The organism is Saccharopolyspora sp. NPDC000359 (genome assembly GCF_040300525.1).
Taxonomy (GTDB): Bacteria; Actinomycetota; Actinomycetes; order Mycobacteriales; family Pseudonocardiaceae; genus Saccharopolyspora.
Genome location: NZ_JBEPDU010000038.1, coordinates 1 through 57,290, shown reverse-complemented (window position 1 = coordinate 57,290; position 57,290 = coordinate 1). Strand labels below are relative to the sequence as shown.

Annotated in this window: 51 protein-coding genes (1 of these 51 running past the window's edge); 21 read left to right on the top strand and 30 right to left on the bottom strand. The window is 71.2% G+C overall.

All coding sequences use genetic code 11. The annotated features are described in order from the left end of the window. Positions 1-848: the 3' portion of an SGNH/GDSL hydrolase family protein gene (locus ABT324_RS23180; RefSeq protein ID WP_351181258.1), read on the top strand. Its footprint begins 151 nt before the window's first position; 848 of the gene's 999 nt are visible here — the last part of the coding sequence; the start codon falls outside the window, past its left edge; the stop codon is at positions 846-848. A gap of 45 nt (positions 849-893) precedes the next feature. On the opposite strand, the gene ABT324_RS23175 is transcribed toward ABT324_RS23180, so the two are convergent. After that, positions 894-2,573, bottom strand: a complete 1,680-nt coding sequence (locus ABT324_RS23175) for a DUF885 domain-containing protein (protein WP_351181255.1) — start codon at positions 2,571-2,573, stop codon at positions 894-896. A 95-nt stretch (positions 2,574-2,668) separates the two neighbouring features. On the opposite strand from ABT324_RS23175, the gene ABT324_RS23170 reads away from it, so the two are divergent. After that, positions 2,669-3,337 carry a DUF3153 domain-containing protein gene (locus ABT324_RS23170; protein WP_351181252.1) on the top strand — a complete coding sequence of 223 codons (669 nt, stop codon included), beginning with the start codon at positions 2,669-2,671 and terminating at the stop codon, positions 3,335-3,337. 17 nt (positions 3,338-3,354) lie between these two features. On the opposite strand, the gene ABT324_RS23165 is transcribed toward ABT324_RS23170, so the two are convergent. Further along, positions 3,355-4,221, bottom strand: a complete 867-nt coding sequence (locus tag ABT324_RS23165; protein WP_351181249.1) for a methylenetetrahydrofolate reductase — start codon at positions 4,219-4,221, stop codon at positions 3,355-3,357. A 161-nt stretch (positions 4,222-4,382) separates the two neighbouring features. Here ABT324_RS23165 and ABT324_RS23160 point away from each other — a divergent pair, with 161 nt between their 5' ends. Continuing rightward, the gene (locus tag ABT324_RS23160) at positions 4,383-5,459 is read left to right on the top strand and encodes a polyprenyl synthetase family protein (RefSeq protein WP_351181246.1); all 1,077 of its coding nucleotides are present in this window, start codon (positions 4,383-4,385) and stop codon (positions 5,457-5,459) included. After that, positions 5,459-6,928 carry a phytoene desaturase family protein gene (gene crtI / locus ABT324_RS23155; protein ID WP_351181243.1) on the top strand — a complete coding sequence of 490 codons (1,470 nt, stop codon included), beginning with the start codon at positions 5,459-5,461 and terminating at the stop codon, positions 6,926-6,928. Before ABT324_RS23160 ends, crtI begins: the two co-directional genes overlap by 1 nt. 45 nt (positions 6,929-6,973) lie before the next feature. Here the strand turns inward: crtI and ABT324_RS23150 are convergent, their stop codons facing one another. After that, positions 6,974-7,339, bottom strand: coding sequence for an Rv2175c family DNA-binding protein (locus tag ABT324_RS23150; protein ID WP_351181240.1), 366 nt, complete (start codon positions 7,337-7,339; stop codon positions 6,974-6,976). A gap of 217 nt (positions 7,340-7,556) precedes the next feature. Between ABT324_RS23150 and pknB the strand changes: the two genes are divergently transcribed. Both pknB and mptB read left to right on the top strand, forming a co-directional pair. Beyond that, entirely contained in the window at positions 7,557-9,491 is a 1,935-nt protein-coding gene (pknB, locus tag ABT324_RS23145) for a Stk1 family PASTA domain-containing Ser/Thr kinase (protein ID WP_351181237.1), read from the top strand. 158 nt (positions 9,492-9,649) lie between these two features. Beyond that, complete coding sequence (gene mptB, locus ABT324_RS23140; protein ID WP_351181234.1) at positions 9,650-11,209, top strand: polyprenol phosphomannose-dependent alpha 1,6 mannosyltransferase MptB; 1,560 nt, start codon at positions 9,650-9,652, stop codon at positions 11,207-11,209. An 88-nt stretch (positions 11,210-11,297) separates the two neighbouring features. Here mptB and ABT324_RS23135 read toward each other — a convergent pair whose 3' ends face one another. After that, positions 11,298-12,686 carry a class II 3-deoxy-7-phosphoheptulonate synthase gene (locus ABT324_RS23135; RefSeq protein ID WP_351181231.1) on the bottom strand — a complete coding sequence of 463 codons (1,389 nt, stop codon included), beginning with the start codon at positions 12,684-12,686 and terminating at the stop codon, positions 11,298-11,300. 320 nt (positions 12,687-13,006) lie between these two features. Here ABT324_RS23135 and ABT324_RS23130 point away from each other — a divergent pair, with 320 nt between their 5' ends. Beyond that, complete coding sequence (locus ABT324_RS23130; protein ID WP_351181228.1) at positions 13,007-13,780, top strand: hypothetical protein; 774 nt, start codon at positions 13,007-13,009, stop codon at positions 13,778-13,780. A gap of 1 nt (position 13,781) precedes the next feature. Here ABT324_RS23130 and ABT324_RS23125 read toward each other — a convergent pair whose 3' ends face one another. The 4 genes from ABT324_RS23125 to ABT324_RS23110 form a co-directional block, all read right to left on the bottom strand. Then, the gene (locus ABT324_RS23125) at positions 13,782-15,242 is read right to left on the bottom strand and encodes an MFS transporter (protein ID WP_351181225.1); all 1,461 of its coding nucleotides are present in this window, start codon (positions 15,240-15,242) and stop codon (positions 13,782-13,784) included. A 631-nt stretch (positions 15,243-15,873) separates the two neighbouring features. Next, positions 15,874-16,899, bottom strand: a complete 1,026-nt coding sequence (locus tag ABT324_RS23120) for a 6-phosphofructokinase (RefSeq protein ID WP_351181306.1) — start codon at positions 16,897-16,899, stop codon at positions 15,874-15,876. Positions 16,900-17,077: 178 nt separating this feature from the next. Then, entirely contained in the window at positions 17,078-17,578 is a 501-nt protein-coding gene (locus tag ABT324_RS23115; protein ID WP_351181221.1) for a polyadenylate-specific 3'-exoribonuclease AS, read from the bottom strand. A gap of 46 nt (positions 17,579-17,624) precedes the next feature. After that, complete coding sequence (locus tag ABT324_RS23110; RefSeq protein WP_351181218.1) at positions 17,625-18,374, bottom strand: lysophospholipid acyltransferase family protein; 750 nt, start codon at positions 18,372-18,374, stop codon at positions 17,625-17,627. Positions 18,375-18,581: 207 nt separating this feature from the next. Here ABT324_RS23110 and ABT324_RS23105 point away from each other — a divergent pair, with 207 nt between their 5' ends. Together ABT324_RS23105 and ABT324_RS23100 are read left to right on the top strand one after the other, a co-directional pair. Further along, positions 18,582-18,824, top strand: a complete 243-nt coding sequence (locus ABT324_RS23105; protein WP_351181215.1) for a hypothetical protein — start codon at positions 18,582-18,584, stop codon at positions 18,822-18,824. Continuing rightward, positions 18,821-19,276: a DUF308 domain-containing protein gene (locus ABT324_RS23100; RefSeq protein WP_351181212.1), complete on the top strand. Its 456-nt coding sequence runs from the start codon at positions 18,821-18,823 to the stop codon at positions 19,274-19,276. The genes ABT324_RS23105 and ABT324_RS23100 overlap by 4 nt, the downstream gene beginning before the upstream one ends. A 7-nt stretch (positions 19,277-19,283) precedes the next feature. Here the strand turns inward: ABT324_RS23100 and ABT324_RS23095 are convergent, their stop codons facing one another. The 5 genes from ABT324_RS23095 to ABT324_RS23075 form a co-directional block, all read right to left on the bottom strand. Beyond that, entirely contained in the window at positions 19,284-20,237 is a 954-nt protein-coding gene (locus ABT324_RS23095; RefSeq protein ID WP_351181209.1) for an ROK family protein, read from the bottom strand. After that, positions 20,231-20,590 carry a hypothetical protein gene (locus ABT324_RS23090; protein WP_351181206.1) on the bottom strand — a complete coding sequence of 120 codons (360 nt, stop codon included), beginning with the start codon at positions 20,588-20,590 and terminating at the stop codon, positions 20,231-20,233. Before ABT324_RS23090 ends, ABT324_RS23095 begins: the two co-directional genes overlap by 7 nt. Continuing rightward, positions 20,587-21,804, bottom strand: a complete 1,218-nt coding sequence (locus tag ABT324_RS23085) for an ArsA family ATPase (protein WP_351181203.1) — start codon at positions 21,802-21,804, stop codon at positions 20,587-20,589. Before ABT324_RS23085 ends, ABT324_RS23090 begins: the two co-directional genes overlap by 4 nt. A 4-nt stretch (positions 21,805-21,808) precedes the next feature. After that, entirely contained in the window at positions 21,809-22,252 is a 444-nt protein-coding gene (locus ABT324_RS23080) for an SRPBCC family protein (RefSeq protein WP_351181200.1), read from the bottom strand. A 64-nt stretch (positions 22,253-22,316) separates the two neighbouring features. Next, on the bottom strand, positions 22,317-23,105 hold the full coding sequence (locus ABT324_RS23075) for a metallophosphoesterase family protein (protein WP_351181197.1): 789 nt from the start codon (positions 23,103-23,105) through the stop codon (positions 22,317-22,319). Between the two features lie 231 nt (positions 23,106-23,336). Between ABT324_RS23075 and ABT324_RS23070 the strand changes: the two genes are divergently transcribed. Next, positions 23,337-25,145: an AMP-dependent synthetase/ligase gene (locus ABT324_RS23070; RefSeq protein ID WP_351181195.1), complete on the top strand. Its 1,809-nt coding sequence runs from the start codon at positions 23,337-23,339 to the stop codon at positions 25,143-25,145. Positions 25,146-25,177: 32 nt separating this feature from the next. Here ABT324_RS23070 and ABT324_RS23065 read toward each other — a convergent pair whose 3' ends face one another. The 3 genes from ABT324_RS23065 to ABT324_RS23055 all read right to left on the bottom strand — a co-directional run bounded on the left by ABT324_RS23065 (position 25,178) and on the right by ABT324_RS23055 (position 29,332). After that, on the bottom strand, positions 25,178-26,440 hold the full coding sequence (locus ABT324_RS23065; protein ID WP_351181192.1) for a peptidase MA family metallohydrolase: 1,263 nt from the start codon (positions 26,438-26,440) through the stop codon (positions 25,178-25,180). Between the two features lie 106 nt (positions 26,441-26,546). After that, positions 26,547-27,518, bottom strand: a complete 972-nt coding sequence (locus ABT324_RS23060) for a C40 family peptidase (RefSeq protein WP_351181189.1) — start codon at positions 27,516-27,518, stop codon at positions 26,547-26,549. Positions 27,519-27,973: 455 nt separating this feature from the next. Then, positions 27,974-29,332 (bottom strand): NYN domain-containing protein, encoded by a 1,359-nt coding sequence (locus ABT324_RS23055; protein WP_351181186.1) that lies wholly within the window; start codon positions 29,330-29,332, stop codon positions 27,974-27,976. An 89-nt stretch (positions 29,333-29,421) separates the two neighbouring features. On the opposite strand from ABT324_RS23055, the gene ABT324_RS23050 reads away from it, so the two are divergent. Then, the gene (locus tag ABT324_RS23050; protein WP_351181183.1) at positions 29,422-31,140 is read left to right on the top strand and encodes a DEDD exonuclease domain-containing protein; all 1,719 of its coding nucleotides are present in this window, start codon (positions 29,422-29,424) and stop codon (positions 31,138-31,140) included. Positions 31,141-31,468: 328 nt separating this feature from the next. Here ABT324_RS23050 and qcrB read toward each other — a convergent pair whose 3' ends face one another. The 4 genes from qcrB to ctaE form a co-directional block, all read right to left on the bottom strand. Then, positions 31,469-33,142 carry a cytochrome bc1 complex cytochrome b subunit gene (qcrB, locus tag ABT324_RS23045; RefSeq protein ID WP_351181180.1) on the bottom strand — a complete coding sequence of 558 codons (1,674 nt, stop codon included), beginning with the start codon at positions 33,140-33,142 and terminating at the stop codon, positions 31,469-31,471. Further along, positions 33,139-34,260 (bottom strand): cytochrome bc1 complex Rieske iron-sulfur subunit, encoded by a 1,122-nt coding sequence (gene qcrA / locus ABT324_RS23040; RefSeq protein WP_351181177.1) that lies wholly within the window; start codon positions 34,258-34,260, stop codon positions 33,139-33,141. The genes qcrB and qcrA overlap by 4 nt, the downstream gene beginning before the upstream one ends. Then, positions 34,257-35,063 carry a cytochrome bc1 complex diheme cytochrome c subunit gene (gene qcrC, locus ABT324_RS23035; RefSeq protein WP_351181174.1) on the bottom strand — a complete coding sequence of 269 codons (807 nt, stop codon included), beginning with the start codon at positions 35,061-35,063 and terminating at the stop codon, positions 34,257-34,259. Before qcrC ends, qcrA begins: the two co-directional genes overlap by 4 nt. Before the next feature lie 88 nt (positions 35,064-35,151). Then, complete coding sequence (gene ctaE / locus ABT324_RS23030) at positions 35,152-35,763, bottom strand: aa3-type cytochrome oxidase subunit III (protein WP_351181171.1); 612 nt, start codon at positions 35,761-35,763, stop codon at positions 35,152-35,154. A 149-nt stretch (positions 35,764-35,912) separates the two neighbouring features. Between ctaE and ABT324_RS23025 the strand changes: the two genes are divergently transcribed. From ABT324_RS23025 to trpD, 3 genes are all read left to right on the top strand, one after another. Next, positions 35,913-36,296, top strand: coding sequence for a hypothetical protein (locus tag ABT324_RS23025; RefSeq protein WP_351181168.1), 384 nt, complete (start codon positions 35,913-35,915; stop codon positions 36,294-36,296). Positions 36,297-36,411: 115 nt separating this feature from the next. Further along, positions 36,412-36,819, top strand: coding sequence for a response regulator (locus ABT324_RS23020; RefSeq protein ID WP_351181165.1), 408 nt, complete (start codon positions 36,412-36,414; stop codon positions 36,817-36,819). Positions 36,820-36,963: 144 nt separating this feature from the next. Continuing rightward, on the top strand, positions 36,964-38,010 hold the full coding sequence (trpD, locus tag ABT324_RS23015; protein ID WP_351181162.1) for an anthranilate phosphoribosyltransferase: 1,047 nt from the start codon (positions 36,964-36,966) through the stop codon (positions 38,008-38,010). A 37-nt stretch (positions 38,011-38,047) separates the two neighbouring features. Here trpD and ABT324_RS23010 read toward each other — a convergent pair whose 3' ends face one another. The 3 genes from ABT324_RS23010 to ctaC all read right to left on the bottom strand — a co-directional run bounded on the left by ABT324_RS23010 (position 38,048) and on the right by ctaC (position 39,827). Then, the gene (locus ABT324_RS23010; protein ID WP_351181160.1) at positions 38,048-38,332 is read right to left on the bottom strand and encodes an Lrp/AsnC family transcriptional regulator; all 285 of its coding nucleotides are present in this window, start codon (positions 38,330-38,332) and stop codon (positions 38,048-38,050) included. Between the two features lie 97 nt (positions 38,333-38,429). After that, positions 38,430-38,828, bottom strand: a complete 399-nt coding sequence (locus ABT324_RS23005; protein WP_351181157.1) for a cytochrome c oxidase subunit 4 — start codon at positions 38,826-38,828, stop codon at positions 38,430-38,432. 42 nt (positions 38,829-38,870) lie between these two features. Beyond that, entirely contained in the window at positions 38,871-39,827 is a 957-nt protein-coding gene (gene ctaC, locus ABT324_RS23000) for an aa3-type cytochrome oxidase subunit II (protein WP_351181154.1), read from the bottom strand. Between the two features lie 362 nt (positions 39,828-40,189). Between ctaC and asnB the strand changes: the two genes are divergently transcribed. Further along, the gene (gene asnB / locus ABT324_RS22995) at positions 40,190-42,118 is read left to right on the top strand and encodes an asparagine synthase (glutamine-hydrolyzing) (protein WP_351181151.1); all 1,929 of its coding nucleotides are present in this window, start codon (positions 40,190-40,192) and stop codon (positions 42,116-42,118) included. 120 nt (positions 42,119-42,238) lie between these two features. Here the strand turns inward: asnB and ABT324_RS22990 are convergent, their stop codons facing one another. From ABT324_RS22990 to ABT324_RS22980, 3 genes are all read right to left on the bottom strand, one after another. Continuing rightward, entirely contained in the window at positions 42,239-43,084 is an 846-nt protein-coding gene (locus ABT324_RS22990) for a M23 family metallopeptidase (protein WP_351181148.1), read from the bottom strand. Positions 43,085-43,146: 62 nt separating this feature from the next. Further along, positions 43,147-44,724 (bottom strand): glycoside hydrolase family 13 protein, encoded by a 1,578-nt coding sequence (locus tag ABT324_RS22985; protein WP_351181145.1) that lies wholly within the window; start codon positions 44,722-44,724, stop codon positions 43,147-43,149. Positions 44,725-44,748: 24 nt separating this feature from the next. Continuing rightward, complete coding sequence (locus ABT324_RS22980) at positions 44,749-45,771, bottom strand: LacI family DNA-binding transcriptional regulator (protein ID WP_351181142.1); 1,023 nt, start codon at positions 45,769-45,771, stop codon at positions 44,749-44,751. 195 nt (positions 45,772-45,966) lie between these two features. Between ABT324_RS22980 and ABT324_RS22975 the strand changes: the two genes are divergently transcribed. The 4 genes from ABT324_RS22975 to mmuM all read left to right on the top strand — a co-directional run bounded on the left by ABT324_RS22975 (position 45,967) and on the right by mmuM (position 50,327). Beyond that, positions 45,967-47,196 (top strand): extracellular solute-binding protein, encoded by a 1,230-nt coding sequence (locus tag ABT324_RS22975; RefSeq protein WP_351181139.1) that lies wholly within the window; start codon positions 45,967-45,969, stop codon positions 47,194-47,196. Between the two features lie 7 nt (positions 47,197-47,203). After that, positions 47,204-48,127, top strand: coding sequence for a carbohydrate ABC transporter permease (locus tag ABT324_RS22970; RefSeq protein WP_351181136.1), 924 nt, complete (start codon positions 47,204-47,206; stop codon positions 48,125-48,127). Between the two features lies 1 nt (position 48,128). Further along, positions 48,129-49,025, top strand: coding sequence for a sugar ABC transporter permease (locus tag ABT324_RS22965; protein WP_351181133.1), 897 nt, complete (start codon positions 48,129-48,131; stop codon positions 49,023-49,025). 402 nt (positions 49,026-49,427) lie between these two features. Further along, the gene (gene mmuM, locus ABT324_RS22960; RefSeq protein ID WP_351181130.1) at positions 49,428-50,327 is read left to right on the top strand and encodes a homocysteine S-methyltransferase; all 900 of its coding nucleotides are present in this window, start codon (positions 49,428-49,430) and stop codon (positions 50,325-50,327) included. Between the two features lie 180 nt (positions 50,328-50,507). On the opposite strand, the gene ABT324_RS22955 is transcribed toward mmuM, so the two are convergent. Both ABT324_RS22955 and ABT324_RS22950 read right to left on the bottom strand, forming a co-directional pair. After that, entirely contained in the window at positions 50,508-51,947 is a 1,440-nt protein-coding gene (locus tag ABT324_RS22955) for an alpha-amylase (protein WP_351181127.1), read from the bottom strand. Positions 51,948-52,062: 115 nt separating this feature from the next. Further along, positions 52,063-52,992, bottom strand: a complete 930-nt coding sequence (locus tag ABT324_RS22950) for a carbohydrate kinase family protein (protein WP_351181303.1) — start codon at positions 52,990-52,992, stop codon at positions 52,063-52,065. A 141-nt stretch (positions 52,993-53,133) separates the two neighbouring features. Between ABT324_RS22950 and ABT324_RS22945 the strand changes: the two genes are divergently transcribed. Next, positions 53,134-53,346, top strand: coding sequence for an RNA-binding S4 domain-containing protein (locus tag ABT324_RS22945; protein ID WP_150070203.1), 213 nt, complete (start codon positions 53,134-53,136; stop codon positions 53,344-53,346). A gap of 42 nt (positions 53,347-53,388) precedes the next feature. Here ABT324_RS22945 and ABT324_RS22940 read toward each other — a convergent pair whose 3' ends face one another. Both ABT324_RS22940 and ABT324_RS22935 read right to left on the bottom strand, forming a co-directional pair. Further along, positions 53,389-54,990 carry an amidohydrolase gene (locus ABT324_RS22940; RefSeq protein WP_351181124.1) on the bottom strand — a complete coding sequence of 534 codons (1,602 nt, stop codon included), beginning with the start codon at positions 54,988-54,990 and terminating at the stop codon, positions 53,389-53,391. Further along, positions 54,987-56,483 carry an APC family permease gene (locus tag ABT324_RS22935; protein WP_351181121.1) on the bottom strand — a complete coding sequence of 499 codons (1,497 nt, stop codon included), beginning with the start codon at positions 56,481-56,483 and terminating at the stop codon, positions 54,987-54,989. The genes ABT324_RS22940 and ABT324_RS22935 overlap by 4 nt, the downstream gene beginning before the upstream one ends. A 156-nt stretch (positions 56,484-56,639) precedes the next feature. Here ABT324_RS22935 and ABT324_RS22930 point away from each other — a divergent pair, with 156 nt between their 5' ends. Continuing rightward, positions 56,640-57,251 (top strand): TetR/AcrR family transcriptional regulator, encoded by a 612-nt coding sequence (locus ABT324_RS22930; protein ID WP_351181118.1) that lies wholly within the window; start codon positions 56,640-56,642, stop codon positions 57,249-57,251. The last annotated feature ends 39 nt before the right edge of the window (positions 57,252-57,290 follow it).

The window sequence follows — 57,290 nt, the reverse complement described above, 5'->3', positions numbered from 1 at the left end:
TCCCGTGGATGCGCCTGGACCCGCTGCTGTGCGGCCGGTCCACCAACAACTACCCGGCGCTGCTGGCGCGCGAACTCGAACCCGCGGAGTTCACCGACGTCAGCTGCGGCGGCGCGGACACCACGGACATGACGCGCGCCCAGGACTGGTACACCGGCCCGCAGTTCGACGCGCTGACCGCGGAGACGGATTTGGTCACGCTGGGCATCGGCGGCAACGACTTCGACGTCTTCGGCGACACCATCTCCACCTGCTCCGCGCTGCGCGCCACCGACCCGGTCGGGTCGCCGTGCCGGGAGCACTTCGCCGTCGACGGCGGTGACGACCTCAAGCGGCGCATCGTGCTCACCGGGCACCGCGTCGCGGAGGTCGTGCGGGGCGTGCAGGAGCGCTCGCCGCGAGCCGAGGTCCTCGTCATCGGCTACCCGCGGATCGTGCCGGAGAGCGGCTACTGCCCGGACATCATCCCGATCGCCGACGGCGACTACCGCTACGCCGACGAGATCGAGCGGGAGCTCAACGCCGCGATCGCCGACGCGGCGAAGCGCACCGGCGCCACCTTCGTCGACACCTACGGCCCGTCACTGGGCCACGACGCCTGCGCCACCGGAGGCGCGGCGTGGATCAACGGCCAGCACCTGAGCCCGGTCGCGGCGCCGTACCACCCGTTCGCCTCGGCGATGGCCGCGCAGGCCAGCATCATCGCCGACGTCCTGGAAGGCGGGGCCCCGGACGTCGGCGAGGCCGAACGAGCCGCCGACCGCGCTGCCGAGGACGCCGCTCGCCAGGCCGAGCAGGCCGACCCCCGGCAAGCCGCGGCCCGCGCCCAGCTGGCCGAGCAGTGGTGACGAGCGCGGGGCACCCGCGACCACGGGTGCCCCGCGCCTGCCGCCTCAGAGGCGGGCGAGCTGCTCGCGCAGGGTGTCCAGCCCCATGCCGCCCATGCGCAGCGCCGTCGTGTGGAACTCCTTGACGTCGAAGTCCGCGCCGTGGCGCTGCTTCGCCTCGTCGCGGGCCGCGCGCCAGAGGCGCTCGCCGAGCTTGTACGACGGGGCCTGGCCAGGCCAACCCAGGTAGCGGTCGATCTCGTCGCGCACCTGGGCCGGGTCGGTGATCGTGCGGGACAGCATGAACTCCAGGCCCAGCTCCGGCGTCCAGCGCTCGCCCTCGTGGAACCCGGTGCCCGCCGGGATCTCCAGCTCCAGGTGCATGCCGATGTCGACCACCACGCGCGCCGCGCGGAACAACTGGTCGTTGAGCATGCCCAGCAGGTCGCCGTCGTCCTCGAGGTAGCCCAGCTCGCGCATCAGGCGTTCGGCGTAGAGCGCCCAGCCCTCGCCGTGCCCGGAGACGAAGCAGGCCAACCGCTGGAACTTGTTCAGCCGCTGCGCCTCGTGCACCGCGGTCGCCACCTGCAGGTGGTGCCCGGGGACGCCCTCGTGGTACACGGTGGACACCTCGCGCCAGGTCGGGAAGTCCTCCCGGTCCGCGGGCACCGACCACCACATCCGGCCAGGCCGGGAGAAGTCGTCGGTCGGCCCGGTGTAGTAGGCGCCGACCCCGCCGCCCGGCGGGGCGATCCGGCACTCCAGCGCCATGAGCGGGTCCGGGATGTCGAAGTGCTTGCCGCGCAGGTCCTGCAGCGCCTGGTCGGACAGCCGCTGCATCCACTCCTCGAAGGCCCGCTGGCCGCGCACCTGGTAGCGCGGGTCGGCGTCGAGCGCCGCCGCGGCCTCGGCCAGCGTCGCGCCCGGCTTGATCCGGTTCGCGATCTCCTTCATCTCGGCCTCGATGCCGGCGAACTCGGCCCAACCCCACTCGTAGGCCTCGCGCAGGTCCAGCCGGGCACCGGTGAAGTACCGCGACCACAGCCGGTACCGTTCCTCGCCGACGGCGTCCTTCTGCGGCGCCTTCGGCAGCAGCTCGCCGCGCAGGAAGTCGGCGAGCCCGGCGTAGGCCTCGGCCGCCTGCTCCGCCGCCGCGTCGAGGTCGCGGCGCAGCGACTCGTCCACGCCGTCTGCCCGCGCCACCATCGCCGCGAAGAACGACTGCCCACCGCGGCCGGACCAGGTGTCGCACTGCTCAGCGACCTTGGCGACCTGCCGCGCCGCCGAGACGTTGCCGTCGGTGGCCGCCGCCAGCAGACCGGCGCGCAGCCCCAGCACCGCCTCCGGCATCCGCGACAGGCGGCGGGCGATGGTCCGCCACTGCTCCGGGGTGTCGGTGGGCATCAGGTCGAAGACCTGCCGCAGCTCCTGCGCGGGGGAGGCGATCACGTTCAGCGCGGACATGTCCGCACCGATCTCGTGCAGCTCCAGGTCCAGCCCCACCCGTTCGGTGAACACCGCCTGCGCGATGCGCTCCGAGTCGTCGCGCGGCTCGGCGGCCCGCACCGCGGCCAGGCTGCGGCTGGCCAGCTCGGCTCGGGCGCGGTGCCCGTCCGGCGAGTAGTCGGTCAGTTTCTCTTCCCCACCTGGCACACCCAGGTACGTCGCGGCGATCGGGTCCAGCGCGGCCAGCTCGTCGACGAACCGGTCGCTGATCTCGTGCACGCCGTCGTGGTCAACTCCCATACCCGCCACGCTATCGCGGGCTGCTGACGCGCACGCACGCGAAGAAGGTGTTCCGCAGTCGGCGGAATCGGCCGCCAGATGCGAAGATCGCCCGCGTGGAGGCCACGAATCCGCGCCGCCGCGCGGCATCGCTGCTGGTGCTGATCACCGTGCTCGGCACGCTGCTCAGCGGGTGCCTGCGCGTCAACGCTTCGCTGAACGTCTCCGGTGACGACCTGGTCTCCGGCGAGGTGCTGGTGGCCACCGAGTCGCCCGACGGGCAGGTGCCGTTCGAGCTGCGCCCACCGGACGCGCTGGCCGACCGGGTGGAGGTCGTGCCGTTCCGCGGTGAGGACCGCGTCGGGTACCGGGTTTCGTTCCAGGACCTGACCTTCGCCGAAGTCGAGGAGCTGGCCGCTGCTCTGAGCCAGTCCGACTCCCGCTACCAGCTGAAGCTGTCCAGGTCGGGTTCGCTGGTGTTCTTCGAGGGCTCGGTGGACCTGACCCCGCTGGTCGACACCGACTCCGCGGTGAACCTGAAGATCAGCGCACCGGGCGAGATCACCAACACCAACGGCGAGGAGTCGGCGGGCACCGTCACCTGGAGCATGCAGCCGGGCGAGGTCACCGAGGTCTCGGCGATCTACCAGTACTCGAACTCCGCGGGCGGGGACTGGATCGGCTGGGCGCTGCTGGTCGGCGCCCTCACCTTCGTCGCGGCGGCGCTGGTGGCCGCGCTCGCCCTGCGCACCCACCTCCGCAACCGCGCCGAGGTGGACGCCTGACCCCCGTGCCGGGGACATCAGAGGCCGAGGGCGGCCACCACCTGGCGCGTCGCCTTGGAACGGTTGAGGGTGTAGAAGTGCAAAGCGGGGACACCTTCGGCGATCAGGCGCTCGCAGAGCCGGGTCACCACGTCCACCCCGGCCTGCCGGAACCCGGCCGGGTCGTCGGCCAGCGGGAGCAGCTGGTCGGCGATGGCTGGCGGCACCGGGCCCCCGGCCAGCTCGCCGAACTTCGCCAGCACCCGGGGTGTCGTGATCGGCATGACCCCGGGCAGCAGCGGCACTTCGCAGCCGCGGGCGGCCAGCCGGTCGCGCAGCCGCAGGAAGTACTCCGGTTCGAGGAACAGCTGGGCGATGGCGAACCCGGCCCCGGCGCGGATCTTGCGGGCCAGGTGGTCGGCGTCGACGTCCAGGTCGGCCGAGCGCGGGTGCCCGTGCGGGAAGGCCGCCACGCCGACGCAGAAGTCGCCGAGCTCGCGGACCAATCGCACCAGCTCCTCGGCGTGCTCCAGGCCCTCCGGGTGGCGGACCCACTCGCCGTTCGGGTCGCCGGGCGGGTCGCCCCGGACGGCCAGTACGTTGCGCACCCCGGACGCGGCGTACCAGCCGATCACGTTGCGCAGCTCGGCCACCGAGTGGTCCACCGCGGTCAGGTGCGCCATCGGGGTCAGGGTGGTCTCCTGCGCGATGCGCCCGGTGGTGCGGATGGTGCGGTCCCGGCTGGAACCACCCGCGCCGTAGGTCACCGACACGAACGCCGGGTCCAGCGGCTCCAGCTCGCGCACCGCGCGCCAGAGCACGCGCTCCTCGCCGTCGTCGCGCGGCGGGAAGAACTCGACCGAGAAGGTCGTCCGCTCGGTCCGCAACCGGTCCACCACTGCCATGCGGCCCAGCATAAGGAGTTCCCGGCTACGCTCCGGAGTCTTCCCAATGACTGGGAGCTAACCGGTAGCCCGGGCAGCCCAAGCCGGATGGCATCGCGGAGGATGGAGACGTGCCCCCATCACATTCGGTTACCGCGCAAGCAACCCGCCAGGACACCGTCGTGGAGTTGAGCCTTCCCGATCAGGTCCAGCAGAAGCTGACCGAATTCCTGCAGTCCCGCCGCGTCGAGGCCGACGACCTCGATCCGGCGTTCGGGGCTGCGGTGGCCGAGCTGGCCGACTTCGTGCTCACCGGCGGCAAGCGCATCCGCCCCACGTTCGCCTGGTGGGGTTGGCGCGCGGGCGGCGGCAGCGACGAGGGCCCGGCCGCGGTGGCGATGCTGCGCGCGGCCAGCGCCCTGGAGCTGATCCAGGCCTGCGCGCTGGTGCACGACGACCTCATCGACGAGTCCGACACCAGGCGCGGCAACCCGACCGTGCACCGCAAGTTCGAGCGGACCCACCGGGAGTCCGGGTTCGCCGGGGACGGCACGCAGTTCGGCATGGCCAGCGCCGTGCTGCTCGGCGACCTGGCGCTGTCCTGGGCCGACGACATGCTGCACAGCGCCGGGATCCCCCCGGCCGCGCTGAACCGCGCGCTGCGGCCCTGGCGCGCGATGCGCACCGAGGTGCTCGCCGGGCAGTACCTGGACGTGCTCGGCCAGGTGCGGGTCGACGAGACCCCGCAGGCGGCGCTGCGGATCTGCCAGCTCAAGTCCGCCTCCTACACGGTGCAGCGCCCGCTGGAGCTGGGTGCCGAGATCGCGGGCGCGACTCCGGCGGCGCTGGACGCACTGCGCCGGTTCGGCTCGGACATCGGCGTCGCCTTCCAGCTGCGCGACGACCTGCTCGGGGTCTTCGGTGACCCCGCCGTGACCGGCAAGCCCGCGGGTGACGACCTGCGCGAGGGCAAGCGGACCGTGCTGATCGCCGAAGCCACCGCCACCGCCCGCGAGCGCGGCGACCAGCAGGCCCTGGACCTGCTGCACAGCGTCCTCGGCGACCCCGCGTTGGACGCGCAGCGCGTCGAGCGGGCGCGGGAGGTGCTCACCGAGCTCGGCGCGGTCGCCGCCGTGGAGGAGCGGATCACCGACCTGACCGGATCGGCCCTGCACGCGCTGCACGGCGCGGGCCTGGCCGAACCCGCCGCCTCGCGGCTGGCCGAGCTGGCCGTCGCCGTCACCGACCGCACCCGCTGATGCGCACCACCGCCGGTCGCAGCGACCACGTCCTGGTGCTGGGTGCCGGGCTCGCCGGGCTCGCCGCGGCACTGCACCTGGCGGGCGCCGGACGGCGGGTGACGGTGGTGGAACGCGCGCCGCTGCCGGGCGGCCGGGCCGGGCTGCACCGGCTGGACGGCTACCGCATCGACACCGGTCCGACGGTCCTGACCATGCCGGAGCTGGTCGACGAAGCGCTGCACGCGGTCGGCGACTCGCTGGCCGACCGCCTCGACCTGGTGCCGCTGCACCCGGCGTACCAGGCGCGCTTCGCCGACGACTCGGTGCTGGACGTGCACACCGACGCCGAGGCGATGGAGCAGGAGGTGCGGCGCTTCGCCGGGCCCGCGGAGGCGGCCGGGTACCGGCGGCTGCGGCGCTGGCTGACCGAGGTGTACCGGGCGGAGATGCACCGGTTCATCGACGCCAACTTCGACTCGCCGCTGGACCTGGTCTCCCCGGAGCTCGCCCGGCTGGCCGCGCTCCGCGGCTTCGGCCGCCTGGGACCGGCGATCGGCCGGTTCCTGGGCGACGAGCGGCTGCGCCGGGTGTTCTCGTTCCAGGCGCTGTACGCCGGTCTCGACCCGCGCCGCGCGCTCGCGCTGTACGCGGTCATCTCCTACATGGACACCGTCAACGGCGTGTGGTTCCCCCGCGGCGGGATGCACGCGGTTCCCCGGGCGCTCGCCGACGCGGCCGCGGACGCGGGCGTCGAGTTCCGCTACAGCACCGAGGTCACCGACCTGGAGCAGCGCGGTGGTCGGGTCGTCGCCGCCCGCACCTCAGCCGGGGACCGCATCAGCGCCGACGCGTTCGTGCTCACCCCGGACCTGCCGGTGGTGCACCGGCTGCTCGGGCACCGGCCACGACGGCGGCTGCGCTGGTCACCCTCGGCGGTGGTGCTGCACGCGGGCACCACGCGCAGCTGGTCCGAGGCGCACCACACCATTTCGTTCGGCGCGGCCTGGGAACGCACCTTCACCGAGATCATCCGCGACGGTGCGCTGATGAGCGACCCGTCGCTGCTGGTCACGCGCCCGACAACGACCGATCCTGCGCTGGCCCCGGCGGGTCGCGAGCTGCACTACGTGCTCGCGCCGTGCCCGAACCTGGCCACCGGCCAGTTCGACTGGGCGCACATCGGCCCGGCTTACCGCGAGGAGCTGGTGCGCACCCTGGAGCACCGCGGCTTCACCGGCTTCGGCGACTCGATCGAGGTGCAGGAGCTGATCACGCCCGCGGACTGGGCGGCCCAGGGGCACGCGGCCGGGACGCCGTTCTCCGCCGCGCACACCTTCCCGCAGACCGGCCCGTTCCGGCCGCGGAACCTGGTCCGCGACCTAGGCAACGTCGTGCTGGCCGGCTCCGGGACCACCCCGGGCGTCGGCGTTCCGCCGGTCCTGGTCTCGGGGAAGCTCGCAGCTCAGCGCATCACCGGGGGGTCGTGAGCGCGGACCGGCGGTCCGCGCTCACGACCACGGTGTTGTTCGTGCTCAGAAGCCCATCGCCTGGGCGCGGCGCTTGACCTCCCGACCCCGGTCTCCGCGCAGGGCGTCGATCGGGGTTCCCGGCAACGAGTCGTCCGGGGTGAACAACCAGCGGAGAATCTCGTCCTCGTGGTAGCCAGCATCCCGGAGCAGGGTGATCGTGCCGGGCAGGCCCTTCACGATCTCGTCGCCAGCGAGGAACACGGCGGGCACGCCGAGCACCGCGTCACGGCGCAGGGCCAGCAGATGTCCATCACGAATCAGTTGGTGCACCCGGGTCACGGAACGCCCGAGCCGTTCGGCCACGGCGTCCAGCGGAACGACCTCCACATCGGGAGCGAGCACATCCGGGGCAGCGGGGATCGCACTCACGCTGCTTACCTTGCCACATCGCGGGGGCCGACGCCGAGCACCGCCCAGCCGGAGATCCACCCGGCCCGGAATACGATCACGATCATGACCCATCCCGCCACCTGGCCCCGGCGCGTCGTCCGCACCTGCCACAATCGAGGTGGAAAGGTTACCCGGCGGTTGGCGGACAATGACTTCTGAGACACGGCGAGGACGCGGCGCGAGCCTCGTCGGAGCCATGCTCGAACGCCGGTACCGGGTCGACGCGCTGATCGCCCGCGGTGGCATGTCCACCGTCTACCGAGGCCTGGACACCCGGCTGGACCGGCCGGTGGCGATCAAGGTCATGGACGCCCAGTACTCCGGCGACCGGTCCTTCGTGGAGCGCTTCGAGCGCGAGGCCCGGGCCGCGGCGAAGCTGCACCACCCCGACATCGTGGCCGTCTACGACCAGGGCGTGGACCACGGCGCCGACGAGGAGCACGTCTTCCTGGTGATGCAGCTGGTCGAGGGCTGCACGCTGCGCGACGCGATCATGGACCGGGGCGGTCGGCTGCCGCTGGCCGTGGCGCTGAGCGTCATCGAGCCGGTGCTCTCCGCCCTGGAGGCCGCCCACCGGGCCGAGATGGTGCACCGCGACGTCAAGCCGGAGAACGTGCTGATCGGCACCGACGGCTCGGTCAAGGTCGCCGACTTCGGGCTGGTCCGCGCGGCCGCCGAGGCCGGGACGACCAGCGGCAGCGTCATCCTCGGCACCGTCGCCTACCTCTCCCCCGAGCAGGTCACCACCGGTGCCGCGGACGCGCGCACGGACGTCTACGCGGCCGGGATCGTGCTCTTCGAGATGCTCACCGGTCGGCCGCCCTACGTGGGCGACACCGCGCTCTCGGTGGCCTACCGGCACGTCAACGACGACGTGCCGCCACCGGTCGAGCTCGTCCCCGACCTGCCACCGGCCATCAACGACCTGGTGGTGCGCGCCACCCGCCGCGACCCGGAGCAGCGCCCGCAGAGCGCCGAGGCGTTCCTCGCCGAGGTGCAGCAGGCGCGCGCCGAGCTCGGCATCTCGCTGGTCCCGGTGCCGGTCCCGGAGTCCGCCGAGAGCACCACGCTGATGCCCACCATCAGCGACGACCCGCCGACCGCGCAGATCCCAGTCGTCCAGGACGCGCCGCCCCCGCCCGCCCCGCCGCAGCGGACCCGGGCGATGCTGCGCCCGGCCACCGACGACGACTACACCCAGGAGATGCCGCCGGTCCCGGCCGGACCGGTCCGCGAGCGCCGCCGGGGACGGCGGACCGTGGCGATCTGGACCGCGGTCGTCCTCGTGCTGGCCGCCCTGGTGGGCGGTGCGGCGTTCTGGCTGGGCATGGGCAGCTACGTGGACGTGCCCAAGCTCACCGGCGAGACCGAGGAGACCGCCCAGCAGGCGCTCACCAGCGCCGACCTGGTGGGCAACGTGACCCGGGAGCACGACAACACCGTGCCGGAAGGCGTGGTGATCAGCTCCAACCCCGCCGAGGGCGCGCAGGTGCGCACCGGCAGCACCGTCGACCTGGTGGTGTCGCTGGGCAAGCCCAAGGTGCCGGAGGTCGCCGAGGGCACCCCGCTGGCCGAGGCGGAGAGCATCATCCGCAACGCGAAGCTGCAACCCACGCACGACGAGTCCGCCGACCAGTTCCACACCAGCGTGCCGGAGGGCCGGGTCATCAGCGTCGACCCCGCACCGGGCACCCCGCTGAACATCAGCGGCGAGGTGCGGCTGATCGTCAGCAAGGGCCCGCCGCCGGTCCCGGTGCCCGACGTGCGCGGGATGAGCCGCGAGGACGCCTTCACCACGCTGAGCGGCGCCGGGTTCGAGCCCTACGACCTGGGGCAGCAGTTCGACTCCGACGTCGAGGCCGGGCACGTCATCAGCACCGACCCGGAGACCGGCACCGAGGTCCGGTTGGTCGGCAGGCCGCGGGTCGGGGTGCTGGTGTCGAACGCGGTGACGGTGCCCAGCCTCAACGGGGTCAGCGTGGAGGAGGCGCAGCAGCAGGTCGCGGCGCTGGGGCTGCGGCTCAACGTCAACTCGTTCTTCCACCGGGACAACATGACGATCTGGGGCCAGCTGCCGCTGCCCGGATCGCGGGTCGAGCCGGGAAGTGAAATCCACGTCACGGCGTTCTGATGTGATCCTGATCTCCATCGGGTTGCGTAACGTTTTCCCGCCGTGGGATCTACCTGCGGCTACTGGGTGCCCCAGCATCGCCCGATAGGTGGTGCCGCGGCGGGTCTGGCCTGGTCACAGGTGGCGCGCGGACTGGTTGTGGAAATATTGGCGGCACGATGCCCCCGACTGTTTCCACCGAGTCGGCACCGGACTGGTCCGAACGGACCACCAGCACGGCAGCCGACCAGGCCAGCGGCGGACGGCGCGAGAGCCGCCCGCTGCCCCTGCGCACCATCGCGCTGGGCGCGATCGGCTCGGTGCTGCTGCTGATCGGTTCCTTCGGGGCGGGCGGAACGCTCGTGCACGACCCGGTGCTCGGCACCGGCCCGCTGTCGGTGCTGCGCTTCGGGCACGGCCGCGACATCGCGGTAGCCGTCGTCTACCTCGGGTTCGCGCTGCTGGTGTGGGCTTGGGTGCGGCTCGGTCGCGGCGTGCTGGCGCACCTGGTGACCTCCCGCGGCGTGCTGTGGGCGACAGTCGCCTGGCTGGCGCCGATGCTCATCGCCCCGCCCTTGTTCACCCGCGACGTCTACAGCTACCTGGGGCAGGGGCTGCTGGCGCTGCACGGCCTCGACCCCTACGGCGTCGGACCGTCCGCGCTCACCGGCCCGATCCCGGAGAACGTGCACCCGACCTGGCAGACCACGCCCGCGCCGTACGGGCCGCTGTTCATGGGCGTGGCCAAGGGCGTGATCCTGCTGGCCGGGCACGACATCATCGCCAGCGTCATCGTGATGCGGCTGGTACTGCTGGGCGGCCTGGTGATGCTGATCTGCGCGCTGCCCGGCCTGGTGCGCCACCTCGGCGGTCGGCTGCCGGTCGCGCTGTGGCTGGTCGCGGCCAGTCCGATGACCGTGGTGCACCTGGTGGGCGGCCCGCACAACGACATGCTGATGATCGGGCTGCTGTCGGTCGGCACGCTGCTCGTGCTGGAGGGCCGCCACGCCAGCGGGATCGCGCTCGCCTCGGCGGCGATGGCGATCAAGGCCACCGCCGGGCTCGCGCTGCCGTTCCTGGTGTGGATCTGGGCGTCCCGGCTGACCGGCCCGCTGTGGTCGCGGTTCCTGCGCGCCGTGTTCCCCGCGGTCGGGATCTTCGCGGTGGTCTTCGGCGGGTGCACGCTGCTGGCCAAGGTGGGTTTCGGCTGGTTGTCGGCGCTGTCGGCTCCGGGCATGATCGTCAACTACCTGTCCGCGCCCACCGCCGTGGGGCAGGCGGCGCACACCCTGGTCTCGCTGTTCGGCGAGGCCAACATCTGGCCGTTCGTGGGCGCCACCCGGACCCTCGGCTCGGTGCTGCTGGTGGCGATCCTGGCCTGGAACTGGTGGCAGGCGCGCGAGGGCGGCCCCGAAGCGGTGCGCCGCGCGGCGATCGTCCTGTGCTGCGGCGCCTTCCTGTCCCCGGTCCTGCTGCCCTGGTACACGACCTGGGGCCTCGCGCTGGGCGCGGCGTTCGCCTGGACCCCGCGGGCCCTGTCGTACGTGGTCGGGGCGTCGATCGCCCTGGTCCTGGCGTACTACCCGGACGGCGAGCAGGCCATGTACAACTGGCCGTTCGTGGCAGTGGGCATCGGCGCCGCGGTCCTGGGCGCCCTGTCCCTGGTCCGCTTCGACCCGCTGGGCCTCAGCGGGGCGTTCGGCCGCCTGTCGCGGGCGCCGCTCGCAACGCGCCGCTAGCGGCCTCGACGGTGCTGCTCCGGCTGCCACGCCGAAAAGGGGAAGGCCCCGGAACCGCGCGCGGTTCCGGGGCCTTCGCGCCAGTCGTTCAGCCGCGGAGCATCTCGGCGACCAGGAACGCCAGTTCCAGGGACTGCTGGGTGTTCAGGCGCGGGTCGCAGGCCGTCTCGTAGCGGCCCGCCAGGTCGGTGTCGGAGATCTCCTGCGCGCCGCCCACGCACTCGGTGACGTCCTCGCCGGTCAGCTCCACGTGGATGCCGCCGGGGTGGGTGCCGAGCCGGTGGTGCACCTCGAAGAAGCCCTGGACCTCGTCCACGATCCGGTCGAAGTGGCGGGTCTTGTAGCCGGTGCTGGCCTCGTGGGTGTTGCCGTGCATCGGGTCGCACTGCCAGATCACCTGGTGGCCGGAGGCGGTGACCTTCTCCACGATCGGCGGCAGCGCGTCGCGCACCTTGCCGTTGCCCATCCGGCTGATCAGGGTGAGCCGACCCGGCTCGTTGTTCGGGTCCAGCCGCTCGACGTACTCCACGGCCTGCTCCGGGGTGGTGCCGGGGCCGATCTTGATGCCGATCGGGTTGGAGATCAGCTCGGCGAAGGCGATGTGCGCGCCGTCGAGCTGGCGGGTCCGCTCCCCCACCCACAGGAAGTGACCGGAGAGGTCGAACAGGCGCGGCTTGTCACCGGTGGTGTCCAGCCGCAGCATGGCGCGCTCGTAGTCCATCACCAACGCCTCGTGGCTGGCGTAGAACTGCACCGAGTGCAGGCTGGAGTCGTCGACGCCGCAGGCGGCCATGAAGCGCAGCCCGCGGTCGATCTCGGCGGCCACCGACTCGTAGCGCTCCCCGGCCGGGGAGTTGAGCACGAAGTCCTTGTTCCAGTCGTGCACCTTGGTCAGCGCGGCCATCCCGGCGCTGGTCAGGGCGCGGGAGAGGTTCATCGCGGCGCTGGCGTTGGCGTAGGCGCGGATCAACCGCGACGGGTCGTGGCGGCGCGCTTCCTCGGTGGCGACCAACGAGTTGATCATGTCGCCGCGGTAGGACGGCAGCCCGAGCGCGTCGGTGTCGCTGGAGCGCGGCTTGGCGTACTGCCCGGCGATGCGGCCGAGCTTGACCACCGGCATGCTCGCGCCGTAGGTCAGCACCACGGCCATCTGCAGCAGGGTGCGGATGTTGCCGCGGATGTGCGGCTCGGTGTTGTCCGCGAAGGTCTCCGCGCAGTCGCCGCCCTGCAGCAGGAAGGCCTCCCCCCTGGCGACCGCGGCCAGGTGCTGGCGCAGCCGGTCGACCTCGGTGGGGACGGTCACCGGAGGAACGCTCTCCAGCACCTTCCGGACGTTGTTCGCCTGTTCCTGGTCCGGCCACTTGGGCTGCTGGGCAGCTGGGCGGGCCAGTGCGTCGTCGAGCCGGGCACGCATCTCGGGCGGCAGCGGCGGCAGTTCGGGCAGGTCATCCACGGGGACGTCGACGGTCCAGTTCACGTTCCCAGAATAGGCGGTCAGCGCCAGCGGTTTTACTCCGGGAAGCCCGTCCCACGATGCGGAAGCCCAGCGGGGCTCGATTCAGTAGCCGCCGCCGAGCTCGCGGTGGCTCCCAGCTGTGGGGTGAGCCCCAGCCCGACCGCCCCCGCCGGGCGGCGCGGACCCGCCCCTGACGCCCCGCTGCGCCACGGCGCACAGCCCGCTCCCCGCAGTCCGGCGATCTCGCGCTTCCGGAGGGCGCCGGCAACAAGATCGAACCGGCCCCAAGCACCCACGGTGATCACTATGCTTCGTTCCGCACAGGACGGAGAGGAGCTGCAGTGACGCGCACGCGGCCGGAACCGGTGGAGGCCCAACCGGAGCGCAGATCCATGGCGCAGCGGTTGTGGCCGATCGGGATCGTCGCGGACGTCGCAGCTGTGGTCACCCTCGTGAGCGGCTCGAAGACGATCCTCGCCGCCGTCATCGCCGCAGTGGCCCTCCTGCTGGGCGTGGTGCACCTAGCCGCGAACGTGGGCAAGCTCGTCGACCGGTGGGTCATCGTGTCCGTCGCGGGGATCGTGGCGGGCGCTGTGGTGATCACCGTCATCGTCACCCAATCCGTGCACGGCGTGGTCGCCCCGCCCAACGGCCAGGCCGCCTCACCACCGACCTCGAGCCCCGCGCCGCACAGCCCGGCGCCCACTCCCCCTTCGTCGGCACCCATCAGCACCGACCCCGCCGCGCCCCCGGTCAAGCGGCAGACCGGCGACGACCCCATCGTGCTGACCAGCGCCTACTCCCTGGACCTGGACTCGGACGACCCGTTGTGGGTCGCCAAGAAGGACGAGGGGACCTCCGGCAGCGACCTCCGCAACAGCTCCGGCACCCTCTACGCGCCGGACGACCTCGCGCCCGTGCCCGCCGACGCGACCTACGAGGACTGCGTGCGAGCGGGCTACGTCGACTACCTCTCCTCCAGCGACATCGAACCGGGCACCGCGTTCTGCGTGAAGACCTCCGGCGGCGCTTACGCCCGGGTCATCATCCGGGACAGCCAGGACGAGGCCACGCGGCTGACGCTGGACGTCGTGGTGTGGGAGGAGCCCGCCTAGGTCAGCGCACTGCTGCCTCCTCGCGCTGCCACTCCGCCTCGACCGCGTCCGCGTCGTAGCCGACCGGCTCCCACCGCTTGACCAGCAGCGCCACCAGGCCCATCAGCGGGGCCAGCGCGATCACCCAGAAGACGCCGCTGCCGAAGGCGGCGCTGAGCACCGGGAAGAAGAACAGCGCCAGGGTGGAGCCGACCCGCAGGGTGCCCTGGTTGAAGCCGATGCCGGTGCCGCGCATGCTCGTCGGGTAGCTCAGCGAGGCGAAGCTCATGAAGTGCGCACCCGGCCCGGAGGCCTGGGCGAACATGAACGCACCCAGCGCGAAGATCGCGAACAGCACGTACGTGGCGGCCGAGGGCTTGCCGATCAGCGCCAGCACCACCAGCGACGCCAGCTGCACCGCGAAGCCCACGAAGGTCATCTTCCAGGCGCCGGTCCGGTTCGCCAGCCGGATGCCGAGCAGGCCACCGGTGACCGCGAAGACCAGGTTGAGCACCAGGGATGCGGTGATGGTGTTCAGCGCGCCCTGGGCGAGGATGCTGGTGATGATGATCGGCAGGCCGTAGGCGACCGCGTTGTAGCCGAAGGTCTGGGCCAGGCCGATGGTCAGCGCCTGGACCGTCCGGCCGCGGTAGCGCGGCTCGAACAGCCTCGCGAAGTCGCGCAGCCCGCGGCGCTCGGCCGGCTTCCCCGCCACCTCGGCGTCCGGGGCCACCACGGCGTTGACGCCGTAGGACTTGCGCAGGATGCGCGCGGCCCGTTCCAGGTCGCCCTGGTTGGCCGCCCAGGACGGCGACTCGTTCATGTACTTGTTGCGCACCAGCAGGATCACGATCGCCGGGACCGCGCCGAAGCCGACGGTGAACCGCCACAGCAGGTCGTGGTGCTGCTCGGGCAGCGCGAAGTACAGCCCCATGATCACCAGGTAGCAGGCACTGGTGGCCACGTACCAGGCTGGCGACCAGGCGGCGGTGCGGGACCCCTTGCTGCCCTTGCCCTTCAACCGGGAGAACTCGGCCAGGAACGCCATGGCGACCGGGATGTCCATGCCGACGCCGAAGCCCATCAGGAACCGGAAGAGGATCAGGACCTCCATGTTCGGCGCGAGCGCGCAGCCGATCGCGGAGACCACGAAGAACAGCATGTCGGCCATGAACACCCGGTAGCGGCCGAGCCGGTCGACCAGGACCCCGCCGAGCCAGGCGCCGAAGATCGCGCCGACGCTGATCGAGGCGGTGACCGCGCCCGCCCCGGCCGGGGACAGCCCGAACTGCTGCTTGATGTCGGTGATGCCGTAGGCCAGCGAGGTCAGGTCGTAGGCGTCGAGGAAGATGCCGCCGAGCGCCAGCAGCACGATCATCTTCGCGTGGGTGCCCCGCGCGGCACCCGAGTTGACCAGTTCGGTGACGTCCCGGGCCGAGCGGATGAGCACCTGCTCCCCGCCGGCCCCTGGTTGCGTGGACACTGCTTCCCCTCCGCGTCGAACGATCGTGCGCGGCGCAGGGTGCGCAGGCGCGGCCCAGCCGCGTGCACGGCCCCAACGCCCAGTCGCGAGGGATTAGCCTAACTGGCGGAACACCAGCGTCCACATGCTGGAACACCCTTGTCCAAGCCCCATCCAGACGCGCGATTCCGCTGGAAACCAGGCATCCGACCTCAATGGGAACCGCACGGCCCCCAGACGCGCCACCGGCGTGTCGGGCACCCGACACGCCGGTGGACCGCAGTTTCAATTGAAACTGCGCCCGGACCCCCACTCATCCGGCGACGCGCCACCGCTCGTTCCCGCCAAAGATGAAGGGCACATCTCGCCGACTCAGTCGACGAAAGGTGCCCTTCCCCAACGCCCGTGATCGGCACTGGACGCCAACGGAGTCAGCTTCGCTGTTCACCCGGGGGTACAGTTTCAATTGAAACTGGTTGTGTCGGGCGACCGCCCGCGAGGTTTCCGGCGAGATCACCTCGATGGAAATCCGACGTGCGAGCTCAATGAAATCGCGTGCAGCCCGGACACCCCAGTGGCGTGTCGGGTGCCCGACACGCCGGGGGGTTCGGGGTCGGGTCGCAGTTCGCGTGGGCGTGCGACCCGACCTGGGTCAGCCGAAGAGGACTTCGGCTTCGGCGTAGCGCTCCAGGGGGACCGTCTTGAGCTGGGCCGTCGCTTCGCGCAGCGGGACCCGGACGATGTCCGTGCCGCGGAGCGCGACCATCTTGCCGTAGTCGCCCTCGGTGATCGCGTCGATGGCGTGCAGGCCGAAGCGGGTCGCCAGGACCCTGTCGTACGCCGTCGGGGTGCCGCCGCGCTGCACGTGGCCGAGCACCACCGCGCGGGACTCCTTGCCGGTGCGCTTGGCGATCTCGTCCGCCAGCCAGGTCCCGACCCCGCCCAGCCGGACGTGACCGAAGGCGTCCCGCTCGCCGGTGACCAGCAGCTCCTTGCCACCCTGCGGCACCGCGCCCTCGGCGACCACGATGATCGGCGCGTACTGGCGCTCGAAGCGCTGCTCCACCCACTCGCAGACCCGGTCGACGTCGAACGGCTGCTCCGGCACCAGGATGACGTTGGCGCCACCGGCCAGGCCGGAGTGCAGGGCGATCCAGCCCGCGTGGCGGCCCATCACCTCCACCACCAGCGCGCGGTGGTGCGACTCCGCCGTGGTGCGCAGCCGGTCGATGGCCTCGGTGGCGATGTGCACCGCCGTGTCGAAGCCGAAGGTGTAGTCGGTGGCGTCCAGGTCGTTGTCGATCGTCTTGGGCACCCCGACCACCGGCACCCCGTCGTGGGTCAGCTGCTCGGCGACGCCGAGGGTGTCCTCGCCGCCGATCGCGATCAGCGCGTCCACCTGGTGCTCGGCCAGGGTGGCCTTGAGCTTGGCGATGCCGTCGTCGACCTTGTACGGGTTGGTCCGCGACGAGCCGAGGATGGTGCCGCCGCGGCTGAGGATGTCCTCGACGCGGTCCAGGGTGAGCGGCGTGGTCAGGCCCTCCACCGGGCCCAGCCACCCGCTGCGGAAGCCCAGGACCTCGTGCTGGTGCACGGAAATCCCCTTGCGGGTCACCGCCCGGAGCACCGCGTTGAGACCGGGGCAGTCGCCGCCCCCGGTGAGCACTCCGACACGCATTCCAGCGGGCATGGTCTCGCCGCCTCCTCAGTGAGCCAGGTTGTGATCGGGGTCTCCCCCGAACCCAGCCTGGCACGGACTGGATCGTTGCAGCAAGTAACCGCGTATTTACCGGGCGCGGACCCGCCGTGGGAACGCGCGGAGATCAACCGTGCGGATGAATGGGAACGCGGGCGGGTCAGATCGCGAAGCCCCGCTTGCGGCGGACGTCCTCGATCACCTTCCAGCGCTCCAGGTTGTGCTTGGCGTCGGCGAGGGCGTCGTGGGCGTTCTCCGGGGCGGGCGGCAACTTCGGCTTGCCGACGTCCTCCCAGCGCTGGCGGAGGTCCCGGGTGAACTTCGGGATCCGCGACGGCAGCATCGGCATCGCGCCCCACAGCTGGGCCAGCGCGACGTGGTCGTAGGCCGCGTACCAGGCCCACAGCTCGGGGTTCGAACCGCGCGAGGTCAGGAAGCTGTAGAGGTCTTCGCGGATCCGGGCGCGGGAGCGCCAGCACGGGTCGGCGGGCGGCGGCAGCTGCGGCAGCACGTGCTGCCGGACCCAGGCACCAGCCCGGGAGGCGTCGAACTCGGTGGACACCGCGTAGAACTCGCGGCCGGATTCGTCGACCATCCCGATCGACACCAGCTCGATGGTCTGCCCGTCCTCGATGAACTCGCAGTCGTAGAAGAACCTCACCAGGTCAGCGTAGGTGCCGCCGTGGTGGGCTCCGGTCGCGGGCCGGTCAGCCCGCCTTCGACTCCGGCAGCCGGCCGCCCGGGCGGGTGGACCCCCAGCCCGCGACCTGCTTGCCCTGCGCGGTCATCTCGTCCTTGACCTTGGCCGCGTAGACGTCCACGTACTCCTGGCCGGACAGCTCCATCAGCGCGTACATGATCTCGTCGGTGATCGACCGCTCCACGAACCGGTCACCGGCCATCCCCTCGTAGCGGGAGAAGTCCAGCGGCGGGCCGACCTTGACCACGACCTTGTGCGGGTACCACATCTTCGAGCCGATCGGGTTGACCCGGTCGGTGCCGAACATCGCGATCGGGATCACCGGGGCACCGGACTCCAGGGCCATCCGCGCCACCCCGGTCTTGCCCTTGTACAGCCGACCGTCCGGCGAGCGGGTGCCCTCCGGGTAAACGCCGAGCAGCTTGCCCTCGCGGAGCAGCCGGACCCCGGTGTCCAGCGCGGCCTGCGCGGCGGCGCCGCTGGAGCGGTCGATGGGCACCTGCCCGACCCCGGAGAAGAAGTACTTCTTGAACTTGCCCTTCACGCCCTTGCCGGTGAAGTACTCGCGCTTGGCCAGGAAGGTGACCCGGCGCGGCATCATCAGCGGCATGAAGAACGAGTCGGCGACCGCGAGGTGGTTGCTGACCAGGATCGCGCTGCCGGTGCTGGGCACGTGCTCGACGCCTTCGACCTTCGGACGGCAGAACAGCTTCATCAAGGGCCCGAGCAGGATGTGCTTCATCACCCAGTACAACACCGTGCCGCCGCCTCCCTGCCCAGCAAGATTTCGCTGCTCAGCCTACGGAGCACGCGCGACCAGCACAATGCGGTCGCGGCGATGGTGATCTAGTCGATCCCGGCGCGACCGGACCAGCGGGGTTCGGCGACTCGAGACCGTCCCGTTCGTCGGTCCCGCATGCGACCATGAAGCGGTACTGGCACGCCGATGCTTTGGGAGGCCGCAGTGCCCGTGCTCTCCGGCGCCGAACCGCCCCCGCCCGACGGGTCGGACGACATCGGCGCCCGGCAGCCGCTGCTGCTGTCCCGTCCGGCGGTCGACCACGTCGTCGAACCGGCGACCGCCGCGACCGTGTTGGCGAACCGCTCCCAGGTAGCGGCGCCGGACCACGACGCGCCGCGGGTCGTCGGCGGTAGCGTCGAACTCCTGCAACGGATCCACCGCGACCAGGTCGAGGAAGTCGTATGAGCACGCGCCACGACAGCACCGACGGACCGGAGGACATCGACGCGGCCTTCGCCGAGATCGTCGCCGACCTGGAGCGGGACGAGACCTTCGCGCGTTGGCCCGAGGACCGCGAACCGGCCGACGAGGGCGGGCGGGCCGAAGCGCCCGGACCGACCGCGGCCGCACCGGCCGACAGCGGCCCCCGCGACTGGGCGCCGACGGCCGAGGTGGAGGACGAGCACTACGTGCCGCCGGAGCCCCCGCCGCTCCCGACACCACGGCTGGGGACCCTGGCCGGCATCGCGGTGGTCGTGGTGGGCGTGCTGTTCGCGCTGATCCCGGGCTTGGCGGGGGTGTCGAGCACGATCACCCTGCCGCTGGGCCTGGTCCTGATCAGCGGCGGCATCGGCTGGCTCCTGCTGCGCCTGCGCCAACCCCCGCGCAGCTCCGACGACGACGGCGCGCAGGTCTGACCGGAGTTCACCCTCCCGAGGGAGCTCTGGCGGTGTTGAGGACGTGCTCCCGGGCCAGGGTCGCGGCGCCGATCATGGCCGCCGGGTCCCCGTGGTGCGCGACGACCACGTCGGCCAGCGGCCGGTGGCCCGCGCCGGTGACCACCGCCGCGTAGTGCTCGCGCGCCGCGTCGAGGTACAGGTGCGCCGAGGCCGAGACGCCACCGGCGATCACCACGACCTCCGGGTCGTAGACGTCGGCGACCAGCGCCAACCCCTCCCCCAACCAGCGCGCCAGGTCGTCCACCGCGCGCCGCGCGAGCGGATCGCCCGCTTCCGCCGCGTCCGCCACGTCCACGCCGGTCGGTTCGGCGAGCTCGCGCAACGCGCTCGGTTCGCCGCTGGCGCGCAGGAGCTCCGCCGCGGTGGCGGCCAGCGCGGTTCCGCTGCAGTAGCGCTCCAGGCAGCCGCGCTTGCCGCAGGAGCACTGCCGCCCGTCCGGGACGACCCGCAGGTGCCCCAGTTCCGGCGCCACCCCGCGGGCACCGCGGAAGACCTGGCCGTCGACCACCAGGGCGGCCCCGATGCCGGTGCCGATGGCCACCAGCGCGGCCACCCGGGCCCCGGCCGCGGCGCCGAACCGGTGCTCGGCGACCGCCGCCGCGTTCGCGTCGTGCTCCAGCACGACCGGGAGCCCGAGGCGCTCGGCGAGCTCGTCGGCGACCGCGACGTGCCGCCACGCCAGGTGCGGGGCGAAGCGCACCACCCGGCGGTCCTCGCTGACGAAGCCCGCCACCGCGAGCCCGACCGCGGCCACCGGGTACCGGTCGGACAGCCCGCGCACCGTGGTCGCGATCGCCGCGTTCAGTTCGGGTCCGGTGCTCGGCGTGGGAACCCGGCTGGTCTGGAGGATTTCACCGTGCGGATCGACGACCGCGGCGCGGACGCTGGTCCCGCCGACGTCCACTCCGATGGTCAGCACCGCGCCTCGGTCCCGTCCAGCACTGTCCCTCCCACCCGCTGCACGCGGATCCGCTGCACCTTGGGTGAGGCAGCCGGTTCGGGTTCCTCGGCCGGTTGCGCCTCGGGTTCGGCCATCGCCTGCCGCAGCAGCTGGACGATGCCCAGCAGCTGGTCGTTGAGCTCCGGGCGGTGCCCGCGCACCAGCGCCACCGCCGCGCACAGCGGGCACCAGCCGCAGCCGCGCTGCTCGGTCTCAGCGGGTGGGGCGCAGCCGCGCAGGTACTCCTCGGCCTTGCCCGCCAGCGCGTCGAGCAGCAACCGCAGCTCCTCGACCAGCTGATCGTGCTTGCGCGTCTCGTCCACCGCTCTCACCGCATCCACTGTTCCGGATCGGGCTGGAAGCGCACGGTCAGCCCGTCGTCCCCGGCGATCGCCGACGTCACGGTGCACCGCCGCAGCACCGCGGGCAGCGCGACCAGCCGACGACGTCCGTCCACCGTGATCGCCAGCTCGTCGCCGACGCGGGCCAGGTCCAGCTCCGCCGCGGGGTGCAGCGGAAGCGCGATCTGCAGGGCGTACTCGGCCTCCAGCGTCCGACCGCCACCGGTGACCCGCATGGCCGGTGCGCTCGCCCGGACCTCCAGCGGGTCCGCCTCGGCGTAGAGCTCGGCGCCGAGCTCCAGGAGCGCTTCGACCCCCACCGGTTCGGCGGCGCGGTGCTCCACGACGTGCAGCGGCAGGTCGGTCGCGGCGCGCAGGGCGTCGAGGACGTCCTCCTGCTCGCGGCGCCGGGTGCGCAGCCACTGCGCCGCCGCGCCCCGCGCCGACCCCGGGCTGGGCACGACGCGGTTGGCGATCAGGCCGTCCACCCGGATCTGCTGCAGCGCCAAGGCGGTCAGGGTCCGGCGGGTCTCCGCGGCGACCACGGATTCCGGGGTCAGCACCAGCCGCACGCTGGTGCCGGGGTCGGCGAGCAGGTCCTTGAGCGCGGCGAGTCGTTCCGCCAGCCGCCCGAGCCCGTCGGCGACCGAGTCCCAGCGCTGCACCTGGTCGCTGCCGGCGATCCCGGCCAGCAGTCCGCGCACCGCGCGGCGGTGCGCCGGGAACAGCCGCTCCAGGTACCCGGCCAGCGATTCCGGCAGGGCGAGCAGCCGCAGGGTCTCCGCGGTCGGGCCGCAGTCGACGAGCACGGTGTCCCACAGTCCGCTGGCGGCCAGCCGGTGCACCTCGGTGAGGGCGAGGAGGTCCTCCACACCGGGCAGCACGGTGAGCTCCTCGGCGTCGACCTCGTCCACCCCGGCGCCCTGCAGCATCGTCCGCAGGTGCTCGCGCAGCTCGCGCCAGGTCCCGTCGACGAGCGCCCGGGTCTGCACCTCCGCCGCGTGCAGCACCGCGCGGGAACCGTCCAGCCGCACCTCCGCGGGCTCCGCGCCGAGCTCGACGCCGAGGGCGTCGGCCAGCGAGTGCGCCGGGTCGGTGGAGACCACGAGCACCTTGCCGCCAGCCCCGGCGACGCGGGCGGCGGTGGCCGCGGCGAGGGTGGTCTTGCCCACCCCGCCCTTGCCGGTGAACAGCAGGATCCGCAACGGGTTACTCGGCGCTCTCCACGCGGCGCTTGAGCTCCTTCAGCGCCGTGTCCATGATCATCTTCTCCGCCTTGCGCTTGAACATCCCGATCATCGGGATGGCCAGGTCCACCGCCAGGCTGTAGGTGACCTCGGTACGGTCGTCGGCCAGCGGGTCGAGCCGGTAGCTGCCGTGCTGGGCCTTCTGCACCTGGCCCTCGGTGAGCTCCCAGCTCACCGACAGGCCGTCGGCCGCCCAGTCGTAGACGTTGACGTAGGTGTCCTTGACCACCCCTGCGTCCAGGACGAAGCGCACCTTCGCGGCCTTGCCCTCCGAGGTCCGCGACTGCACCTCGGTCTCCTTCACCGCCGCCGCCCACTCCGGGTAGGCGGCGAAATCCCCGATGACGTCCATGATCCGCGCAGCGGGGGCCTCGATCACGATGGACTGGGTGGACTGATCGACCATGCGCCGCAGGTTACCGGGTGGCACCAGGGGCAGCGGCGTGGAGGACCTGGGTTCTCCGTCACCCTCACCAGCGGATCGCGTAGGGCCGCCCGGTGCGCTGGAAGTGCCCGACGTTGACGCATTCCGTGCGCCCGACCCGAACCCGCTGCGCCAGTGGTTGGTGCACGTGCCCGAACAGCGACCAACGCGGCTGGTCAGCGGCGATCCGCTCGACCAGCGCGGCCGAGCCCAGCTCCGGTCGGCGGGCCACCACGTCGTAGACCAGCTCCGGGATGGCGGGCGGCAGGTGGGTGCAGAGCACGTCCAACCGCGGCAGGGCCGCCACCGCAGCGTCGTACTCCTCGGCTGGCCGCAGGTACGGCACCCAGGCGGCGTGCTTGCGCAGCGTCGCGCCGGGCGGGAGCACGGTGCCACCGACGAAGCCGAAGGTCAGGCCGCCGATCTCGACGCTGCCCCCGTCCAGCACGTGCACCCCGGCACCGGCGAACTCCGGCCACAGGTGCGGCGCGTCGACGTTGCCCGGCGTGGCGTAGGTGGGCGCGGTCAGCGCGCCGAACAGCTCGGCGTACTGCTCGCGCACCGCGTCCTCGACCACCTGGGCCGGGTCCGACAGGCTCTCCCAGAGGGACCGCACGTAGGCGCCGAACTCCGACAGCTGCGGGCCGCGGCGCAGCTCGGCGAACCGGGCCACCTTCTCCGCGCCGAACACGCGCCCCAGGATCCCCCGGCCGTGGTCGTGGTAGTCGACGAAGTCGATCAGGTCGCCGAGCACCACCAAGGCGTCGGCGCCGTCGCCCGCGCGCTTGAGCGCCTCGACGTTGCCGTGCACATCCGAAACGACGTGGACCCGCATCCGACTCCCATCCACCAGCGACTGCTCCCCCGAACCTAATCCGTCCCCGGGCCGCCGCCCACCGCCTGTGGTGCGACCTGCGCGGGCGGCCGGGGGACCGGAGTCCCCCGAGCAGCCACTTCGGGATCTAGGCTGTGCTGGCTGACGCGGTCGCCCACGGGGGACTACCGCTCAGTAACTATCGGCGTTAGGTTGTGCCCCACGGACTGGCGTGTTTTCGGAGGTTTCGACGTGCGAGAGTTCAGCGCACCAGCCACCACGGCGGTGGCCGATGACGAGAACCTCACCGACATGGTGTGGGCCAACGCGGAGCGCTTCGGGAGCACGGTGAGCTTTCGGCGCCGGGTGGACGGCACCTGGGTCGACGTCACCGCCGCGGACTTCGCCGCGCAGGTGCTGGCCGTCGCCAAGGGCCTGGTGGCCAGCGGCCTGCAGCCGGGTGACCGGGTCGGGCTGATGTCCCGGACCCGCTACGAGTGGAGCCTGCTGGACTTCGCGATCTGGACCGCGGGCTGCGCCACGGTGCCGATCTACGAGACCTCCTCGGCCGACCAGGCCGAGTGGATCCTCACCGACTCGGGTGCCAAGGCGGTCTTCGTGGAGACCGAGGCACACCGCGCCGAGGTGGACAGCGTGGTGAACCGGCTGCCCGAGGTCTCGCGCGTGTGGCAGATCGAGGGCCCGAGCAGCGGCGGTGCCGCGGCCGCGGTGGACGAGCTGACCGCGCTCGGCGCGGAGGTCGAGGACCGTGAAGTGCACCAGCGGCGCCGCGCGGTGGGCGCCGACGACGTGGCGACCCTGATCTACACCTCGGGCACCACCGGTCGCCCCAAGGGCTGCGTGCTGACCCACCGCAACGTGCTCGCCGAGGTGCGGGCCGACATCGAGGCGTTCCCGCAGCTGACCAAGGCGGGCAACTCGATGCTGATGTTCCTGCCGATGGCGCACGTGCTCGCCCGCGCGATCACCGTGATGTGCGTCTACGGCCGGGTCACCCTCGGGCACACCAGCGACGTCAAGGACCTGGTCGCCGACCTCGGCTCGTTCCGGCCGACGTTCGTGCTGGCGGTGCCGCGGGTGTTCGAGAAGGTCTACAACACCGCCAAGCAGAAGGCGCACGGCAGCGGCAAGGGCAAGATCTTCGACACCGCCGAGGAGACCGCGGTCGCCTACAGCCGCGCCCTGGACTCCGGCGGCGCCGGGCTGCCGCTGAAGCTCAAGCACCTGGTGTTCGACAAGCTGGTCTACGGCAAGCTGCGGGCCGCGCTGGGCGGCCGCTGCATCGCGGCGGTCTCCGGCGGCGCTCCGCTGGGCGAGCGGCTGGCGCACTTCTTCCGCGGCGTCGGCGTACCGGTGCTGGAGGGCTACGGCCTCACCGAGACCACCGCGGCCGCCGCGGTGAACGTGGAGACCGCGTTCAAGGTGGGCACCGTCGGCAAGCCGATCGCCGGGACGACGATCCGCATCGCCGAGGACGGCGAGGTGCTGGTCAAGGGCGACGTGGTGTTCCGCGAGTACTGGAACAACCCGCAGGCCACCAAGGAGTCCCTCGAGGACGGCTGGTTCCACACCGGTGACCTGGGCTCGCTCGACGAGGACGGCTTCCTGCGCATCACCGGCCGCAAGAAGGAGATCATCGTCACCGCGGGCGGCAAGAACGTCGCCCCGGCGGTGCTCGAGGACGCGCTGCGGTCCCACCCGCTGATCAGCCAGTGCATGGTCGTCGGCGACAAGAAGCCGTTCATCGGCGCGCTGATCACCCTCGACCCGGAGTTCCTGCCGTCCTGGCTGGCCAACAACTCCCGGCCGGAGGACACCCCCGCGGCCGACCTGGTGGACGACCCGGACCTGCGCGCCGAGGTGCAGAAGGCCGTCGACGAGGCCAACAAGGCGGTGTCCCGCGCCGAGCAGATCAAGCAGTTCCGCATCCTGCCGGAGGACTTCACCGAGGCCAGCGGCGAGATGACCCCGAGCATGAAGCTCAAGCGCAACAAGGTGGCCCAGAACCACGCGGCCATTATCGAGGCCATCTACTCGTGAGTGCTCCTGGTGGTTCGCACCACCGCGAGCACTCACGAACCGAAGGCGGCGGGCAGGGAAGCGGCCCAGTCCGCGGTGAGCTCGGCCGTGGTCAGGCCGGTTTCCCCGCGGAGGGCGGCTTCCACCTCCGCTGGTGAGTCGGTGGCCGCGATCCGGCGGTAGAGCTGGACCACCCGCTGTTCACCGAAGCGGTCGACCAGGTGGCGGACGAGGGACCAGGACTGCTGGTAGGCCAGGTCCAGGCGGCGGCCCGCCTGGTGGAACTCGGCACTCCCCGGCAGCTGCTCGGGCGGGCCGCTGGTGCGCAGCTGGCGGGCCAGTGCCGGGGCGATGTCGCGCGGCGGCAGCCCGGTGCCGCGGTAGCCGACGTAGTCGGCGAAGCCCTCGCGCACCCACAGCGGAGCACCATCCACTGTGTACGGGCGCGTGGCGATGTGGGTGACCTCGTGGCGCAGCACCACTTTCAGCGCCGCGTCGGACAACTCAGCCGCCGTCCTCGGGTTGAGCACCACCCGCGGTCCCTCGACCCGGTGCGCCGCGGTGTCCACCCGGTCCGCCACCGCGACCGCCGCGATCCCCTCCACCGCGAACCCGGCGCCCACCATCGCGCGCAACTCCTCCTGCGAGGCCGGGATCAGCACCCCCACCCGCTGGTCCCAGCCCGGGCCCCACACGCCGGTCACGTCGCGGACCACGGCGTCCAGCTGCCGCGCCACCCGCTCGACCGGTTCCCGCTCGTGCCCGATCACCAGCCCGTTCGCGGTACGCGCGACGTGGCACGGGCCGAAGTCCCAGGGTCCGCGCCACCGGTGCCGCCCGGAATCGTCCGCGACGAACCAGGAACCGCCCCGGCGCACGAAGGAGTGCTCGACCGAGCGCTGCGTCGGAACTCCGTCCACACCGGCCAGCGCGTAGCGCAGCGCGACGTCCGGCCGCCACACCCCACCCGGGACCGGCGGCTCGGTCGCGTCGAGCTGGTACGACCACTCGGCGAGCGGAACGGTCGCCAGGGCCCGGAACCACGCCAGCTGCCGCTGCCGGAAGTGCTCCGGCGCCAACGGGTCCACTGTGGCCGCGAACGCCGCCTCGTCCCCAGCTCGGACCGCGGCGGCGCGCCGCGCGAGCAACTCCTGCACCGCGATTTCCGGCACTGCCCCCGAAACCACCGACTGCGCCTGCTCGACGACCTGCGGCACCCCCGGCAGCGCGGGCAGGCCGATGGCCGTCATCCCGACCAGCACCGCACCGGACGCGACCACCGCCAGCCACCCCCGAACGCCCTCCGACCCCAGCACACGGCGCATCGTAGGGCGGGGGACATTCCGGACACCGTCCGGCCTCGCGCAAGAGCACTCGGGGCCGGTGCGCGGCTGCGCACCGGCCCCGTTGCGATCAGTCGGTTCAGCCCGCGACGCGGCGGATCGCCGTCACCGGACCGATGTTCTTGTAGCTGGAGACCTTGACGACGTCGTTGGTGGTCGGCGCGTGCACCGCCTTGCCGTTGCCGATGTAGATCGCCACGTGGCTGACCGGGCTGTAGTAGAAGATCAGGTCACCCGGCTTCAGGTCGCCCGCGGAGACCGAACGCCCCTGGTTGACCTGGGTCTTGGTGGAACCGCCGAGGGTGACCCCGGCCTGCTTGTAGGCCCAGTAGGTCAGCCCGGAGCAGTCGAACTGCGACGGCCCCTTGGCGCCCCACACGTACGGCGAGCCCTGCTTGCTCAGCGCGTAGTTGACGGCCTTGACCGCCGTGCCGGAGCCGCCGATCAGGCCGACGTCGAGGTCACCGTCGGTCTTCAGCGAGTCCTGGTCGGCGCCGGAAAGCTCGGCGTAGCGCTCCTTGACCTTGTCGATCTGCTCGTCCATCTCGTCGGACTTCTTGTGGAAGTCCTCGAGGAGGCGTGCCGCGTCGGCCTCGGCCTGCGCCGCCCGGTTGCGGGCGTCCTGCGCGGCGCGCTCGGCGTCCTCGGCCTGCCGGCGGGCGGAGGCCAGCGCCTGGACCGCTTCGTTGTTGTCCTTGGCCAGCGCGTCCAGCGCGGACGCCCGGTTGAGGAAGTCCTCGGGTGTTTCGCTCACCAGCAGCGCGGACAGCTTGTTCAGCCGGGCGCCCTGGTAGGAGGCGTGGGTCAGCTGGTCGACCTGACCGCGGAACTTCTCCTCGTCGGCCCTGGCCTGGTTGGCGACCTGCTCCGCCTGGCCCGCCTCGGCGTTGGCCCGGTCGAGCTCGGCCTGCTTGGCCTTGTGGTCGTCCTCGGCCTTCTTCATGTCCTCGGTGAGCTGCTCAGCCTTGTGCTGCAGCTCGCGCACCTGCTTGGCGGCGTCCGAGGCGTTGTCGGGAAGTTGTGGGTCTGCGAGCGCCGGCCCGGAGGTCATGCCAACGACGGCGACAACCGCAGTCGCGGCCAGGGCTCCTCGCAGAGATCGCTTAAGTCGGTGCGACGCCACGTCGCGCACTGCTCCTTCTGCTTCTCCACCCGCTCACCTGACCGGATGCCCCCGTCTCCGGTCTGGCCGACTCCCCGACAAGTCGTTCCAGCGGTGCCCCGTGGGCCACCCGGTCTGGGCAACTGATCGCCACGAGGTCCCGAGTAGGTTACGAAAGGTGAGGCGCAACGTCCAGAAGCGGGGGCCAAAATGTGCGCACCTCCGCACAAGATCCCTAACGGAGGAGAGGCATGCGCTCACGGTGACGAACTTGGCGCTCGGATCACCTGGAATCATGAAGATCAGCAACCGCGGACCCGGAGATCGAACTCACCCGGGTGATCTCCTATGAGATCGACCACGCCGCGCCCGATCTGCGGGCGGTCGATCCCGTCGCCAAGGGGTCAGACCCGGTTCAGCCGCGCCAGCAGCATCGCCGAGGGCACCGCGTACGCCCCGCGCCGCTGCACGGAGGTGACCACCGCGCGGTCCGAGGTCGCCACCACCACCTGACGCCCCTTCGGCTCGGCCGAGACCAGGTCGCGGATCACGTCGTCGGCCTGCACCCCGGGTTCGCTGAACAGCACCCGCACCCCGCGCGGCCCGGCCGTCGGCACCGCCAGCACGTCGGCGCCGTCGAAGACCACCGTGACCTCCGCACCGGTCCGCGCGGCCAGCGCCGCCAGCTGGTGCGCCAACCGGTCCCGCTGGTCCGACAGCGGCAGCTCCGGGTACCCGGTCTTGGTCACGTTGTAGCCGTCCACGATGAGGTGCACGGCGGGCAGCCCCAGCAACCGGTCCAGCGCCGCCACGTCCGGGACCTCGCCGGTGGCCCCGGAATGCGCCCGCACCCGCTGCACCACGTCCGCGGGCCGCGGCCCGCTCCCGCTCGCGCCGAGCTCCCGCCGCAGGCCACCCACGGCGCCCTCCAGCGTCTCCAGCAGCAGCGCCAAGCGCACCTCGTCGCCCTGCCGGGCTTCTCGGGCGCTCTGCCGCGCCACCTCGACCTCGGCGTTCGCGCGCTCCGCGCGCCGCCGCTCATCCCGCGCCCGCGCCCGCTCCCGATCGCGCTCCGCGGCGATCTCCGCGACCTCCGCGTCGCGCTCCGCCCGCATGGCCGCCAGCTCGCCACCCGCCCGCTCCGCGGCGTCCTTGGCCTCCTTGAGCCGCACGCCCTGCTCGCGGAGGCGTTTGCGGAGCCGGTCGGCTTCGGTGCTGTTCTCCTCCCCCACCCGGTCCGCGGCGCGGCGGGCTTCGGCGAGTTCGGCACGCAGCCGGTCCACTTCGGCGGACAGGCGCTCAGCCCGGGCCACCGCGGAGTCGCGTTCGCTGCGCAGCTGGCCCTGCTCGGCGCGGAAGCCGATGAGCTCGGCGTAGTGCGGCGCGATCGGCGAGCCCTGCAGCACCGCCGCCGCGGCGACCACGACCGGGTCCTGCGCGTCGAGGGCGAGCGCCTCCGGGCGGTGCTTGCAGCACCAGTCCACCACCGCGGTGCGGAACACCGAGGAGTCGCGCAACGCGGCGAGCAGCGCCGACTGTCCCAGTTTGGCGCGCTTGGCCGGGGCGAACTTGACCACCGGGCGCAGCTGCACCGGCACGTCCGTCGGACGCATCTCGCCCAAGGCGCCCGCGGCCAGTTCGGCGAGCCTGGCGCGCAGCGGGCCGGGCAGGTCGTCCCACTCCACGGACGACGCACCGCCGGTCTGCTGTGCACTGTCCACAGCAGACTCGTCAGGTTCGGGGGTGTCCGCTGACCCCGGCATCGGTGGCGCCACCCCCACAGGCTAATCGCCGGAGGCCCGGAACCCCGCATCCACCGCGCTGTCGGTAGCGGGACGTAACGTGATCGCCGATGTCCGCGCACCCGCAGCTGTCCTTCGACGAGATCCTGACCAGCGAGGAAGTCCCGCTGCACGAGGTGACCTTCGTGGTCGTCGACCTGGAGACCACCGGCGGTGATCGCGGTCAGGACGCGGTGACCGAGATCGGCGCGGTCAAGATCCGCGGCGGCGAGGTGCTCGGCGAGTTCGCCACCCTGGTCAACCCGGAGCGGGGCATCCCGCCCGCGGTCGTGACGATCACCGGCATCACCGAGGCGATGGTCGTCGACGCGCCCCGGATGGACACCGTCCTGCCCGCCTTCCTGGAGTTCTGCCGCGGTTGCGTGCTGGTCGCGCACAACGCCCCGTTCGACACCGGGTTCCTGCGCGCCAACTGCGAGCGGCTCGGCCTGCGCTGGCCAAAACCGCAGGTCGTGGACACCGTCCGGCTGGCCCGCCGGGTGCTGACCAAGGACGAGACGCCGAACTACAAGCTCGGCACGCTCGCCCGGGTGCTGGGTGCGCGGACCGAACCGGTGCACCGGGCGCTGGACGACGCCCGCGCCACCGTCGACGTGCTGCACTCGCTGCTGGAGCGGGTCGGGTCGCTGGGCCTGCGGACGCTGGACGACCTGCTCAGCCACCTCCCGGACGTCACCCCGCAGCAGCGCGGCAAGCGCGGGCTCGCCGACCAGCTGCCGAACGCGCCCGGCGTGTACCTGTTCCGCGGGCCCAACAACGAGGTGCTCTACGTGGGCACCGCGACGGACCTGCGGCGGCGGGTCCGGCAGTACTTCACGGCTGGCGAGCGGCGCAGCCGGGTCAAGGAGATGGTGGCGATCGCCGAGCGCGTCGACCACGTCGAGTGCGCGCACCCGCTGGAGGCCGAAGTGCGGGAGCTACGGCTGCTCGCCGCGCACCAACCGCGCTACAACCGCCGCTCCAAGCACCCGCAGCGCGCCTGGTGGGTGGTGCTGACCGAAGAGCCGTTCCCGCGCCTGTCGATCGTGCGCACCCCCAAGCCGGACGCGATGGGACCGTTCCGATCCCGCCAGACCGCCGCCGACGCCGTCGAAGCGCTGCAAGCGGTGACGGCGGTGCGCCGGTGCACGGAGCGCATCCCGGCGCGAGCCCCGCAGGGGCGTCCGTGCGCCCTGTACGAGCTGGGGCGCTGTGGCGCGCCCTGTGCAGGCCGTCAGAGCGCCGCGGAGTACGAACCCGAGGTGATCTCCATCCGCGAGGTCATCGGCGGCCGCAGCGCCGTCCTGCTGGAGCGCCTGCGCGACGAGCTCGACCGCCTCTCGGCGCTCCAGCGGTTCGAGGACGCCGCCGCGCACCGCGACCAGCTCGCCGGGTTGGTCCGCTCGCTGGACCGCGGCCAGCGGCTGGCCGCGCTGGCGTCGGTCGCCGAGCTGGTCGCGGCCCGGCCGGACGGTCGCGGTGGCTGGCACCTGTCGGTGATCCGCCACGGCAAGCTGGCCGCGGCCGGGACCGCGCGCCGCGGCGTTCCCCCGATGCCGGTCGTGGACCTGCTGCAGGCGTCGGCGGAGACCGTCATCCCGGGCCCCGGCCCGCTGCGCGGCACCACCGCGGACGAGGCCCGGGTGGTCTACCGCTGGTTGACCACCGGCGGCACCCGCCTGGTCCGCTGCTCCACCCCGTGGACCGAACCGGCGGGTGCGGCGGGCGCCTGGCAAACCTGGCTGGACAAGGCCATCAACGGCCGAACCGCCTACGCAGCCATCGACTGACCCCAACCGCAGTTTCAACTGAAACCGCAAACCCCACCCACGCCGGACCACAGTTTCAACTGAAACTGCGGGCCCCACCCACGCCGGACCACAGTTTCAGTTGAAACTGCGAACCCCACCCACGGCAGATCACAGTTTCAGTTGAAACTGCGGGCCCCACCCACGGCAGATCACAGTTTCAGTTGAAACTGCGGGCCCCAGGCACGGTAGATCGCAGTTTCAGTTGAAACTGCGGGCCTGGGGTCGGTTGGGGCGTTGGGTTGGCGTAGCGAAGAGGCCCGGCACCCTCGTCGGGTGCCGGGCCTCTTCGGTGACAGCGGCTGATGCCTCACTCAGTGGGCTGCTGCGGCTTGCCCGCCGTGAGCTCGCGCTCCTCGGCGGCAGCCTCGACCTCCGCGTCGCGCTCGGCGGCCTGGTGCCGCGCCCGCTCCAGGGCGGTGGTCTCGTCCACCGGGTCCGGGCGGAGCAGGCTGCCCGCGACGGGGCTGCCAGCCGCGCCGAGCTTGTTCATCTTCTTCGGCACCGGAGCGCCCTGGTAGGGCAGCGGCTCCGGGTGGCCGTGGTCGTCCACCGGGCCGAGCGGCTGGTGGACCTCGATGAACTCACCGTGCGGCAGGCGCTTGATGATGCCGGTCTCCACGCCGTGGTCCAGCACCTCGCGGTCGCTGTGCTGCAAGCCCAGGCAGATCCGGTAGGTGATGTAGTAGGCGATCGGCGGCAGCACCAGCAGACCGATGCGGCCAGCCCAGGTCATCAGGTTCAGCGAGATGTTGAACTGGAACGCCACGATGTCGTTGGCACCCGAGATGAACAGCACCCCGAAGAACGTCAGCGCCATCACGCCCAGACCGGTGCGGACCGGGGTGTCCCGCGGCCGTTGCAGCAGGTTGTGGTGCGCGTTGTCCTTGGTGAGCTTGCGCTCGATCATCGGGTACGCGATCAGCGTGGTGAACATGATGCCCATGCCGATGATGCCCGCGAAGAACACCGGCGGCACCGTGTACGGCCCGATGTAGAGCTCCCAGGCGGGCCAGACGCGCAGGATGCCGTCCGCCCACATCAGGTACCAGTCGGGCTGCGAGGCCGCCGAGACCTGCGAGGCGTTGTACGGGCCGATGTGCCAGATCGCGTTGATCTGGAAAACACCCGCCATGATCGCGCAGACACCGGTGACCAGCGCGAAGAACGCACCGCCCTTGAGCGCGAACACCGGCATGATACGGACGCCGACGACGTTGCCCTCGGTGCGCCGCACGCCCGGGAACTGGGTGTGCTTCTGGTACCAGACCAGCGCCAGGTGCGCCGCGACCAGGCCGAGCATGATGCCCGGGATGATCAGCACGTGCAGCGTGTACAGCCGCGGGATGATCTCGTGGCCCGGGTACTCGCCACCGAACAGGGCCCAGTGCAGCCAGGTGCCGATCACCGGGATGGACAGCACGATGCCCGACATGGTGGCGCGGATGCCGGTGCCGGACAGCACGTCGTCCGGCAGCGAGTAGCCGAAGAAGCCCTCGAACATGCCCAGCATCAGCAGCAGCGCGCCGATGGTCCAGTTGGCCTCGCGCGGGCGGCGGAACGCTCCGGTGAAGAACACCCGGAACATGTGCAGCATCATCGCGGCGACGAAGATCAGCGCCGCCCAGTGGTGCAACTGCCGGATGAACAGGCCGCCGCGCACCTCGAACGAGATGTTCAGCGTGCTCTCGAACGCGCGGGACATCGGGATGCCCTGCATGTTCTGGTAGACGCCGTCGTAGACGACCTCCTCCATGGAGGGGTCGAAGAACAAGGTCAGGTAAACGCCCGTGACGATCAGGATGATGAACGTGTAGAGGCAGATCTCCCCGAGCAGGAACGACCAGTGCGTGGGAAAGACCTTGTTCAGCTGCCGCCGCATGCCCTTGGCCAGGTGGTAGCGCGAGTCGAGCTCGTCAGCCGCCGTGGCGATCTTGCGGTACGCGGCGCTCTCCGATTTCGTCGGTTGGGTGATCGAGCTCATGCGTTACGCTCCCAGTACGCGGGACCCACCGGTTCGATGAAGTCGCCCTTGGCCACGAAGTAGCCGTCCTCGTCCACCGTGATCGGCAGCTGCGGCAGCGCCCGCGTCGCCGGACCGAAGACCGGCTTGGCGTAGGTGTTGACCACGTCGAACTGCGACTGGTGGCACGGGCAGAGCAGGCGCCCGGTCTGCTGCTCGAACAGCGAGGTCGGGCAGCCGACGTGGGTGCAGATCTTCGAGTAGGCGTAGTAGTCGCCGTAGTTGAAGTCCTCCTGCCCCTTGCGCTTGACGGGCTTGCTGCCCGGGCGCAGCCGGATCAGCATGACCGGCGCGTCGCCCTTGCGCAGCGAGGTCTCCAGCTCCTCGGTGCCGCGCATGGACTCGCGGAAGGGGTAGACCGTCTCGAAGCCGCCCGCGTCGATGTCCTCCGGGCGCAGCAGCGAGACCTCGTGCTTGTTGCCGGTGTCGCGGCGCAGGTAGGTCTTCTCGCCGGTCTCCGACAGCCAGCCGGTGTGCTGCAGCGACTCCGGGCCGGTGGTCGCCCAGGGGTTGCGGACCAGGCCGCCGATGGCCATCACACCGGCGCCGAGGCCGAAGGCGCCGACGCCGAACCCGGCGGTGCGCTTGATCATCGACCGGCGGGCGATGCCGCTCTTGTCCCCGGCGTCGGCCAGGATCGCGGTGGCCGTCTGGCGGTCAACCTCGTCCGAGCCGTGCCCGTCGTGGCGCTGCTGGACGGCGACCTCGTGCGGGATGAACTTCTTCTGGTACTGCACCACACCGATGCCCACGGACAGGACCGCCAGCCCGAAGAAGAAGCCGACCAGCGGGTTGTACAGCGAGTAGATGAAGTACCCGCGCTCGTCCGACGGCGGCACGTAGTCCCACGGCCAGAAGACGAAGACGGCGATGAACGCCAGCGCCGACAGGCCGGACAGCGCGAACCAGCCCGCGACGTTGCGCTCCGCGCGGCGCTCCGCGCGGGTGCCCTTGACGGGCCACTGCTCCTGGTACTCGACGAGCTCGACGTCGTCGAGGGCCAGGCCGAGCCGCATCTTCTCGTCGCGGCTCATCTCAGCCAGTTCGGCCTCTGTGTATTCCTTGTTCTGCTCACTCATGCCCTGGCTCCGATCCACAGGGTGAGGCCGATCAGCGCGCCGATGCCCACCACCCAGGCGATGACGCCTTCCGGTCCCGGACCATAACCACCCAGGTCGTTGCCGCCGGGGTTGTTGTTCCCGTTCGTCACGGACTTGACGTAGGCGATGATGTCCTTCTTCTCCTCCGGGGTGAGCTGCCGGTCCGAGAACTTCGGCATGTTCTGCGGCCCGGTGAGCATCGCCTCGTAGATGTCCTGCTCGGTCGACTCGTGCAGGTTCGGCGCGAACTTGCCGGAGGACATCGCGATACCGCGCCCGGTGAAGTTGTGGCAGGAGGCGCAGTTGAGGCGGAACAGCTCGGCGCCGCGCGCCGGGTTCTCGCCCTGCAGCGCCGCACCGGCCTGCTTCGGCGACTCGGGTCCGCCGCCGTAGGTCTGCACGTACGCGCCCAGCGCGTCGATCTCCTCGGGGCTGAACTTCGGCGGCTTGCGCATCGCCTGCGCCTCCTGGCGCACCATCGGCATCCGGCCGGTGGAGACCTGGAAGTGCACGGCGGCCTCGCCGACACCGACCAGGCTCGGACCGCGGTCCTGGACGCCCTGCAGGTTGGTGCCGTGGCAGCTGATGCAGGCGTTGTTGTAGAGCTGCTCGCCCTGCCTCACCAGAGCGGGCTCCGCAGCGGCCTGCGCGGTCTGCGGCTCGGGAGTCACGACGGTGTACAGCCCACCGGCACCCACCAGCGCGATGCCCAGCGCCAGTACACCGGAGATCCGCCGCTTGAGCTTCGAGCCCGCGCGGTTCCGTTTCTTGTTGGTGGTCATGAGTGCGGCAACCCTTGCTGTCCGGTTCGGGGTGTTCGGTTTCGTCCTCGTTCGAAGAAGCCGGTCGTGGTGACCCGGCTCCCGGCCATCACGGGACGAGGTAGATCACGGCGAACAGGCCGATCCACACGATGTCCACGAAGTGCCAGTAGTACGACACCACGATGGCTGCGATGGCCTGCGCTGGCGTGAACTTGCTCAGCTTCGTCCGGATGATCAGGAAGACGAAGGCGACCAGACCGCCGATGACGTGCAGCCCGTGGAAGCCGGTCGTCATGTAGAAGACGGTGCCGTAGGCCGACGACGCGATCGTGGTGGCGTGCTCGGTGACCAGCGTGTAGTACTCACCGGCCTGCCCCAGCACGAAGACCGTGCCCATGATCAGCGTGATCACGTACCACCGGCGGAGGCCGAACACGTCGCCCCGCTCAGCCGCGAACACCCCCCACTGGCAGGTGAACGAGGACAACACCAGGATGACGGTGAAGGGGAGGGCGTAGGCGAGGTTCAGCTCGCTGGGCGGTGGCGGCCACGGGCCCTCGTTCTGCGCCTTCACCGTGAAGAACATGGCGAAGAGCCCAGCGAAGAACATCAGCTCGCTGGCCAACCAAACGATGGTGCCCACGCTGACCATGTTCGGCCGGTTCAGCGAGTGCACGCGTTGACTGATTGAGGGCGCTGCCGTTGTCACGCGACGCATTATGTCTTGCGACTTTTCCGCTCGCGCCTTCGGGTCCACCAGGTCGGCCGCAGGGTGATCGGATCGCAACCCGGAGGTGACGCACCGTGAAGGGCATTCGCACCCGCTGGTCCGCTTGGCGGGCCGCCCGACGAGCCGCTCGCAAGCCTGTGATCAGCGCAGATGACCCGGATCTGCGGGTCGTGGTGATCGCCTACGACGAGACCGAGGCGGCCTCGGCGGCACTAGCCCGATCGGATGAGTGGCAACCCGAACGACCTGCGGTGCTGCGGCACCACCTCGCCCTCCCGGATCACTCGATCGAGTCGGCTCGCGGCCTGCTGGCGGCCGACGGCTGGCAGCTGCGCCCGGGCGGGCGCGGCGCGGTGGACGAGGCAGCCGGGCTGACCGCGGTGGTAGCCCTGCGTGTTCAACAACTCGACGCGTTGCATTGCTCACAGGAGGGCTCGCGGATGGCCGGGCTGGCCCAGCGGCACGGCGGCCAGGCGCACGGCTGGGACGCGCTGCAACCCGACCCCGGCGCGCCGAGCTGATCGATTTCGCCCGGGCGACTACTGTTCGCCCCGGTCCGGCCGATAGCATCCGGGGGAGTTCGCGACCTCGCCAGGCCCACCGCCGGGGCGTCCCGCAGACACTGAGGAGCCGTCGATGAGCGCACCGACCACCAACGTTCTCGTGTTCAGCCACCGCCCCGAGGTGCGGGAGGCGATTATCACAGCGGTCGGTCGGCGCCCGGCCCCGGACCTGGGCCGGCTGCACTACGTCGAGGCCGGCACCGTCGCCGACGTGCTCAGCGTGGTCGACGCGGGCGAGGCGGACCTGGTGATCCTGGACGGCGAGGCGCAGCCCACCGGCGGCATGGGCGTGTCCCGGCAGCTGAAGAACGAGATCACCCACTGCCCGCCGGTGGTGGTCGCGGTGCGCCGCAAGGACGACCGGTGGCTGGCCACCTGGTCGCAGGCGGACGCGGTGCTGGTGCACCCGCTCGACCCGCTGGCCGCGGCCGAGACCGTCGCCGAGGTGCTGCGCACCAGGGGCAAGCCCGTCCCGGCCTGATCCCGGGACGGGACCTGACCGCCGCTCGCGGATTACCGTGGGCGCGGTCCGGGTACCGGAACTCCAGACGACGCGTCAGCGGGCCCTCGGGTTCGAGGGCCCGCTGTCGTCGCTGATCTAGCACGGAGAAGAAGCGTGGGAACCATGGCGGGAAGCTGGGCGGGACTGCTGGGCACCCTGGTCGCGGGTGAGGACCTCTCCGCGGAGGACACCGCCTGGGCGATGGACCTGATCATGTCCGGGGAGGCGACCCCGGCGCGGGTGGCCGCGTTCGTCGTCGCGCTGCGCGCCAAGGGCGAGACCCCGACCGAGGTCCGCGGCATGGCCGACGCGATGCTCGCGCACGCCCGCCAGCTGGACATCGCGCAGCGCGCGGTGGACATCGTCGGCACCGGTGGCGACCGCACCGGCAGCGTGAACATCTCCACCATGGCTTCGATCGTGCTCGCCGCCGCGGGCATCACCGTGGTCAAGCACGGCAACCGGGCGGCCTCCTCCAAGTGCGGCACGGCCGACGTGCTCGAGGAGCTGGGCGTCGCCATCGACCTGCCGCCGGAGGGCGTGCGGCGCTGCGTCGAGGACGTCGGCATCGGCTTCTGCTTCGCGCCGGTGTTCCACCCCGGGTTCAAGCACGCCGGTGGCCCGCGCCGCGAGATCGGCATCCCGACCGCGTTCAACCTGCTGGGCCCGCTGACCAACCCGGCGCGCCCGGTGGCCGGGCTGATCGGCTGCGCGGACCGCCGGATGGCGCCCGTGGTGGCCGAGGTGTTCGCGGCCCGCGGCAACTCCGCGCTGGTGGTGCGCGGCGACGACGGCATGGACGAGATCACCACCACGACGCTGAGCACGGTCTGGGTGGTCCACGACGGCGTGGTCCGCGAGGAGCGGATCGACCCCCGGGACTTCGGCGTCGCCTACGCCCGCCCGGAGGACCTGCAGGGCGGCGACGCGGTGGTGAACGCGAAGGCGGTCCTCGACCTCCTGGCGGGCGCGGAGGGCCCCGTGCGCGACGCTGTGCTGCTCAACGCGGCGGGCGCGATGGTGGCCTACGAAGGGCCGGGGGAAGACCTCAGCAGCCAGCTCAGCGACGCGTTGATCCGCGTCGCGGACGCGATCGACTCCGGCGCTGCGGCGGAGCTGCTGAACCGCTGGGCGATCCGCTCCTGCGCCCTCAAGGTCGAGCTGGGCTGACACCGCGGCGACGGGATGAGCCCGTCGCCGCCGGGGTTCACTCCTCTTCCAGGCCGATGGAGAAGGCCGCCTCCTCGTCCCGGCGGGAGTAGGAGCGGAAGGCGATGTGGGTGTCGGTGTCCAGCACCCCGGCCACCTTGTTGATGCGCCCCGGCACGATGTCGGCCAGGTCCTCGTGCCGCCGGACCCGCAGCATCGCGATCAGGTCCACGTCACCGGCGCAGGAGTAGACCTCGTCGACCCCGTCCAGGTCGGCGATCTCCTGGGCGGCTTCGGCGAGGCGGTCGGCGGCGGTCTGGATCAGCACGATCGCGGTGATCACGGGGGGGAACCTCCTGCAGCTGGGTGCGGAACCGATGCTAGACCGACGCAGGCCCCCGAGTCCGCTGGGACTCGGGGGCCTGCGTCGTGGGTTTTCGTCAGTGATGGCCCTGGCCGGTGTGGTACTCGAACACCAGGCCGGCGACCATGATCAGCATGAAGCCGACCGCCAGGACGATCATCCACACGTGGAAGAACGCCAGGGCGATGCCGGCGAAGGCGGCGGCCGCCGCCACGCCAGCGGGCCAGTAGCTGCCGGGGCTGAAGAAGCCCAGCTCACCGGCACCGTCGCTGATCTCCGCGTCCGGGTTGTCCTCCGGCCGCTCCTCGATCCGGCGGGCCACGAACGAGAAGTAGCTGCCGATGATCAGCGAGAGGCCGCCGACCAGGATCAGCGCCACGGTGCCCACCGGCTCCTTGGCCCAGGCCCCGTACACGATCGCGGACAGGAAGAAGAAAACGGTGATGATGTTGAAGATCCGGGATTCGATCTTCATGGAGTCCTCGCTCTCACGCCGTACGCCCTGTCGAGGGCACCACTACTTGGTCCCGACCTGCTGACCGGAGGGTGCTCCGCCGGTGCGTTCGGTGTTGAACGGAACGCCGGTCACCGCGTGCGGCTCACACAGCTCGCCGCAGTCCTGCCGCTCCTCGCCGAGCTTTGTCAGCGCCTCCGCCGCCGTGTACGGCTGGGTGGTCGCCGGGTTGACCTGCGTGCGCAGCTGCATGTACCGGTCGAACTTGTCCGGCGACAGCGCCCGGACCTCGAAGTTCATCATCGCGTGGTAGGTGCCGCACAGCTCGGCGCAGCGGCCGACGAACGAGCCCTCCCGCTCGATGGTGTTCTGGAAGACGTTGTCCTGGTTGTTCTTGTCCGGGTGCGGGAAGGTGTCCCGCTTGAAGTGGAACTCCGGGACGAAGAACGAGTGGATGACGTCGGTGGCGCTCAGGTTGTACTCGATGCTCTCGCCGGTCGGCAGGACCAGCAGCGGGATCTCGCTGCTGCTGCCGACGGTGCGCACCGGCTGACCGTCCGGCGTCTTGTACTCGGGGTAGTTGAACTCCCAGTTCCACTGGAACGCGACCACGTTGACCTTCTGGTCCGGGTTCGCGGGCTTGGCCAGCACGTAGTTCTGCGTGACCGCCGTGAAGTAGAACAGCACGACCACCAGCACGAACGGGATGGCGGTGTAGATCAACTCCAGTGGCAGGTTGTACTGGAACTGCCGGGGGAGCTCCTCGTCACCCTTCTTCTTGCGGTGGAAGGCGACCGACCAGAAGATCAGCCCCCACACGATCACACCCACCGCGAGTGCCGCGATGACCGACCAGGTCCACAGGGTTCGCATCGACTCGGCCTGCGGGGTGACACCCTCCGGCCAGCCGAACCGCAGGACCTCATCGGTCGTGCAACCCGTGGCCGCGACACCAACCAGGCCGATCAGCCCAGCGACTTTGACCAGCCGTGGCACTCGGGTCCCCTCCTTCAGGCCCACTGCGCGACGCCTCCTCGTGCAAAACTCACCGGTGCGGCCGGGTGATCCGCGCCCGACCTGGAAGCCGGACCTCCGGATCTGCCGCCGGAATCCTGCGCAGAGCCTAGCCCAGGTGTAGCCGCGATACTGCTTCGGGGGCGTCGATCGTCCCGCTCGTTCGCGCGAGCGGTCACGCAGCGGAACCGCGGCGGCCCTGCCGGCACCGCACCGCAGCCCCGTGCGCACTGGAGATCGCGGCCCAGGTCGCCCCGTCCTCACCCGCGCGTGCAGCGCGCGTGCGGGAGGACGGCATACTGGGGCAGGCCTTCGCGGGGGGAGGCTCCAGAGACGACACCGCCGACTCGAAGAGGTGCACCAGACGCGTGTGCGGCCTGCTTGGACTGATCTGTCCCACGGAAGAGAACGCCGGATTCGCGGTGAACGCGGTGGCCAACGCGCTGCCGTGCCAGCGACACCGGGGACCGGACGAGAGCGACACCTGGCACGGCGGTGAGGTCGTCTTCGGCTTCAACCGGCTGTCGATCATCGACCTGGAGCACTCGCACCAGCCGTTGACCTGGGGGCCGCCGGAAACCCCGCAGCGGTACACCATCAACTTCAACGGTGAGATCTACAACTACCTGGAGCTGCGGGCCGAGCTGATCGAGCGGTTCGGCGCCCGGTTCGGCACCGACGGCGACACCGAGGTGATCGTCGCCGCCTACCACTACCTCGGCACCTCCATGGTCGGGCGGCTGCGCGGCATGTTCGCGTTCCTGATCTGGGACAACGAGCGCAAGGTGGTCTTCGGCGCCCGCGACCCGTTCGGCATCAAGCCGCTGTTCTACGCCTCCGGCCCGGGCGGCACCGCCTTCTCCAGCGAGAAGAAGAGCCTGCTGAGGCTGGCCAGCACGCTGCGCATCGCCGAGGAGCTGGACCACAAGGCGATGCAGCACTACCTGCAGCTGCAGTACGTGCCGGAGCCGGAGACGCTGCACCGGCAGGTCCGCCGCATCGAGTCGGGCACCTCGTTCACCGTCTCCCCCGGCGGGCAGCTGGTCACCGAGCGCTACTTCCAGCCGAACTTCCACTCCCGGCCGGTGAACACCGACGCCGACGCGCGGCGGCTGCACAACGAGATCGTCGACGTGATGCGCGACTCGGTGGCCAAGCACATGCGCGCCGACGTCACGGTCGGGGCGTTCCTGTCCGGCGGCATCGACTCCACCGCGATCGCGGCGCTGGCCAAGGAGCACAACCCGAACCTGATCACCTTCACCACCGGTTTCGAGCGGCAGGGCTACTCGGAGGTGGACGTGGCCGCCGAGTCGGCCGCGGCGATCGGGGTCAAGCACGTGGTCCGCACCGTCTCCGCCGAGGAGATGATGGAGGCGCTGCCGCTGATCGTCTGGTACCTGGACGACCCGGTGGCCGACCCGGCGCTGGTGCCGCTGTGGTTCATCGCCCGCGAGGCGCGCCAGCACGTCAAGGTGGTGCTCTCCGGTGAGGGTGCCGACGAGCTGTTCGGCGGCTACACCATCTACCGCGAGCCGCTGTCGCTGGCGCCGTTCGAGAAGGTGCCGGGCGCGCTGCGCAAGGCGATGGGCCGGGTCTCCACCGCGATCCCGGAGGGCGTGCGGGGCAAGGACCTGCTGCGCCGCGGCGCGCTGAGCCTGGAGGACCGCTACTACGGCAACGCGCGGATCTTCCGGGACGACCAGCTGCGCAACGTGATGCGCAGCTACGATCCGGGCGTGTCGCACCGGGACATCACCTCGGGCCCGTACCGGCAGTCGGCGGGCTGGGACCCGGTGACCCGGATGCAGCACGTGGACCTGTTCACCTGGCTGCGCGGCGACATCCTGGTCAAGGCCGACAAGATGACCATGGCCAACTCGCTGGAGCTGCGCGTGCCGTTCCTGGACCCGGAGGTCTTCCGGGTGGCCAGCACGGTGCCGCTGGAGCAGAAGATCACCAAGGAGACCACCAAGTACGCGCTGCGCCAGGCGATGTACCAGGTGGTCCCGGCGCACGTGCTGAACCGCCGCAAGCTGGGCTTCCCGGTGCCGATCAAGCACTGGCTGCGCGACGAGATGCACGACTGGGCGCGCAACATCATCCAGCAGTCGCAGACCGACCACCTGCTCAACCGCACGGCGGTGCTGCAGCTGCTGGAGGAGCACCGCTCCGGCGTGCTGGACCACAGCCGCCGCCTGTGGGCGCTGCTGGTGTTCATGCTCTGGCACGGCATCTTCATCGAGGGGCGCCTGTCCCCCGAGGTCCCGGAGCCGCACTACCCCGTGCGCCTCTGACGCCTGCCCACGAACGGCCCGCCCACCCTCGGTGAGCGGGCCGTTCTGCGTCCTCGCCGCGCCGTCCCGGTGCCGAGCAGGAGCCGGCGGGACCGTGGCGGCGCGGTCCGCCCCGGGGTGTCAGCTGCAGTGCTCGAAGGGGCTCTCGTAGGAGTTCGAGCCGACCGAGCCGCCCCACTTCACGCAGGTGGCACCGGCCTCCTTGCGGACCGGCCCCGCGTAGTAGGTGAAGTCACCGGAGTCGGTCGCCCGCTGCTTGCCCTTGACCTCCAGGAAGGCCGAGGTCGGGGTCGCCTTGCCCAGCGAGGTCGACTTCAGCGTCACCACGCAGTTGTTCTTGTTCGAGGCGTTGTAGAGCAGGTAGACGGTGCCCGCGCTGGACAGCGCCTTGGAGTTGATCACGCTGTAGCCCGAACCGCACACCTCGGTCGGCGTGTACGGGTTGCCGCTGCAGTTGTTCTTGCTGGTGAACGACGTCTTGCCGAAGTAGGGCACGGCCACGCCGTTGAGCTTGGCCTTGACCACGGTGCCGTTCTGGCGCTGCTCGTAGTGCAGGTGCGGGCCGGTCACGCCACCGGTGGCGCCCGCGGTGCCGATCTTCGCGCCGAGGGACACCTTCTGCCCCACCGAGACGCTCTGCGTGGACAGGTGGGCGTAGCGGGTGCGCCAGCCGCTGCCGTGGTCCAGCTCGATCCAGCGGCCGTAGCTGGTGTCGCCCTCGTTGGCCACCCGGGTGACGGTGCCCGCCGCGGAGGCGAGCACCGGCATGCCGGTGATGCCGGACTTCTGGAAGTCCACCGAGTTCGCCGGGTTGTGGCCGCTGAAGGTCGCGGCCGTCACGGTGACGCCGCACTTGAACGGGACCTGGAAGTTCGGCGCGGCGAACGCGGGTGCCTGCCCCAGTCCGACCACACCGAGCGCGGCGAGTGCGAGTGCCGCTGCGCCCGTGGCTAATCGTCGCAACATGAACCACCTCCAGTGCAAGGGGGATCCATGCGACCACGCCGGAACCGGCAAAAACAGACCTGTTAGGAGGATTCTTGGTTAATCCTTCCCAACCACACCGTGGTCGCGCCGGGCAGCACACCGTCCCAGCTGGTCACGGCATCGCTGCGGCAGAGCAGGTGGCCGGGCAGGTCCAGGGCGACGTCAGCTGTGCCGAAGTTGGTGGCGCACACGAAGTCCGAGCCCCGGCGGAAGACCAGCACGTCCTCAGGCGCGCCGATCCACTCCAGCTCCCCGTCGCCGAGCGCCGGGTCCGCCCGCCGCAGCGCCAAGGCCTCGCGGTAGGTGCGCAGCACCGAGCCCGCACCGCGCTCCTGCTCAGCGACCGTCGAGGTCGCCCACTCCGCAGGCACGGGCAGCCAGCTCTCCCCCGTGCTGAAGCCGAACGGCGGCCGGTCCCCGGACCACGGCATCGGCACTCGGCAGCCGTCGCGGCCCGGGTCGGTGCCACCGGAGCGCTTCCAGATCGGGTCCTGGCGCGCTTCGGCGGGCAGGTCCAGCACCTCGGGCAGGCCGAGCTCCTCGCCCTGGTAGACGTAGACCGAACCGGGCAGCGCGAAGCTGAGCAACGCCGCCGCGCGGGCTCGCCGGGTGCCGAGCTCGCCGCCGCCGTAGCGGGTCACCGGGCGCTGGACGTCGTGGTTGCCGAGCACCCAGGTGGTGGTCGCGCCGACCGCCGCCGTGGTGGCCAGTGACTCCGCCACCACCTCCCGGAACTCCGCGGCCGACCAGGACGCCTCCAGCAGCGCGAAGTTGAACGCCTGGTGCAGTTCGTCGGGGCGCACGTAGCGGGCCAGCCGCTCGCTGGTCGACGCCCACGCCTCGGCCACCCCGATCCGCTCGCCGCGGTAGGAGTCGAGCAGCTGCCGCCAGTCGCGGTAGATCTCGTGCACCTCGTCCTGGTCGAAGTAGGGCAGCTCGCCGCGACCCAGCAGCGAGATCTGCTCGTCCAGGCCGGTGTCGGGCAGGTCCGGGTGCTTGATCATGCCGTGCGCGACGTCGATGCGGAACCCGTCGACGCCGCGGTCCAGCCAGAACCCCAGCACCTTGCGGAAGTCCGCGCGCACCGCCGGGTTCCGCCAGTTCAGGTCGGGTTGCGCCGGGTCGAACAGGTGCAGGTACCACTGGCCGTCGGGCAGCCGGGTCCAGGCCGGGCCGCCGAAGATCGACTCCCAGTCGTTGGGCGGCAGTTCGCCGCGCTCGCCCCGGCCGTCGCGGAACAGGTACCGGTCCCGGGCAGGGTCGCCCGGCGCCGCGGCCAGCGCCTCGGCGAACCACGGGTGCTGGTCGGAGGTGTGGTTGGGCACGACGTCGACGAGCACCCGCAGGCCCAGTTCGTGGGCCCGGGAGACCAGCGCATCGAAGTCGGCCAGCGAACCGAAGGTCGGGTCAACGTCGCAGTAGTCGGCCACGTCGTAGCCGCCGTCGGCCATCGGCGAGGGGTAGAACGGGGTCAGCCACACGGCGTCCACGCCGAGGGAGACCAGGTGTGGCAGCCGGTCTCGGATCCCCGCCAGATCGCCGACGCCGTCCCCGTCACCGTCGGCGAAGCTGCGCACGTAGACCTGGTAGACGACGGCGTCACGCCACCAATTCGACATCCTTGCTCCTCGTTCTCCGGGCGGTCACCGCTGCCGGGTGGACTCGCGGACGATCAGGTTCGGTCGGAACATGCGGCTGAAGTTGGTCGAGGCCCGCACCGGCTCGTCCGGGTCGAGCTGGCGGGTCAGCTCGTCGACCGCCGCCGCGGCCATGTCCCGGATCGGCTGGGCCAGCGTGGTGAGCGCGGGCTGGCAGTAGGCGGCCAGCGGGATGTCGTCGAAGCCGACCACCGAGAGGTCCTCCGGGGTGGACAGCCCACGCCGCTTGGCCTCGCGCATCGCGCCGAGCGCCATGACGTCCGAGGAGCACAGCACCGCCGTGGGCTCCGGACCGTCGAGCAGCTCGCCCATGGCCTGCGCGCCACCTTCCGCGCCGAACGGCGCGTGCGCGACCAGGTCCGGGCTCGGCTCCACCCCGGCCTCCTCCAGCGCCGCCGCCCAGCCCGCACGCTTCATCCGGGACGGCAGGGCGCGGGCCGGACCGCTGACGAAGCCGATGCGGCGGTGGCCCAGCTCCAGCAGGTGCCGCGCGGCCGTGTGCCCGGCCAGGTGCTCGTCGACGGTGATGTCCGGGACGTCCAGGCTCGGCGCGCTGCCGTTGACGAACACCATCCGGATGCCCTCGGCGCGCAGCTTCTCGTAGTAGCCCCGGCTGCGGCGCTCGTCGTTGTCCGGGTTGGCGATCTCCGGCGACACGAAGATCATGCCCTCGACCCCGCGCGCGACCAGCATCCGGACGTAGTCCTTCTCGGTCATCGCCGCCCGGGTGTTGCACAGCAGCGACGAGTAGCCCGCCAGCGAGGCGCGGCTCTCCAGCGCCTCGGCGAAGGCCGGGAACACCGGGTTGGACAGCTCCGGCACCAGCAGGCCGATGACCCCGGTGCGGCGCAGCGCGCCAGTGCCGCGCGCGGTGTGCGGCATCTGGTTGAGGACTTCGAGGACTCGTTGCCGGGTCTCCTCCTTGATGCCCCCCTTGCGGTTGAGCACCCGGCTCACCGTGGACACGCTCACCCCCGCCGCCTCGGCGATATCGGCCAGACCCGCCACTGCTCCGCTCCTGTCGCCCCAGGACCACTTCCTGCCACGATCCTGCACACGATCGAAATAATTTGCAAGCGCCGCCACCGGCGGTTTCCGGAAATGACTCCACCAAGAACCTGAAAGACCTTGACTTTGCTCACATCCTGGGTATGCAATTTACCTCCAAGTGTTCGCAAATTTTTGCAAACAGGAGGTCCGAACATGAGACCCAAGGCCACGGTCGGCGCCGCCCTGGGCCTAGTCGGCGTGCTCGCCGCCGGGTGCGGCGGCAGCAGCGGCAACCCCGGCGAGGTCATCTACTGGGACACCAGCGGTTCGGCGGAGAGCGGGGTGTTCCGCGAGATCGCGACCGAGTGCGGGCGCACCGGCGGCTACCAGGTGCGCGTCGAACCGGTCTCCTTCGACCAAGCCCTGAACAACTACAAGACCGCGGCGCAGGGTGGTCAGGGCCCGGACGTGCTGCGCGCCGACGTCGGCTGGGTCGCCCAGCTCGCGCAGGCCGGGCTGGTCCAGGACCTGTCGGGCACCCCGCTGGCCGCCGACACCGCCGACTTCCTGCCCGCGCCGCTGGAATCGACGAGGTACGAGGGCAAGACCTACGCCGTCCCGCAGATCACCGACGCGCTCGCGCTGTTCTACGACAAGGCGGAGCTGGCGCAGGCCGGCGTCGAACCACCGAAGACCTGGGACGAGCTCCGGGCCACCGCCCCGAAGCTCGGCGGGGACCGGGCGCTGTTCATCAACAACGACGAGTACTACGCGCTGCCGTTCCTCTACTCGCACGGCGGCGACCTGCTGGACACCGGATCCCGCACCATCTCGGTGAACTCGCCCGAGTCGGTGCGCGGCGTGCAGGTGGCCAAGGACCTGCTCGACGCCGGTGCCGCCCGCACCGCGCTCGACCAGCCGAACTCCTACACCACGATGAAGGCCGCGTTCACCTCCGGCGACGTGGCGATGGTCGTGGACGGGCCGTGGGCGGTCGCGGAGTACCTACAGTCCGAGCGGTTCGCCGACCCGGCGAACCTCGGCATCGCCCCGCTGCCCGGCTCGGGCACCTCGCCGGTCGGCGGCCACGACTACGTGATCCGGCAGGGCAGCGACGCCACCGACGCCTCGGTCAAGTTCGTGCAGTGCATGAGCAGCACCGAGAACCAGGCCAAGATCGCCGCGGAGCTCGGCCTGCTGCCGACCCGCCAGTCCGCCTACGACGACCCGGCCGTGGCGCAGCACCCCGTGGTCTCGGCGTTCCGGCCGCTGGCCGCCGACACCCACGACCGGCCGTGGATCCCGGAGAACGCCGAGCTGCTGGAGCCGCTGCAGACCGCCTACGCCGAGATCCTGGCCGGACGCCAGGAAACCGGCGTCGCGCTCGACGGGCTCGCGCGGACCTACCAGACCTCCGTCGTCCCCGGCTACGCGCTGCGCTGAGGTCGACATGCGGTTGCGGAATCTGCTCGCGCGGCACTGGTTCGCCTACGCGATGGTCCTGCCGGTCGTGGCGGTGCTCGCGCTGCTCGTGGTGCTGCCCCTGCTGCAGGGGCTGTTCTTCGGGTTCACCGACATCAACGACACCAACATCGCCAACCCGGTGCTCGACCGCGAGGCCAGCTACGAGTTCGTCGGGCTCGCCAACTACCTCAACGTGCTGTCCGGCGACCCGGCCTACGGCTCGTTCTGGGCGACCCTGGTGCGCACCGTCATCTGGACCGGTGCGTGCGTGTTCTGCCACTACGCGATCGGCCTGGCGCTGGCGGTGCTGCTCAACCGGCAGCTGCGCTTCCGCGGGCTGTACCGGGTGCTGCTGATCCTGCCGTGGGCGGTGCCGGTGTTCATCAGCGCCTTCGCCTGGCGGTACCTGTTCAACGCCGAGTACGGCCTGATCAACTGGGCGCTGGAGGCGGTCGGGCTGCCCGCGCAGGTGTGGCTTGGCCAGTCCGACCTGGCGCTGGTGTCGGTGATCATCGTCAACGTCTGGCTCGGCGTGCCGTTCATGATGGTGGCGCTGCTGGGCGGCCTGCAGTCGATCCCCGCCGACCTGCACGAGGCCGCCGAGATCGACGGGGCCTCGCCGTGGCAGCGCTTCGTGCACGTGACGCTGCCGGGCCTGCGGTCGGTGTCGAGCTCGGTGGTGCTGCTGGGGGTGATCTGGACGTTCAACATGTTCCCGGTGATCTACCTGATCACCGAGAACAACCCGCACACCCGGATCCTGGTCACCTACGCATTCGAACGGTTCTTCTCCGGCGCGACCCGGGACTACGCGATCGCCTCGACCTACGGCGTGCTGATCCTGTCGGTCCTGCTGGTCTTCGCCACCATCTATCGCCGGGTGATGTCCCGGCAGGGGGAGGTGCTCTGAGATGACCATCGACGCGGCCTCGCTGCGCGCCACCACCGCTGCAGCCCGCCCGAGGACGAGGCGCCACCGGTCCACCGCGGCCAGCATCGGCCTGCACGCGGCACTGGTGGTGGCGTCGCTGATCGCGGTCTTCCCGGTGTTCTGGGTGCTGGTGATCTCGTTCAAGCCGGACGCCAAGGCGATCGAGCGCACCCCGGCGCTGTTCGCTGACTCCACTGTGGACAACTACTGGGACGTGTTGTCCGGCGCCAAGGGCGCGTTCCTGAGCTGGTTCGGCAACTCGGTGCTGATCGCGGCGCTGACCACGGTGCTCGGGGTGCTGCTGGCGGCCACCACCGCCTACGCGGCCAGCCGGTTCCGCTTCCCGGGCCGCCGGTGGCTGCTGCTGTCCTTCCTGGTGGTGCAGATGTTCCCGTTCGCGGTGCTGATCGTGCCGCTGTACAACATCCTGCTGACGCTGGGCCTGCAGGGCAGCGCGCTCGGCCTGGTCCTGGTGTACTGCAGCACCGCCATCCCGTTCTGCACCTACATGCTGAAGGGCTACTTCGACGGGATCCCCGGCGAGATCGACGAGGCGGGCCGGGTGGACGGGCTCTCCCCGTTCGGCGTGTTCTGGCGACTGGTCCTGCCGCTGGCCAGACCGGGCCTGGCGGTGACGGCGTTCTACTCGTTCATCGTGGCGTGGAGCGAAGTGGCCTTCGCCTCGGCGTTCCTCTCCGCCGAGGACCGCTCGAAGACCCTGGCGGTCGGCCTCCAGGTCTTCGTCCAGCAGAACCGAGCGGAGTGGGGCCACCTGGCAGCAGCCTCAGTCCTGGTGGCCATCCCAGCAGTGCTCGTCTTCTACCTGGTCCAACGCTTCCTGGTAGGAGGCCTCACCGCAGGCAGCGTCAAATCCTGACCCAGCCCCCTCCCCCAACCTCCGACACTCCACCCAGCACCCGACCCTCCGCCCCCTCATCGCTCCGCCCCCTCGGCCCTTTGGCGCTCCGGCGCTCCGGCCGAGGTACCACGATTTCGGTGGAAATCAGACACCCGATTTCCACCGAAGTCGCACCTGCCCCCAACACACCCCGGCGTGTCGTCCCCCGACACACCGGCACACCGCCTGTCCACCCCTGACGGGGCCACAGTTTCAACTGAAACTGTGAACGACACGCAGGCGAACCCGCAGTTTCAACTGAAACTGTGAGCACGCAGCGGGCGGGTTCGCAGTTTCAATTGAAACTGCGATTCGGCGTGCGGGGGAGGCGCAGTTTCAATTGAAACTGCGGGGCTTCGGGGGGCGGCTACGCTGAGCGGCATGAACGCGTTCACGCTCGGCGGCAGTGTGACCACGATCCTCGACGGTGGTCTGGCCACCGAGCTGGAGGCGCGCGGGCACGACCTCTCCGACTCGCTGTGGTCGGCCAGGCTGCTGGCCGACTCACCGGAGGAGGTCGTGGCCGCGCACGCCACGTTCTTCCGCGCTGGGGCCGAGATCGCGACGACGGCCAGCTACCAGGCGAGCTTCGAGGGCTTCGCGGCGCACGGCATCGAGCGCAACGACGCCGCCAAGCTGATGCGGCGCAGCGTGGAACTGGCCCGGCTGGCCGGGGACGTCGAACCGGGTCGGCACCGCTGGGTGGCGGCGTCGATCGGCCCGTACGGCGCGATGCTCGCCGACGGCTCGGAGTACCGCGGCCGTTACGGCCGCACCAAGCAGCAGCTGCGCGACTTCCACCGCCCGCGGCTGGAGGTGCTGGCCGAGTCCGGACCGGACGTCTTCGCACTGGAGACCGTCCCGGACGTCGACGAGGCCGAAGCGCTGGTGGAGGCGATCGACGGGCTGACCACCCCGGCCTGGCTCTCCTACACCATCGCCGGTGACCGCACCCGCGCCGGGCAACCGCTGGCGGAGGCGTTCGCGGTGGCCGACAGCCCCGGGATCATCGCGGTCGGCGTCAACTGCTCGGCCCCGCGGGACGTGCTGCCCGCGATCGAAATCGCCCGCGCGACAACAGGGAAACCGGTCGTCGTCTACCCGAACAGCGGTGAGGGCTGGGATGCGCAGCGGCGGACGTGGACCGGCCGGGCGCAGTTGTCCCCCGAACTCGCGCACAGCTGGCGGGCGGCCGGTGCCCGGGTGATCGGCGGCTGCTGCCGGGTGGGCCCGGAGGACATCTCGGCGGTGGCCGAGGCGCTGATTGATCCGGCGGGCTGAACCCGGTTGGGCCGAACTGCCGATCCTGGCGCACTTTTACCGAACAGTTCACGCTACGCCAGGTTCAGCGAGAACGACCTGGCACGCTGAAAACCGTGCGCTGACAACAGAGAACCACGACGAGGTGCGCGATTTCGCAAGCCGTGTCGCGAAATCGCGCACCTCCGGTCAACACGGCGCTCAGAGCTTGGCTCCGGCGTGGAGGGCCAGGCCGGAGTTCGGCGCGACGGTCGCGTCGAACCTGCCGTCCTGCCCCACCTCGACGGTCGTGCCGGTGCACGCGCCGTCCACCAGCTCACCGCTCATCACGTCGCAGTAGGTCCCGGCGGGCAGGGAGCTCTGGAAGGTCTGGGACAGCTCGCCACCCTCCCGGTTGATCGCCACGAAGCCCTTGTCCCCGCGCCCGAACGCGACCTGCCCACCGCCGTTGTCCCACCAGTTCACGAGTTCAGTGCCCTGCACCTCCCCGTGGAACCCGGCCATCCCGGCGATGATCGGCCGCCGGTGCTCGCAGGTCCACGCCGAGTTGTCGCAGCTGGCCGCCTGCGTCGTCCCGTCCGCCTCGGCCGGTGGCCCGGCGTCGTTGTCGTCGAAGGCGAAACCGGAGATCAGCTGCGGCGTCCCGTACGGGTAGGCCAGCTCGAACGCGACCGCCAGGTCGTAGGTGACGCCGTCCGCGTAGGTCAGGATCGGCGAACTGCGCTGCGTGTCGTGGTTGTCGATGAACACCACCGCCTGGTCGCTCGGCAGCGACATCCGCTCCGGCAGGTTCGCCAACTGCGCCAGCGAACCGTCGCGGACGGCGTTGGCCACGACCCCGTAGTAGCCGAACTCGGTCACGTCCCCGTTGCCGGTGTACTCCCCCGCGGTCGTCGTGCCGTCCGCGATCACCTCCTGGAACACGTAGGGCCGGGCACCCGTGCCCGGGACGTCCCGCACCGCACCGAAGATCGCGCCGACGTCCTCCGGCGGCATGTGCTTGACGCCGTCCACCCGGAAGCCGGACACACCCATCCCCACCAGGTCGTCCAGGTAGGCGGTCAGCGTGCTGCGCACGTGCTCGGACTCGGTGGCCAGGTCCGCCAGCCCGACCAGCTCGCAGTTGCGCACCTCCCACTTGTCCTGGTAGTTCGCGATGTCGCGGCGGCAACCGTGGAAGTCGGCGTCGGAGTACACGCCCGGGTAGTCGTACTTCTCGTAGGTCGAGCCGCCGCTGCCCGGTCCGCTGCCGACCGACCCGGTGCCGCTCATGTGGTTGACCACCGCGTCGACGTAGATCTCCACCCCGGCGTCGTTGCAGGTCCGCACCATGGCGGCGAACTGCTCGCGGTCACCGCGGCGGCTCTGCAGCTGGTAGCTGACCGGCTGGTAGTCCTGGTACCAGGGGTGGCCCTGGTCGCCGAGCACCACGTGCTCCTGCGGCGGTGACACCTGCACCGCGCCGAAGCCCTTGGGCCCCAGGAAGTCGGTGCACTCCCGGGCGATGGACTCCCACGGCCACTGGAACATCTGGACGATCGGTCCGCGGACCGGGGCGGCCGCGGGCACTTCCGCTGTCGCGGCGGGCACCAGCGTGGTCCCGCCGACCGCCGCGGCGAGCGCGAGCAATGCCAATCGCATGACAACCTCCTCAACTTCGAGCGGTCGCCATCGATCACATTTTCTTGCGCGAGTTAAGTCAATACTCCATCGGAACCAGCGTTGAGCTGCTCCAATGCTTGCAAAAATTTGCGAACTAGCTCAGCAAGGCGGCCACTTCAGTCGCTGCCGCAGCGCCGTAAGCGTCCGTGAAGCGCCGCAGCGCGCGGCCGTGGTCCAGCGTCCACTCCTGCGTCCCGGTCACCTCCAGGACGTGCACCGCGACCAACGACCCGAGCTGCGCGGCCCGCTCCCACGACAGCCCGCTCTGGACACCGGCGAGGAAGCCCGCCCGGAACCCGTCCCCCACCCCGGTCGGATCGACCCGGCCGCGATCGGGCACCGCGGGCACCCGCACCCGCTTGCCATCGCCCCCGACCACCTCCGCGCCCTCCGCGCCGAGCGTGGTGACCCGGACACCGACCCGCTCCCGCACGTCGGACTCGGTCCAGCCGGTCTTCTGCAGCAGCAGCCCCCACTCGTACTCGTTGCTGAACAGGTACTCCGCCCCATCGACCACCCGCCGCACCTGCTCACCGTCGAGGCGGGCCAGCTGCTGCGACGGGTCGCTGGCGAACGGGTAGCCGCGCTGGCGGCACTCGTCGACGTGCCGCAGCATCGCCAGCGGATCGTTCGGACCGATCAACACCAGGTCCACGCCGGAGCGGTCCAGCACCGGGGTCAGCTCCACGTTGCGGGCCTCGGCCATCGCCCCGGTGTAGAAGGAGGCGATCTGGTTGAACTCCTCGTCGGTGGTGCACACGAACCGGGCGGTGTGCGCGACCTCCGAGACGTGCACGCCCGAGCAGTCCACACCGTGGCGCTCCAACCAGGAGCGGTAGTCGGCGAAGTCGTCGCCGACCGCGCCGATCAGCACCGGCCGCTGGCGCAGCACGCCCAGCGCGAATGCGATGTTGGCCGCGGCACCGCCCCGCCGCACCACGAGGTCGTCGACCAGGAAGCTCAGCGAGACCTGCGTCAGGTTGTCGGCGACGAGCTGGTCGGTGAACCGGCCGGGGAAGTGCATCAGGTGATCGGTGGCGATGCTGCCGGTGACGGCGACGGGCACGGCGACCTCCCGGATGTCGCAGCAGGTGAGCGAACGATCACCGAGCGTACCGCCGACCGCCGCGCCCGGCCGCCGCGCGCCGCGGCGGACAATGGGGCCATGCGCGAAGTGGAGATCCGGGACGACGTGATCCGGCTCGGCCAGCTGCTGAAGCTGGCCGGGCTGGTCGAGCACGGCGCGGAGGCGAAGGAGGTCCTGGAGGAAGGCCTGGTCCAGGTCAACGGCGAGGTGGAGACCCGCCGCGGCAAGCAGATCACCGAGGGCGACGAGGTCGCCCTCGGCCCCGAGACCATCCGCGTCGTCACCCGCTGACGAGTCGTGAGCGGCGATGGTCGCAAGGACCACCATCGCCGCTCACGAGGGTCCGTGCACGATCCGACCGTCCACGACCGTGCAAGCCACCGGAAGTTCCGGCAGGTCCTGCGGTGCGCAGGTCAGCGGGTCGCCGTCGAACACCGCCAGGTCCGCCCGCATGCCGACCCGGATCCGCCCAGCCACCTGCTCCTCCCCCGCGCCGTAGGCGGCTTCGGTGGTGTAGCCCGCGAGCACCTGCTGCGCGGTCAGCGCCTGCTCCGGCACCACCGGCTCCCGGCCCGGCTCCCCGACCGGGCGGCGCAGCCGGGCCCCGGACATGATCTCCCGCGGGTCGTACCCGGCGATCGGCCAGTCCGAGCCGAGCGCGACGTGCCCACCCGCGGCGAGCACGTCCCGGTACCGCCACGCCCGCCCGCAGCGCTCCTCGCCGATGCGCGTGGACCAGTTGTCGCTGTGGTCGGGCAGCGTCCAGTCCATGTGCGTGGGTTGCATGGACGCCACCACGTCCAGCTCGGCGAACCTGGTGACGTCGCGGTCCTGGAGCAGCTCGACGTGCTCGATGCGGTGCCGACCGCCGGAGGCGCGCCCCGACACGGCGTAGGTGTCGAGCGCGAAGGACACCGCCTGGTCGCCGATCGCGTGCGTCCAGCACGGCAGGCCCAAGCCCACCGCCCGCTGCACGGCCTCCGCGTAGGCCCGCGGCTCGCGCCACACCGGCTCGGTGCCCTCCCCGCAAGAGTCCGGTTGGCACAGCCAGGCGCTGCCGCCGTCGATGGTGCCGTCCAGGAAGAACTTGACCGCACCGGTACGCCACATCCGGCCGGGCCGGTTCCGCAGGTCCTGGACGACGTCCAGGGTGTCGTCGACGGTGCCCGGCAGGCACCACGGCGCCACCAGCGTCCGCACGGTCAGCTCACCGCGGTCGTCGAGCGCCCGGAACAGCTCGTCGGTGCCCGGCCAGATCGCCAGGTCCAGCATGTGCTCGCCGGTGATGCCTACGGCGTTCTGCGCCCGGTGCAGGTCGGCCACCCGCCGCGCGAGCTCGTCCAGCCCCAGCGGGGGAACGGCCGCGTCGCCGAGCCGCACCGCCGACGTCTCGTGCAGCTCGCCGGTGGGCGTGCCGTCCGGGTCGACCACCACCTCCGAGCGGTCGGCGAACTCCACCGCGCCGGTGATGCCCGCCCGCTGCAGGCCCCTGGTGTTCAGCAACGCCGTGTGCGCGTCGATCAGCGTCAGCAGCGCCGGGTGGTCGCCGATGGCGTCATCGATGTGCTTGCGGTGCAACCAGCCGGGCCGGAAGGCGTTGTACTCCAAGCCGTACCCGAGCAGCCACTCGTCGCGCCCCAGCCGAGCGCTCTCCGCGCGCAGCTTCGCCCGGAGCTCGCCGAGCTCCACCACGCCCCGCAGGTCCAGGCCGCGGATGTTGGCGACGCCGTGCACCGGGTGCTGGTGGGAGTCGACCAGACCGGGCGTGACGGTGCGCCCTGACCCGTCGACCACCTGGGTGCGCCGTCCGATGTGGTCACCGACGTCGTCGCCGACCGCGCAGATGCGGCCGTCCCGCACCGCCACCGCGCTCGCCGGTGGTCCGTCCATCGTGATCACCCTGGCTCCGGTGATGACGAGGTCCGCAATGGTCACGAGGCACTCCGATCTGCGAAGGAACTGCTGAGGACGACCCGGTCGCGCGGCTTGGCGGCCGCGAAGTAGCCGAGTCCGATGAGGACGATCAGCGCGGTGCCCAGCGGCGCCGCCCACACCTGGTACCAGGGGGCGCCAACCGGGGCGAGCAGCGCGCGCGGCCAGGTGATGTTGACGAACTCGAACGCCAGCCACAGCACGGCGCCGAAGTTCAGCGCGGTGCCCAGCCGCCCCAACTGGACGCGACCGGCGGGCACCCACGTCCCGCGCAGCCGAGCCGCCAGCGCGGCGAGGGCCACCAGGAGGAAGGTCAGGTAGAAGGCCGAGGTGCCGAAGGTGATGAGGCTGCCCATGGCGGCGCTGTTGAGCGCCAGCAGCAGCCCGGCGCAGGCCACCGCGGTGACCGCGACGGCACCGCCGACCGGCGCCTGGCTCCGCTGGCTCACCGTGCGCAGGAACTTCGACAGCGGCAGCACGTCGTCGCGCGCGACCGAGTACAGCGCCCGCGCCGTCGACCCCTGCGCCGCCATCCCGCACGCCAGGAACGCGAGGAGCACCACGACGACGAAGGGCTTGGCCGACCAGTCGCCGAAGGAGGCCACCACCGCAGTGGTCACCGGGTCGGCGTCGGCCCCGGCCACCACGCTCGCCGGGTCGGGGTGGCTGAGCACCACAGCGAAGGCGTTGAGGATCACCAGCAGACCGACGCTGAGCAGTGCGATCCAGATCGCGCGCGGCACGTGGCGGGTGGCGTTACGGGTCTCCTCCGCGGTCGACACGCAGGCGTCGAAGCCGATGAACGCCCAGCCCCCAACGGCCACCGCCGCGACGAACGCGGCAAGCCCGGATCCGCCGAACAACCCCTCGGTGCCGAACCCCTCGGTCAGGACCGACCACGGCTGCGTGCGGAACACCAGCAGCAGGGCGACCCCGACCAGCACCGAGGCGACGGCCTCGGCTACCACGCCCATCGCCAGCGCGCGGCGCAGCACGTCCACGCCGAGCATGTTGGTCAACGAGCACACCACGACGAACACCGCCGCGGCCGCGACCAACTGGTTCGGCGTCGGGGTGAGGCCGACGAGGGTGAAGGCCCACGGGGCGGCCAGGTAGGCGATCGTGGTGTTGGCCAGCAGGCTGGAGCACAGCGAGATCCAGCCGGTGAACCAGGCGTAGGACGGCCCGACCAGCCGCCGGGTCCACTGGTAGGCACCGCCTGAGATCGGGAACTGCGAGGACAGCTCGGCGTAGAGCGCCAGCAGCAGGCACTGCCCGACCAGGCAGACCGGCAGCGCCCACACCCACCGGGGCCCGGCGATCGTCGTGCCGACCAGCGCCACCGCGTAGAGCCCGACGACCGGGGAGATCGTCGCGAAACCCATCGTGATGTTGCCGAGCACCCCCAGCCCGCGCTTGAGCTGGGGCTCGTAGCCGAGCTCGCGCAGCCGCGCCGCGTCCTCGTCCGGATTCCCCCCGGCAGCTTGGATTTCCATGCCTGCGTCCTCCTCCGGACCGGCTTGCCTAACTAAGTTAGGCACGGACTGTAGGCCCCCGCCGGGGCTTTGGGAAGACCTCGGCGGCCGACGGATCCCACGACCGGCCCCCGCTCGGGAAGAATGGGAGGCGCCAGCGATCACGGAGGAGGACCGGTGACCCAGACCAAGCGCGGCTCGCTGACCAGGCACGACATCGGGCTGGCCGCGCTCGCGGTCGTCGACCGGGAAGGCGCCGAAGCGCTGACCGTCCGGCGCATCGCGGCCAAGCTCGGCGTCCAGGCCCCGTCCCTGTACACGCACGTCAGCGGCAAGGACGACATCCTCGAACTGATCACCGAAATCATCACCGCGGACATCCCGCCCCTGCAGCTCGACCCGGCGGACTGGCGCGCGGGCCTGCTGGCCTGGGCCCACACCTACCACGCGGCCTTCGCCAAGCACCCCAACGCGGTGGGGATCATCGCCCGCCGCGCGGTGACCATCACCGAATCCCGCCAGGCCTACGAGGACGTGCTGACCATGCTCGCCGGGGCGGGGTTCACCCCGGCGGCGGCGCTGCGCGTGGTGCTCGGCATCGACTACGTGGTCCTCGGTTCGATCCTCGCCCCGTTCTCCCCCGCCTTCGACCAGCCCCTCGGCGACGACTACCCGGCCCTGCGCACCGCGGTCCGCGCCACGGAGACGGCCGAGGTCGACCAGACCGCCTTCCGCGAAGCGGTGCGGTCCTACGTCGCCGGCCTCCCTGACCCGTCGCGGGGGTCGTGAGTGCGTAACAGTGTTCGAACACTGTTACGCACTCACGAC

Coding starts and splice junctions, on each gene's coding strand:
- ABT324_RS22965 (WP_351181133.1), top strand. CDS start 48,129: ATGACCATCGACGCGGCCTCGCTGCGCGCCACCACCGCTGCAGCCCGC.
- ABT324_RS23050 (WP_351181183.1), top strand. CDS start 29,422: ATGTCCGCGCACCCGCAGCTGTCCTTCGACGAGATCCTGACCAGCGAG.
- ctaE (WP_351181171.1), bottom strand. CDS start 35,763: ATGCGTCGCGTGACAACGGCAGCGCCCTCAATCAGTCAACGCGTGCAC.
- ABT324_RS23080 (WP_351181200.1), bottom strand. CDS start 22,252: ATGGTCGATCAGTCCACCCAGTCCATCGTGATCGAGGCCCCCGCTGCG.
- ABT324_RS23175 (WP_351181255.1), bottom strand. CDS start 2,573: ATGGGAGTTGACCACGACGGCGTGCACGAGATCAGCGACCGGTTCGTC.
- ABT324_RS22935 (WP_351181121.1), bottom strand. CDS start 56,483: ATGGAAATCCAAGCTGCCGGGGGGAATCCGGACGAGGACGCGGCGCGG.
- ABT324_RS23055 (WP_351181186.1), bottom strand. CDS start 29,332: ATGCCGGGGTCAGCGGACACCCCCGAACCTGACGAGTCTGCTGTGGAC.
- ABT324_RS22985 (WP_351181145.1), bottom strand. CDS start 44,724: ATGTCGAATTGGTGGCGTGACGCCGTCGTCTACCAGGTCTACGTGCGC.
- ABT324_RS22990 (WP_351181148.1), bottom strand. CDS start 43,084: ATGTTGCGACGATTAGCCACGGGCGCAGCGGCACTCGCACTCGCCGCG.
- ABT324_RS23075 (WP_351181197.1), bottom strand. CDS start 23,105: ATGCGGGTCCACGTCGTTTCGGATGTGCACGGCAACGTCGAGGCGCTC.
- ABT324_RS23020 (WP_351181165.1), top strand. CDS start 36,412: ATGAGCGCACCGACCACCAACGTTCTCGTGTTCAGCCACCGCCCCGAG.
- qcrB (WP_351181180.1), bottom strand. CDS start 33,142: ATGAGCTCGATCACCCAACCGACGAAATCGGAGAGCGCCGCGTACCGC.
- pknB (WP_351181237.1), top strand. CDS start 7,557: ATGCTCGAACGCCGGTACCGGGTCGACGCGCTGATCGCCCGCGGTGGC.
- mptB (WP_351181234.1), top strand. CDS start 9,650: ATGCCCCCGACTGTTTCCACCGAGTCGGCACCGGACTGGTCCGAACGG.
- mmuM (WP_351181130.1), top strand. CDS start 49,428: ATGAACGCGTTCACGCTCGGCGGCAGTGTGACCACGATCCTCGACGGT.
- ABT324_RS22945 (WP_150070203.1), top strand. CDS start 53,134: ATGCGCGAAGTGGAGATCCGGGACGACGTGATCCGGCTCGGCCAGCTG.
- ABT324_RS23060 (WP_351181189.1), bottom strand. CDS start 27,518: ATGACCTCCGGGCCGGCGCTCGCAGACCCACAACTTCCCGACAACGCC.
- ABT324_RS22955 (WP_351181127.1), bottom strand. CDS start 51,947: ATGCGATTGGCATTGCTCGCGCTCGCCGCGGCGGTCGGCGGGACCACG.
- ABT324_RS22975 (WP_351181139.1), top strand. CDS start 45,967: ATGAGACCCAAGGCCACGGTCGGCGCCGCCCTGGGCCTAGTCGGCGTG.
- ABT324_RS22970 (WP_351181136.1), top strand. CDS start 47,204: ATGCGGTTGCGGAATCTGCTCGCGCGGCACTGGTTCGCCTACGCGATG.
- ABT324_RS23120 (WP_351181306.1), bottom strand. CDS start 16,899: ATGCGTGTCGGAGTGCTCACCGGGGGCGGCGACTGCCCCGGTCTCAAC.
- trpD (WP_351181162.1), top strand. CDS start 36,964: ATGGCGGGAAGCTGGGCGGGACTGCTGGGCACCCTGGTCGCGGGTGAG.
- qcrC (WP_351181174.1), bottom strand. CDS start 35,063: ATGACCACCAACAAGAAACGGAACCGCGCGGGCTCGAAGCTCAAGCGG.
- ABT324_RS23100 (WP_351181212.1), top strand. CDS start 18,821: ATGAGCACGCGCCACGACAGCACCGACGGACCGGAGGACATCGACGCG.
- ABT324_RS22950 (WP_351181303.1), bottom strand. CDS start 52,992: ATGCACTTCCCCGGCCGGTTCACCGACCAGCTCGTCGCCGACAACCTG.
- ABT324_RS23165 (WP_351181249.1), bottom strand. CDS start 4,221: ATGGCAGTGGTGGACCGGTTGCGGACCGAGCGGACGACCTTCTCGGTC.
- ABT324_RS23005 (WP_351181157.1), bottom strand. CDS start 38,828: ATGAAGATCGAATCCCGGATCTTCAACATCATCACCGTTTTCTTCTTC.
- qcrA (WP_351181177.1), bottom strand. CDS start 34,260: ATGAGTGAGCAGAACAAGGAATACACAGAGGCCGAACTGGCTGAGATG.
- crtI (WP_351181243.1), top strand. CDS start 5,459: ATGCGCACCACCGCCGGTCGCAGCGACCACGTCCTGGTGCTGGGTGCC.